The sequence below is a fragment of the Cryobacterium arcticum genome, from assembly GCF_001679725.1.
GTDB lineage: Bacteria > Actinomycetota > Actinomycetes > Actinomycetales > Microbacteriaceae > Cryobacterium > Cryobacterium arcticum_A.
In genome coordinates this window covers 2,353,981-2,410,517 of the sequence record NZ_CP016282.1, presented here as the reverse complement: position 1 = coordinate 2,410,517, position 56,537 = coordinate 2,353,981, and the positions used below count along the sequence as shown (strand labels likewise).

Below are 56,537 nucleotides of genomic sequence, written 5' to 3'. Positions count from 1 at the left end.
TTCAACCACTCCGCGGTCATCGCCGGCCCCACCAAGCTCGTCGGAGCCGACATCGAGGTCCCGGACCTCCGCGGTGGCTTCAGCCACCTCATCGCGGCCCTGACGGCCGAGGGAACCTCCACCGTGAGCAACGTGGGAATCATCAGCCGTGGATACGAGAACTTCATCACCAAGCTGCGTCTGTTGGGGGCTGACTTCGATCTCGAAGGATAATGGCACCGTGCCAGATGCAAACGTGCCAGAGTCCACCGTGCCCGATCCCGCGTCACCAGCGTCTCCGGTGACCGGCAAGGGACGCTCGGAGAAGAGCAAACCGTCGATCTTCTGGCTGCTCGCCGCCATCGTCGTTCCGGCGATGAACGTGGCGGCCCGCTACAAGATCACCGACGGACACAAGTTCCCCCGGCAGGGCGCGTTCGTCTTCTCGCCCAACCACTACAGCGAGATCGACCCGATCGTCATGGGCATGGTGAGCTGGAAGCTCGGCCGCCTTCCCCGCTTCCTGGCCAAGGCGTCGCTGTTCAAGCTGCCCGTTGCCGGCTGGCTCCTGACGAAGTCGGGCCAGATCCCCGTACAGCGCGGCGGATCCGTGCGCGGCAGCGAACCCGTCAAGGCGGCCAGACGCCTCGTCGAACGCGGCCAGATGGTGGTGGTGTACCCGGAAGGGTCGCTCACCCGTGACCCGGAACTGTGGCCCATGCGCGGCAAGAGCGGCGCCGTGCGCATCGCGCTCGAGCAGGGCATCCCCATCGTCCCCGCAGCGCACTGGGGCACCCAGCAGCTCATGGAGCGCTACTCCAACAAGCTGCACCTGTTCCCGCGCAAGACCATCCTCGTCAAGATCGGCGACCCGCTCGACCTGGCCGAATTCCGCGGCCGCAACCTCGACACGGCAACGCTGAACGAAGCGACCGCCGTGGTGATGGATGCCATCACCGCCCTGCTCGAGGACCTCCGCCAGGAGAAGGCGCCGGTCAAGCGCTGGAACCCGTCCGAGCACGACCAGAAAGAGACCGGCCGCTTTGAAGCCTAGAGTCCAGCCAGGAACCCGGGTAGCCGTCCTCGGCGCGGGAAGCTGGGGCACCACCTTTGCCAAGATCCTCACCGACGGCGGCGCCGACGTCGTTCTCTGGGCCCGCCGCCCTGAGCTGGCCCGGGAGATCACCGAGGGCCGTCGCAACAGCGACTACCTGCCGGGCATCAACCTGCCGGTCGGGTTGCGCGCCACGTCCAGGCTCGACCTGGCGCTGGCGGGAGCCGAACACGTCTTCGTCTCGGTGCCGAGCCAGTCCCTGCGTGAGAACCTCATCCAGGCCGAACCGTTCCTGGCGCCCACCGCCACCATCGTGTCGCTCATGAAGGGCGTCGAGCGGGCGTCCGGGCTGCGGATGAGTGAGATCATCGAGCAGGTCCTGCCCATCGACCCGGCCCGCATCGCGGCCATCTCCGGGCCGAACCTGGCCCTGGAGATCGCCAAGGAGCAGCCGACCGCCGCCGTGGTCTCCTCGTCCAGCCTGGAGACCGCACACGCCGTGGCCCTGCTGGCCACCACCAAGTACTTCCGCTCCTACGTCAACACGGATGTCATCGGCACCGAGTTCGGCGGCGTGCTCAAGAACCTCATCGCCGTGGCGATCGGCATCGTCGACGGCGTCGGCTACGGCGAGAACACCAAGGCGTCGATCATCACCCGCGGGCTCGTGGAGATGACCGACTTCGCGGTGGCGTACGGGGCGCAACCCGAGACCCTCGCTGGTCTGGCCGGCCTGGGCGACCTCATCGCCACCTGCCAGTCCCCGCTGTCCCGCAACAACACCGCGGGTCGCCTGCTGGGCCAGGGCTACAGCTACAACGACGTCATCGCCCAGATGCAGCAGACCACGGAAGGGCTCGCCTCGGTCAGCCCGATCCTCGAACTCGCCCGGGCCAAGGGCGTCGACATGCCCATCGTCGAACAGGTGCGCCAGGTGCTGGCCGGTACGCTGAAGCCGCGGGATATTGCGCCGCACCTCACGACGGACTCCGGCGCACCGCAGGGTGAAAGGACCATTGATGACGGACAAACTCACGGTAGCGCTGCTGTTTGGGGGGCGGTCAAGCGAACATTCGATCAGCTGCGCCACAGCGGGCGGGGTGCTGGCCGCAATTGACCGTGACCGCTACACCGTCATCCCGGTGGGCATCACGCGTGACGGTGCCTTCGTGCTCGAAGACGACGACCCGGAGAAATTCGCGCTGACCGCATCGGCCCTGCCCGAGGTGACCGACAATGGCACCCGGGTGCTCTGGCCCGACAGCGCGGGCAACCGGGAACTCAGCATCGTGGACGCCTCGGGGCGCCGCAGCCTCGGAACCGTCGACCTGGTCTTCCCGATCCTGCACGGCCCGTACGGCGAGGACGGCACCGTGCAGGGCATGCTCGAGCTCGTCGACTTGCCGTTCGTCGGCTCCGGCGTGCTCGCCTCGGCTCTGGGCATGGACAAGCACTACACCAAGACCGTGCTCCAGCACGCGTCGCTGGCCGTTGCGCCGTGGCGCACCATCACCGCCGACGACTGGGCCGAAGCGCCCGGTATGGCCTATGCGGCACTCGAGGAACTGGGCCTGCCCGCCTTCGTGAAGCCCGCCAGGGCCGGCTCGAGCGTGGGTGTGAGCCGGGTGTCCAGCCCCGACCAGCTGGCCGAGGCCATGGCCGTTGCGCTGGCCGAAGACGACAAGGTGCTCATCGAGGTGGGCCTGGTGGGCCGCGAACTCGAGGTCGCCGTGCTGCAGGGCCGCCCCGGCGAGCCCACCCACGCGTCCGTCGCCGGAGAGGTCGTGGTCACCGGCCGTGACTTCTACGACTTCGCCGCCAAGTACCTGGATGCCGCCGGTATCGACCTGGTCTGCCCGGCGGTGCTGCCGGCCGACGACCTGGCCGAGATGCAGCGGATCGCCGTGCGGGCCTTCGAAGCCATCGACGCCGACGGCCTCGCCCGGGTGGACTTCTTCCTCACGGAGCAGGGCTGGGTGATCAACGAGATCAACACCATGCCCGGGTTCACACCGATCTCGATGTTCCCCAGCTGCTGGCTGGCCAGCGGCTACACCTACCCGCAGCTGATCGACGAGCTCATCGAGGTGGCCCTGGCCCGGTCGGCCCGTCGTCGGCGCCCCGAGCCGGCCGCCGCAACAGCCGAGTAGTCGCCGGTGCCGCCCGACTGGGCGGCACCGGCTCCTGCGGGCTTCGGCGGGCTCCGGCGGGTGTACAACGCTAGGGCGCCGCGCCCAGCTCCACGAGCAGCACGCCACCCATGATGAGGGCCATTCCTGCGGCCATCAGCCAGGTGAGCGGCTCACCGAAGAGCACCTTGCTGGCCAGGGCCGTCAGGGCCACGCCCACGGCGGCCCAGACCCCGTATGCGACGCCGAGGGGCAGACCCGCGCCCAGGGCCAGCGAGAGCAGGGAGAACGCCGCGAGGTACCCGAGCGCCACGACGAGGTACCAGGCGCGCCGGCCATGCACGGCGGCGCGCAGCGAGAGGGTGGCCGTGACCTCGGTGAGGATCGCCCCGGCAAGGAACAGCCAGCCCATCATGGCGCCGCCTCGGGCGGCACCGGCGGGTGGCCGGCCTGGGCCCCTCTCGCTGCCGCCCGGCGCCCGGCCTGCTGCGAGCCCAGTTCCACGCACAGGACGCCGCAGATGATCAGCGCCATCCCGGCCAGCATCAGGGGTGTGAGCGCTTCGCCGAAGATCACGGCCGCCAGCAAAGCCGTCGCCGCGACGCCAACGGCACCCCAGATGCCGTAGGCCACCCCGAGCGGGAAGCCCAAGCGCAGCACGGCAGCCAGCAGCGCGAAGGAGCAGGCGTAGCCGGCGACGACGAGCACGTACCAGGCCGGCTGGTCCAGAGCGCCCTTGAGTGACAGCGACGCTGCGACCTCGCTCGCGATCGCTCCAGCCAGGAGCAGCCAGGCCGTCATGGTCAGGGAGTGTTGCCCGGCAGCGTCACGTCGTCGGCGCCCACGCACTGCGTGGTCGCGGGAACGTTCGCAATGGCGGAGGCGAGATCCACCAGGGTGGTCGAGCCGCTCACCAGCTCGGAGTCGATGTAGACCTCCGTGGCCGGGTCGCGCCCATAGGTCGTGTACCGGTAGCGGGGCTTGTCCGAATCGTCCTCGATCCAGTCGATGCCGTTGATGCTCACGCAGGGCAACGTCGTGGGACCCGGCACAGCGACACCGCAGGTGAGCAGCACAGCCGCCGGGTCGCCCCAGGCGCCCGTGGCCTGGGCATTGGTCTCACGCTCGGGCTGGTCGGCCACAGTGGTGGGCAGTCGCACGATGATGTCGGCGCAGGCCGGGTTCACGGCATCCGCGGCCGGCTGCATGGGAACGGCGGCCGAGCAGCCGGTGAGCAGGATCGCGCCGAGCGCGACAACCCCGGCGCAGGCCGTGCGCAGGCGGATGCGCCGGGGGCGGCCGGCGGACTGGCCGGGCGTCAGGGGCCGGGCCGGGTGCGGTGCCGAATGCGCTGCCGAATGCGCTGCCGGGGACATGGGCGTGAACGGGGGAGTCATCGCATTCAGGTTACCGTTTGAAGTATGACGAATGCCGCAGCCGTGCCCTCCTGGGCGACGGAGGACACCCTGGCCGACCTGAGCGAGGGCGAGGTTCTCGCGCGCATCTTCCCCCGGCTGCCGCAGGCGGACACCGAGCTGCTCGGCCCCGGCGACGACGCGGCGGTGCTCAGCGCCGCGGACGGCCGGTTCGTGGTGACCTGCGACATGATGATCCAGGGGCCCGACTTCCGGCTGGCCTGGTCCACCCCGCACGACCTGGGCTGGAAGGCCGCCGCGACGAACCTCTCCGACGTCGCCGCCATGGGGGCCCGCCCGACGGCGCTCGTCGTGGCGATCGCCGCCCCGCCGTCCACGCCCATCTCGGTGATCCTCGGTATCGCCGACGGACTCCGCGACGGCTGTGAGGCTCTCGCGCCGGGCTGCGGAGTCGTCGGAGGCGACCTCTCCGCCGCCGACGCGCTCACCCTCTCGATCACGGCGTTCGGCGACCTCGAGGGCCGCCCGCCCGTGCTGCGCTCGGGGGCCAGGCCGGGCGACGTCGTGGCGCACGCCGGGCGACTCGGCGACGCCGGCATCGGACTTGGACTGCTGTTCCGCTTCGGCGTCGACGAGCAGGGAGTGCCGAGCCGGGAGCAGGCCGACCTGCTCAAGGACCGGCACGGCGCCCTCGTCGCCGCCCAACTGGCTCCGGTTCCCCCGATCAACCTGGGGCCCGTTGCGGCCGCGGCCGGGGCGACCGCGATGCTCGACGTCTCCGACGGCCTGGCGATCGATGCGGGCCGGTTGGCGCGGGCAAGCGGTGTGGGCATCGATTTCGACTCAACCGCACTCGGCGACAACCGGGAGCTGGCGCTGGGCGGCGGCGAGGACCACGGCCTGCTCGCCACCTTCCCGCCGCACAGTTCCCTGCCCGAGGGTTTCCGGCGTCTGGGCGCCGTGACGGCAGAGGCCGGCATCGTGCTCGTCGACGGCGAACCGCACACGCAGGGCGGCTGGGATCCCTACCGGGGATGGGACGGCCAGGCGGGCTAGGACCAGAGGCCGATCGGACCCCTACGCGGCAGGCTTGACCAGGCTGCGGGCGATCTCACGAGCCCAGGCCTCGACCTGCGGCCAGTCGCGGAAGTCCCCGGCCGGGATCTTCTCCGCGGCTCCCGGAAACCGGCGGATGGTGCGGTGCGCCAGGCTCAGGGAGTCCGGGTCGATCGCACCGAAGAAGACCCGGTGGCCAACGGGGCGCACTGTGCTGTCGAAATCGATGATTTCCGCCGGCACCGTGTCGGCCAGGATGTCGGTGGCCTCGGCATCCGTCGCCGGAGTGCCCAGCGGGCCGCTGCTGAACAGCCAGACCGGGTGCTCGAGCAGGGTGGGCTGGTAGCGGCGCACGAACGTCGTGGCATCCCGGAGCCAGTGCCCCATGTACACGGCGCTGCCGATCACGAAGGCGTCGACTCCGGCCACGTCCTCGGCATGCGGGGGTTCGGCCGCGTCGTAGACCCGCACGGTGAGCCCCGCCAGGGCGAGCTCAGCGGCAATCCGCTCGGCGATGCCCCGGGTGGCACCGTAATGGCTCGCACAGACCACAGCTACGCGCACGGGCTCGACCTTTCGGATGTGGCGGACGAAGCTGTCCACACACCATACGTTAGGCCTTAAAACCAGCGCTGACCAGCCCTCTTCGGGGGGTTGGTCAGGCGGGAACCGCGACGTCGGCGTACCAGAGGGTGGTGTCGCCGTAGTCCTTGCGGCGCACCAGTTCGAGACCGGGGCCCCAGGTGGGTTCGGGGGAGCGCGAGGACCGTTCCACCACGACGAGGGCATCGGGATCCAGCAGCGGCACCAGGGCGGCGAGGTTGGCCGCCAGTTCGGTGTCGGGGAGGTCGTACGGCGGGTCGATCAAGACCAGGTCGAAACCGTCCGGCGTGCCGGCCAGGAATGACTGGACGGCCTGGCTCGACACCGAGATGCGCAGCGCGGAGTTCTTGGGGGCGGCCTTCTGCACCGCCTGGGCGTTCTTACGGCAGGTCTGGCTGGCCGCGAAACCGTTCTCGACCAGGGTGACCACCCGGGCGCCGCGGCTGGCGGCCTCGAGGCCGAGGGCGCCAGAGCCGGCGTACAGATCGAGCACCCGGTAGTCGCGCACGGCGTCGCGCGCCTCGAGTGCGGAGAACAGCGCCTCCCGCACCTGGTCGCTGGTGGGCCGGGTGCCCTTGGCCGGCACGGTGAGGGTGAGGGAGCCGGCGAACCCGGCGATGATTCGCGTCATTTGTCTTCGAGCCTAGCCGCCGGGCGCTGTCCACATCCTTCGGCATCGACGGCGGGTGTCGGTGGCGACCTTTAGCATCGAAGTATGACCGGTCCGGATGCCGCCGCCACCCCGCACGGGGAGCCCGCCGACGACGCTGCCGGCACCCTCACCCTCGACTCCGGACTGCGCGGGGTGCTCGGCGCCGCCCCGGCGACGGCGTTGGCCAAGGCCTTCGGCATGACCACGGTCGGCGACCTCCTCAGCCACTACCCGCGCCGCTACGCCAGGCGGGGTGAACTCACCACCCTGGCGGAGTTGCCGCTCGACGAGGCTGTCACGGTGCTCGCCGAGGTGCTCTCGGTGAGTGTGCAGGACTACGGCCGGCCGCAGCCGGGCAAGAAGGCGGTGCACCGCACGAAGGTGGTCATCTCGGACGGGCGCGGCATGCTCACTCTGACGTTCTTCAATCAGCCCTGGTTGATCAAGACCCTGCGCCCGGGCATGCGGGCCATGTTCTCCGGCAAGGTCACGGTCTTCAACAAGACCCGGCAGCTGGCCCACCCCGCCTACGAGATCGTGCCGGGCAGCGACGACCCGTTGGACGCCACGATCTCGCCCGCCGAGGCCATCGAGGCCCGCCTCTGGGCGGACCGGCCCATCCCGATCTACGCGGCCACCGCGGCCGTCACCAGCTGGACCATCGCGAAACAGATCGCGAAGGTGGTCGACCAGCTCGGCCCCATCGACGACCCGATCCCCGAGCGGCTGCGCCGGGAGCGCGGCCTGCTGGACCACCGGGACGCGCTCGTCCGCATCCACCGGCCGATCTCCGACGAGGAGTGGAACGAGGCCAGGGACACGCTGCGCTTCACCGAGGCCTTCGTGTTGCAGTGCGTGCTCGTGCAGCAGCACACCGAACACCGCGCCCGGCGCACCCGCGCGCGGCTTCCCGTTCCCGGCGGGTTCCTCGAACGGTTCGACGCGGCGCTGCCGTTCTCCCTCACGGTGGACCAGGAACTCACGGGTGCCGAGATCCAGCGCGACCTGGGGCTGACCGCGCCCATGAACCGGCTCGTGCAGGGGGAGGTCGGGTCGGGCAAGACCGTCGTGGCCCTCCGCGCCATGCTCGCCGTGGCCGATTCGGGCGGGCAGTCCGCGTTGCTGGCACCCACCGAGGTGCTCGCCGGGCAGCATCTGCGTTCGATGGCGCGCATCCTGGGCCCCGACCTCACGGCCGAGCTGATGCCGACCCTGCTCACCGGCCAGCTGCCCGTGGCCGAGCGACGCAAGGCACTGCTGCGCACGGTGTCGGGCCAGGCGCGCATCGTGATCGGAACCCATGCCCTGCTCAGCGACACCGTCGGATTCTTCGATCTCGGCCTCGTGGTCATCGACGAACAACACCGCTTCGGCGTCGACCAACGTGAGGCTCTCCGGCTCAAGGCCGAACTGCCGCCGCACGTGCTGGTGCTCACCGCAACGCCCATTCCCCGCACCATCGCCATGACGGTGTTCGGCGACCTCGATGTGAGCACCATCGCCATGCTGCCGGCCGGGCGCCCGGGCATCGAGACCTTCGTGGTGCCGCTCGATGAGAAGCCGGCTTGGGTACTGCGCGTCTGGCAGCGCATGGCCGAGGAACTGGCCCTCGGCCGGCAGTGCTTCGTGGTGTGCCCGGCCATCGCCCCGAAGAAGCTCGAGCAGGGCGAGGAGATCGACTTCGACGCCACCCCGATGACCACGGTCGAGGAACTGCTCGCCGACCTGCGCCGGCATCCGCTGCTCGCAGCCGCGCGTATCGAGCCCCTGCACGGCGCCATGACCGCCGATGAGAAGGAACACACCATGCGGGCCTTCGCGGCCGGTGACATCCAGGTCCTCGTCGCCACGACCGTCATCGAGGTCGGTGTCGACGTTCCCAACGCCTCCGCCATGGTCGTAATGGATGCGCACCGCTTCGGCGTGTCGCAGCTGCACCAGCTGCGCGGACGGGTGGGACGCGGGGGAGTGCCGGGCCTCTGCCTGCTCGTGACGGCGGCTCCGATCGGCAGCCCGGCCCGGGAGCGCATCGAAGCCGTCGCGAAGACCCTGGACGGCTTCGAGTTGGCCCAGGTCGACCTCGAGCAGCGCCAGGAGGGCGATGTGCTCGGCCGGTTCCAGTCCGGCGGGCAGTCCTCGCTGCGGCTGTTGCGCGTCGCCACCGACGGGGACATCATCTCGGCCGCCCGCACCGCGGCCCGCGAACTCATCGGCGGGGACCCGGAGATCCGCACCATTCCCGCGCTGCGGGCGGCCGTGCGCCGCAGGCTCGACGACTCCGAGCGTGCCTCCCTGTCGAAGGGGTGAGGTTGAGCCGCAGCCCCCGCCAGCCTGACAAAGCCCTCGACGTCCGGCCAATCCGGCCGCCTCGGGCAGCGGCTGTTGCGTGCTGGCGCTAGGGTGAACCGTATGCGCAGGATCGCCGTCGTACCTGGTTCGTTCGACCCCGTCACACTGGGGCATCTCGACGTGATCCAACGGGCGGCCGGGCTGTTCGATGAGCTGCACGTGCTCGTGGTGCACAACCCCGGGAAGTCCGCGCTGTTGCCCATCACCCAGCGGGTCTCGCTCATCGAACGGGCCATCGCCGAGGCGGGGGTGCCCGGCAACGTCATCGTCAGCTCCTGGAGCATGGGGCTGCTCGTGGACTACTGCGTCGACGTGGGCGCCAGCGTGCTCGTGAAGGGCATCCGCTCGCAGATCGACGTGGCGTACGAGACTCCCATGGCGATCGTGAACCGCAACCTTGCCGGCGTCGAGACCATCTTCATGCTGCCGGACCCCGCGCACGCCCACGTGTCCAGCTCCCTGGTGCGCCAGGTCGCCGCGCTCGGCGGCGACATCGCCCCGTACGTGCCGCCCGCTGTCGCCGCCTTCCTGAACCGGCCGCTGGCATGAGCGCCCTGCCCGGTCGACTTGCCTCCGACGTGCCCCCGGCCGTGGACATGACCGGGCGCGACCGGTCCGGGCCGCACGGACTCGCCGCTGAGGCCGAGACCGTGGTGGAACTCGCCGACGTGCAGCACGCCGCCGTGGCGATCATGCGCAATGTCGAATCGGTCATCGACGGCAAGCACTCGGCCGTGCAGATCGCCCTCACGGTGCTCCTGGCCGAGGGTCACCTGCTCATCGAGGACGTGCCCGGCGTGGGCAAGACCATGCTCGCCAAGGCCCTCGCCACGTCGGTGGACTGCACGGTCAGCCGTATCCAGTTCACCCCCGACCTGCTTCCCTCCGACGTCACGGGCGTCTCCGTCTACAACCAGGCCGAACGCCGGTTCGAGTTCAAGCCCGGCGCCATCTTCGCGAACCTGGTGATCGGCGACGAGATCAACCGCGCCAGCCCCAAGACCCAGTCGGCCCTGCTCGAGTGCATGGAAGAGCGGCAGGTGACCGTGGACGGGCACAGCTACCGGCTGGCCCGCCCCTTCACCGTCGTGGCCACCCAGAACCCGATCGAGATGGAGGGCACGTACGCGCTGCCCGAGGCGCAGCGTGACCGCTTCATGGCGCGCATCTCGATGGGATACCCCGACCCGGCGTCCGAGCTGGCCATGCTCGACTCCCGCGACACGAGCAGCCCGCTCTCCCGGATCTCCGCCGTGGTCACCGAGGCGCAGTTGCGCGGCATGATGACCGCAGCCCGCGGCGTGTTCGCCTCGGCCGCCGTGAAGGAATATGCGGTCGCCGTGGTGCGGGCCACCCGGGACGACCGCGATCTCCGGCTGGGCGCGAGTCCCCGGGCCACTCTGCAACTGATCCGGGCGGCCAAGGCCCAGGCCGCGCTGCACGGCAGGGAATACGTGCTGCCGGACGACATCGACTCGCTGGCCGTGGCCGTTCTCGGCCACCGGCTGGTGCCCACGTCCCGGGCGCTGGGGCACCGGTCACAGGACAGCGCCCTCCTCATCGAAGAGACGGTCAGGCGGATCCTCGCGGCCACTCCGGTGCCGACCGGGTCCTCGGGCCGGTCCTAGCGGCGGCCGGGCGACGGGAACCAACGTCATGAGCGGATCGCAGGCAGTCAGGATGCGCCCCGGGCGGGTTCCGGCCACGCGCCGGGCCGTCCGCCGGCAGGTGCGCCCGACCCTGCGCGGTGCCCTGTTCCTGGCAGTCGGAGTTGCTGTCTTCATCACCGCCTGGGCCTACGACATCCGGGACCTCCTGTTCCTGGGCTCGGTGCTGCTCCTCGTGCCGCTCCTCTCCCTCGGCTACGTGCTCGTGCACCCGCTGCGGGTGGCCGTGGCCCGCACCTTCCGGCCGGGAACGGTCTCGGCCGGGCTGCCGGTGACCGTGGCCGTTCAGGTGCGAAACCTGGCGTCGGTGTCGTTGCCCGGGCTCCGCTGGCGGGATGTGGCGGCGGGCGGCATCTCCGTTCCCGCCGTGCAACCGCTGCCCGTGCTCGGCCCGGCCCGCCGGGGCCGCGGACCCGGCAGCGACACCGCCAGCGTGAGCTACCAGGTGCGTCCGCTCCGTCGCGGGGTCTACGCGGTGGGCCCCCTCATGCTCGGTCGCGCCGACCCCTTCGGCCTCGCCTACAGCGAGTGGCCGGCCGGGGCGCCGCACGACCTCACGGTCACGCCCACCGTCTCGCCGTTGCCCGGCAGCGGCGTGTCCATCACCCGGGGCGAGGGCTCCCGTCACGAACGCATTCGGCACCTCAACAACGACTCCGACGAACTCATCGCCAGGGAATACCGGCCGGGCGACCCGATGCGCCGGGTCAACTGGCCCGCCACCGCACGGCACGGCGAGATCATGATCCGGCAGGAAGAACAGCGCAGCCACCCCGAGGCCCGGGTGGTACTGGACACCGCCCGCGGCGGCCGGGCGGAGGGCCGGGAACACGATGCCGAGTTCGAGCGGGCCGTCGAGTTGACGGCGTCGATCGCGGTGCACCTCATCGACGCCGGATTCCGGTTGGATGTGGTGGAGCTCGGCCCGAGCCAGCTCGCCCCCGGCCAGCTTCGGGCGGCCGGCACCCTGGTGCCCCGCGACCCGGACGCCGGGCGGCGCGGAGGCCTGCACGGCGACGACCCGGTCTCGTTCACCGGCCCGGAGGGAGCCCTGGCCCTGGTCGACGCGCTGGCGCAGATCGCCCCGCAGGACCACGTCGCGCACCCCGACGGCGAGAACGGCCCGGGCGACGCCCGCCGGAACGCTGCGGCGTTCGGGCGGCAGATTCCGACCTTCGCCGTGCTCATCGACCTCGACGATGCGGATGCGGCGGCCCTGGCCGCCCTGCGGGGTCTGTGCCAGCCGGCCGTCGCCTTCGTCTTCGATACCCTACGCGGCACGGTCCTCGAGCGGCTGGCCGAGGCCGGCTGGCAGTGCGTGCCGGTGACGGCCGCCACACCCGTCGACGCGGCCTGGGCGCGGGTCGGCCAGGACCGGGCGGAGGCCCGATGACCGCGCCGGGTCGCACCCTGCCGCCCCCGGGCATCCGCCCGGGCGGACCGCCCCGGGCTGCGCCGTCAGCGGACGCGCGACGGCCGGCCCGCCGCCGGGTGCCGCCGTTGCGGTGGCCGCTCTCCGCGGCGCTCCTCGTAATGCTCCTCGCCGGGTGCACCGCCCTGGGCACCGTCCTGGCCGGGTCCGGCTGGTGGTGGGTGCTCCTGGTCATCGCGGCGGCAGTCCTGTCCGCCGCCGCCGGGTTCCGGCGCGCCCGGGTGCCGGCCGCGCTCGTGCCGGTGCTCTCGGCGGGCGCCCTGGTCGTCCTGCTCACCCTGGTCTTCGGCGGGGGAACCGGCGTGCTGTGGCTGATTCCCACCGGCGACACGTTCGCACGATTCACCGACCTGGCCACGTCCGGCGTGCGGTCGATCCAGACGCAGGGCACCCCGGCGCAGGTACTGGACGGCATCCTGTTCCTCCTGGCCTGCGGGGTGGGCCTGCTGGCGATCCTGATGGATGTGCTGGCGATCGGGCTGCGCTGGCCCGCACTGGCCGGCATCCCCCCGCTCGTTCCCCTGGCCGTGCCCGGTTTCGTCATCGACACCGGCGCCGAGTGGGGCAGCCTCGTCGCCACCGCCGTGGCCTACCTGCTGGTGCTGCGCGTGGACGCCCGGCTGCGCGGCATGGAGGCGATCCGGCAGCGCGGGTCGCTCGGCTGGAGTGCGACGTCACCTCCGGGCGCGGTCCGCGGCGCCCTCGCCATCGGCGCCATCGGTATCGCCGGCGCTCTCGTCATCGGCCTCACCGCCCCGATCGTCTCCGGCGTCACCGGCGGCTCCCGGCCGAACAGCGCCCTCTTCGGCGGGGGAGTGAGCCCGATGATCAATCTGGGCCAGGACCTCCGCCGACCCGCGCCCACTCCCGCCCTGCACTACCGCACGACGGCCAGCGAACAGCCGTACCTGGCGCTGCTCACCCTCGACGACATCAAGGGCACGACCTGGCTGCCCCGGCCCGTGGAGATCGACCCCGAGAAGACCGTGGAGGCGATCGACGATCCGCCCGGCCTGTCCGAGGCCGTCACGCGCACCTCCGCCACCACGACCATCGCCATCGACGGCGTGAGGACCGACCTGTTGCCCGTGCCCGTGCCCGCCACCTCGGTCGACGGGCTCACCGGAGAGTGGTTCTGGAACAACGGCACCCGGGCCATCACCAGCCCGGACAGCTCCACGAGCGGTCAGCGCTACACGGTGACCTCCCTGGAGGTGCAGCCCACGCGGGAGCAGCTGCGCCAGGCCGGCGGACGGTATCCGGCGGGGATCGAGTCGAGCCTGGCCCTGCCGGAGGATACGCCGGGAATCATCGCGGAGACCGCGGGCACGGTCACGGCGGGCGCCGAATCGAACTACGACGCCGCGGTGGACCTGCAGGACTACCTGCGCGGCAACGACTTCAGCTACGACACCGAGGCTCCCGTCGAAGACGGGTACGACGGCGGGGGCGCGGCGGTCATCGCCACCTTCCTCGAGGTGAAGCGGGGTTACTGCGTGCACTTCTCCTCGGCCATGGCCCTGATGGCCCGCAGCCTCGGCATTCCCGCCCGGATCTCGCTGGGCTACCTGCCTGGCACCCGCACCACCACGGTGGTCGGTGGGCTCAACCGCTACAACGTCGACTCGGACGACCTGCACGCGTGGCCCGAGCTGTACTTCACCGGGGTCGGCTGGGTGCCCTTCGAGCCGACGCCGGGCCGGGGGAGCGTTCCCGACTACGCGTTGCCGGAGAGCTCCGCGGTGGCCGGCGCTCCGGAGAGCGGTGGTGCCGCTCCCGTCGCCCCGCGCCCCAACGACAACCCCGGTCTGACGGGCGGGCCCAGCGGCACCGTCACCGCGGCGGAGGACGACCTGCCCGGCATCCTGGCCCGGGTGGGACTGCTCGTGGCTGCGGCCCTCATGCTGCTGGCCGTGCCCGGGGTGGCGCGCGTCCTGCGACGCCGGCGCCGGCGCCGGCTGCTGGCCGCCGATCGGGCCGGCGCCGTCCTGGCCTGGCGGGAGCTCACCGACACCGCGCTAGACCACGGGGTCACCGTGTACGAGACCCTCACCGCGCGCGAGCTGGCCGGAGCCATCCGCGCCCGCCCGGGGGTCGGCGACACGCCGGAGGTGAGCGACGCGCTCGAACGGATGCTCGTCGCCATCGAACGGGCCCACTACGCCCGCACGTCGCCGGGAACCGGCGGCGGCGCCGACCTCCTGCGCGACCTGGATGCCGTCGTGCGCGCGGTGGGGCAGGGCGGCAGCGCTGCCGAAAGGGCGCGGGCCACCGTGGCGCCGGCATCGCTCGGCTCCACCGCCCTCCGCCGGATGGGACTTGCTCGGGGCTCCGCGGTCGGCCCCGACGAGGGGGCGAACCAGCGCACCCCGACGGGCGCGTAGAATTTTCCCTTGTGAACAAGTTCAAGAAGACCCCGTACAAGGTTGACGTACGTGACATCATCAACCGCCCGGGAACGCTCTACGAGCGCGATATCGACATCCTTGTGCCCAACGACCTCGGCGAAGCGCTCGTGGCCGTCAAGGCCGGCTCCACCCTGCACGCCGAGCTGCGCCTCGAATGCATCCACGAGGGCATCCTGGTGACCGCCGATGTGACCGGAAAAGCCGCCGGAGAGTGCGGAAGATGCCTGATTGACATCGAATTGCCTGTCCGAGTTCATTTTGTCGAGCTTTTCGCGTACGATCTAGACGAAGCTTATGAGTGTGCGGTTCAAGATGACCACGTGGATCTTGAACCACTAATCAGGGATGCAGTGGTGTTGTCACTGCCGTTCCAGCCGGTTTGCCGGCGGGATTGCCCAGGTCTCGACCCAGAGACCGGGGAACGGCGTGCCACTTCCCCTGAACTTGAACCGAGTGACGTGCAGGATCCCCGCTGGTCCGCACTATTGGAATTCCAAGCTTCCGAAAGCATCAGCACGGATGAAGACATCCGTGCTGTACCGGATAGAGAAGAGAAGTAGTCATGGCAGTCCCGAAGCGCAAGCAATCACGCTCCAACACCCGCTCACGCCGTTCCTGCTGGAAGGCCGAAGCCCCCACCCTGGTGAAGACCATGGAGAACGGCAAGGTCGTCTACAGCCTCCCGCACCGCGCGAAGGTCGTCACGGATGCCGCCGGCACCGCACTGTTCATGGAGTACAAGGGCCGCAAGGTCGCTGACGTTTAGTCAGAGGATGGTGCGCTGCCGTGTCGAAGTCTGACGCCGGTTCCCGTCACGCCGAATCTCCCGCAGCCCGCGCTGCGGGAGTTTCTGCTGTGCGGGCCGAAACGGTGACCAAGGGAACGGCCGGGACGACCGATGCCGTGTCGATGTCGGCTCTGCAGGAGATCCTCGGCCTGCAGATCGATCCCGGCCTGCTCGAGCTCGCCCTGACGCACCGCTCGTACGCGTACGAGAACGGTGGCCTGCCCACCAATGAGCGCCTGGAGTTCCTGGGCGATTCGATTCTGGGCCAGGCCGTGACGGTGATGCTGTACCGCAGCTACCCCGAACTCAGCGAGGGCGACCTCGCCAAGCGCCGGGCCAGTCTGGTGTCCAGCGCCGCTCTCGCGGGGATCGCCCGAGGCCTCGGCCTCGGCGCTTTCGTGCGCCTGGGGCGTGGGGAGACCCTCACCGGAGGACGCGAGAAATCGTCCATCCTGGCCGACACCGTCGAGGCCCTCATCGGGGCGGTCTACCTCGACTCTGGCGGGGACCGCGCGACCGAGTTCGTCCTGCGGCTCGTGCAGCCGCTACTCGCCGACCCCGGCCACTTCGGCGTGTCGATGGACCCGAAGACCAGCCTGCAGGAGGCCGCAGCCCGGCTGAACGCCGGCGTGCCGGTCTACACCGTCGCCGAGAGCGGGCCCGACCACTCCAAGGTCTTCGTGGCCACGGTGTCCGTCGGCACCAGCGTGAGCGCCACCGGAACCGGGACCAGCAAGAAACACGCCGAGATGGCCGCGGCCCTCGAGGCGTGGACTCAGCTGCGCGCCCGACGCTGAGCCGGCCGGATGCTTCTGGATGGCGCTGAACGGCGACGGGTGACCCATGCCTGAACTGCCCGAGGTCGAGGTCGTCCGCGCCGGACTCGAGCCGGCCGTCTCCGGTGCCACGATCACGGGCGTCGAGGTCTTCGACGACCGGTCCCTGCGCCGGCACGACCGCTCACTGGGCGAGTTCGAGGCGCTGCTGACCGGGTCCAGGCTTCTCGCCGCGGTGCGCCGAGGAAAGTTCCTCTGGTTCCCGCTCGCGGAGCGGACCGGCGGATCCGACCGTGCCCTCGTGGCGCACCTCGGTATGAGCGGACAGGTGCTGCTGCGAAGCCCGGGCGAAACCCCGGAGAAGCTGCTGCGCATCCGTCTGGCCCTCGAGCACCCGGTGCACGGTGAACTGGCGCTGCACTTCGTGGATCAGCGCATCTTCGGCAGCATGGCCGTCGACACCGTGCTGCCCACAGGTGACCGGCGCCCGGCCGGCTACTCCGGACCCGGGCTGGCCCCTGGACGGACCCTGGACGGCGAACGGGTTCCCGCCGCTTGGGAAGCCCAGATCCCGAGCCAGGTGGCACACATCGGCAGAGATCCCCTCGACCCTGCCTTCTCGGCGCCGGAGTTCTACCGCTCGCTGGCGCGCACCCGCTCGGGCATCAAGAGGGTGCTGCTCGACCAACAGGTCGCCAGCGGCATCGGCAACATCTACGCCGACGAAGCCCTGTACGAGGCCCGGGTGCACTTCGACCAGCCGGCCGCGTCACTGTCCACGGCCACGGCCCGACGGCTGCTCGCGGCGGTGCGCGCCATCCTGCTGCGCGCCCTGGCCGAAGGCGGCACGAGCTTCGACGCCCAGTACGTGAACGTCAACGGGCAGTCCGGCTACTTCTCGCACAGTCTCAATGCCTACGGGCAGCACGGCCGGCCGTGCCCGCGCTGCGGAACCGAGCTTGTGCGCGCCCGGTTCATGAACCGGTCGTCGCACTACTGTCCGCGCTGCCAGCGGCTGCGCTGACCCAGACTGCGCTGACCCAGACTGCGCTGACCCAGACTGAGCCGACTCGGACTGCGCTCGTTCAGAGCGCGCTGACCCGGCGCCAAGCGCCCTCGTACCCCAGCGGCACAAAGCCGAGAGCCTCGTTCACGTTCAGCATGTACCGGTTCTCCTCGGCGTTGAACGTGGTCACCATCGTCTGCTCCGGATGCGTCAGCGCCAGCTGCCTCAGATTGGCCGCCTTGAGCAGCATCCCCAGCCGGTGCCCCCGATGTTCCCTGAGCACGAGGGTGTCCTCCTGCTCGACGGCCCGGAGCGGGTCCGCGGGAACGGACAACTCGGTGAACCCGGCCAGCCGGCCGCTGGGGCGGTGCAGGGCAGCGGCCACGAGTGTGGCGCGCGGTCCTGCGGCCGCGGCATCCTGCTCGCTCCGGAGCCGCTCGACGGTCCAGACGTCCTCGGGCTCCTCCAGGCCGGCGCTGGGCGCATCCGTCGACATCCGCGTGTACAGCCGGGCCAGGTCATCGAGCCAACGCTCGGGCGTCCGGCCGGTCCAGGTCAGCACCGCGTAGTCACCCCCGGCGCGGGCCTGGGCCTCCTCGAGGTGCCGGTTCAGCAGGTGCGGGTCGACCGGAAGCACCAGCGCGCTGCCGCGCTCGACCTGCTCGAGGGTGTACCCGTGCCGGAGTAGGAAACGCACCTCGGGGTTATCGGCCGGCACCGAGCCGAACCCCGTCGGGGGTGCCAGCCGGGGCCCTGGGCCCTCCGGCGACATCGCGTAGACGATCCGGATGCTGCGTCCCGCGGCGTCGGCCAGGGCGTCGAGGCGCGCGGTCAGAGCGCCCCCGATGCCGTGGGTGCGGTGCTGCGGCAGAACCTCCACCGTGAACCAGGCGAACTCGGACTCCGGATCGGCGAGAGTCTCGTAGACGCCCCGTCCCACGATGTCGCCGCCGACCCGGGCCACGAAGAGCCGTCTGGGGGAGTGCTCTGGCGTGAGCCAGGCGGGCCAGAGTTCCTCGGCCGTCTGATTCAACACGGCCGTTCCGTACGCGTGGGCCTCGACCCTGTTGCGCACCTCGATGGCTGCGGCGAAATCATTCCAGCCCGGCCCGGAGGTCTCCGATGGAATCGTCAGTTCGTCGATGGTGAATGCCGTGGTCCCCATTTGGCCGAGCCTAAGCGGTGGCCGGCCCGGGCGACAGGGGCCCAGGCGATCCTTCTTCCGCGCTGGCACCGAACGGGCGCGGGGCGACCTGGAGGCCATCACGGGTATCCCGGCGGAGAAGCTGTGGTTCCCAGTAAACGACCGGCAATCCGGTACCGTGGACTGACCGATGCCGTCAGGGCCGGCCGTGACGGTCGCCAGCCGGCCGAGGAGAGAAGGGACGGGCGCGTTGTACCTGAAGAGTCTCACCCTCAAGGGCTTCAAGTCGTTCGCCCAACCCACCACCTTCGCCTTCGAACCTGGCGTCACCTGTGTCGTGGGACCGAACGGCTCGGGCAAGTCTAATGTGGTCGATGCCCTGGCCTGGGTCATGGGCGAACAGGGCGTGAAGACCCTCCGCGGCGGCAAGATGGAAGACGTCATCTTCGCCGGAACCTCCACCCGCGGGCCGCTCGGGCGCGCAGAGGTCACCCTCTCGATCGACAACAGCGACGGCGCCCTGCCCATCGAATACGCCGAGGTGACCATCTCGCGCACCCTCTTCCGCAACGGCGGCAGCGAGTACGCCATCAACGGCCGCACCTGCCGCCTCCTCGACGTGCAGGAGCTGCTCAGCGACTCCGGCCTCGGCCGGGAGATGCACGTCATCGTGGGTCAGGGCCAGTTGGATGCCGTGCTGCGCGCGAGCCCCGAGGAACGCCGCGGGTTCATCGAGGAGGCCGCCGGAATCCTCAAGCACCGTCGCCGCAAGGAAAAGACCGTGCGCAAGCTCGAGGCCATGCAGACCAACCTCACCAGGCTCAGCGACCTGGCCGGGGAGATCCGGCGCCAACTCAAGCCGCTCGGCCAGCAGGCCCAGGTGGCCAGGGAGGCGCAGCAGATCGCCGCGACGGTGCGTGATGCGCGGGCGCGGCTGCTCGCCGACGACGTGGTGACCCTGCGCACGGCGCTGGACGCCCACGGACGCACCGAGAGTGAGCGGCACTCCGAGCGCATCGTCATCCAGGACCAGCTCGACCACAACCAGGCCCGCATCCGCCGGTTGGAAGAGGCCCAGGTCGGTGACGCCGTCGACGTGGCGAGGCGCACGGCGTTCGCGCTCGAATCCGCCCAGGAACGCCTGCGCGGCCTGTACACCCTGGCCAACCAGCGCCTGGCCCTGCTCGGCAGCCAGGCCGAACCGGCCGAGCGGGCCTCGAGCGTCACCCCGCAGCGTGTCGCCGAGGCCGCCGCCGAAGTGGACCGGCTCGAACGCGGCATCAGTGTCGCCGAGGACACCTGGACCAGGACCCGGGCCGTCACGGCCGGCCTCCGGCGCGACCTCGACGCGCTCGATGACGAGATCTCGGCGCAGGCAGCCCTCGTCTCCCGTCACGACCTGGAGGTCTCGCACCTCGCCGGACAGGCCGACACGGCCGCGTCGCGGCTCGCCGCCGTGCGCGGCGAGGTGTTGCGCCGGCAGGGAGCCCTGTCCGCCGCGCGCGAGCGCCTTGCGGCCGCCCGAGCCCAGCTGGCCGAGCTGGAGGAGACCGAGCTGCACGAGGCCCACGGCGACGACTCCGACGGAATGCCCGCCGGCATCGACCCGGCAGACCTCGATGAGATCGTGGAACGCGCCCAGGCCCAGATGCTCGAGTCCGGAACACAGATCGAGCGTCTCCGCGACCTCCTGCACGGCCACGAACGCGAACGAGACGCCCTCGCAGCCCGCCGGGGCGCCCTCACGCTGGCCATCGGCCAGAAGGACGGCTCCTCCGCGCTCCTCGAGGCTGATCTCGCCGGCATCGGCGGCCTCGTCGCCGAACGGATGAGTGTGCAACCGGGCTTCGAACGTGCCATTGCCGCCGCTCTCGGCTCCCTCGCCGACGCAGTGGCCGCCGACGACCGCACCGCGGCCATCCAGGCCGTCGAACACTCCGACCTCCATCACCTCGGCCGGGTCGAGTTCGTGCTGACCGGAGCGGGTCCGGCCGCACCGGCTGCCCTGCCGGGCCTGCCGGGCGCGGTGCCCGCCGCGAGCGTGGTCGAGGCGCCGCCCGGGGTGCTCGGCCTGCTCGGTCGCACCCTCATCGTCGACGACCTGCCCGCCGCCGTCGCCGCTGCGGATGCACTGACCGGCGAGGCGGCCGGCGACCCCGTCACGCTGATCACCCGCGCCGGCGACGTGCTCACCGCGCACTCCCTGCGAGCCGGCACCGGCGCGGCACCGAGCACGCTTGAGCTCGTCACCGAACGCGACGCCGCCGAGAGCCGCCTGGCCGAGGTGACCAGCGAGATCACCATCGTCTCCGGCGACCTGGGCGACCAGCGCACAGTGCACGCTGCCGCGCAGGCGCAGGCCACGGCGGCGGCGGCCCTCGTGCGCGACCGGGACGCCCGCGAGAACGCCAAGGCCGCGCAACGCGTCCGGCTGACCGTGCAGGTGGATGCCGCCTCCGCCGACCTCGACCGGCTGTCGGCCGCCGCGGAACTCGCCGCGGCCGGCGTGGCCGAGGCGGAGAGCGCGGCGGCGACCAGCGCGGCCGCGCTGGAGACCCGGCGCTCCCAGCCACGCCCCATCCTGGATGTCAGCGCACGGGATGCACTCGCGGCCGACCTGGATGCCGCCAAGGAACGTGAGATCGAGGCGCGTCTGCAGGTGGACACCGCCAGGGAACGGGTGCGGAGCGGCCAGGGCCGGGTGGCCGCTCTCACCCGCCAGCTCGAGACCGACCGGGCCGAGGCCGACGCGGCCGCGCGGCGGGCGGTTCTCCGGCGCCGGCAGGTGGATGCGGCTTCGGCCGTGGCCGACGCGCTGCCCCGGGCCCTCGGGTCCATAGACGCGTCCGTCGCAGAGGCCCGGACGCTGCTCGGCACGGCTGAGGCCGAACGGGCCAGCCAGAACGAGGAACTCGGCTCGTTGCGCCGGGACGAAAGTTCCCTGCGCTCCCGCCTGCAGGCCATCACCGAGAACGTCCACGGTCTTGAATTGCAGATCTACGAGAAGAAGCTGCAACTGTCCGCCCTGCTCGAGCGGGCCGCACACGAGCTCGGCCTGGTGGAAGACGTCCTGGTCGCCGAGTACGGTCCGGACCAGCTGGTGCCGGCCGCGGCGGCCGACCGGGCCGACGCGCCCCTGGGTGCAGCCGAGACGGATTCGGGTACACCGTATGACCGGGACGAACAACAGGCACGACTCGCCGCGGCCGAACGCAAGTACGCCCGCCTGGGCCGGATCAACCCGCTCGCCCTCGAGGAATTCGCCGCCCTGGAACAGAGGCATCTCTTCCTGACCGAACAGCTCACCGACCTCACCAGGACCCGGGCCGACCTGCTCACGATCATCGACGACATCGACGACAAGATGGGCACCATCTTCTCCAGCGCGTTCGACGACACGCAGGCCGCGTTCGCCGAGGTGTTCCCGGTGCTGTTCCCCGGTGGCAGCGGCAGCATCCAGCTCACCGACCCGTCCGACATGCTCACGACGGGTATCGAGGTGTCGGTGAAACCGGCCGGGAAGAAGATCGAGCGTCTCTCGCTACTCTCCGGCGGGGAGCGCTCCCTGGCGGCCGTCGCGCTCCTGATCGCCATCTTCAAGGCGCGGCCGAGCCCGTTCTACATCATGGACGAGGTCGAGGCGGCGCTCGACGACGCCAACCTGGGCCGTCTGCTGACCATCTTCGAAGACCTCCGGCGCACCAGCCAGCTCATCGTGATCACCCACCAGAAACGCACCATGGAGATCGCCGACGCCCTGTACGGCGTGTCCATGCGGCAGGACGGCGTGTCGGCCGTGGTGGGGCAGCGGGTCGTGCGCGACGACGTCGAGCAGGCCTCCTGAGAGCAGCGTGTCGTGATCAGCCGTCCTCCTCCGGGAGTGGGCGATTGCTGCGGAACAGGTTCTCGGGGTCGACGGTGCGTTTGAGGGCGGCCAGCCGCTTCAGCACGTCGGGTGCGAATGCGGCGGAGAGGTCCTGGCCGGCGGCCAGAAAGCTCGGCACCGTGCGCGGCACCCCCACACCCTGCAGGGTGTCTTCCAGCGGCTGGAAGAGCAGGTGCCGGTCCGCGGGTGCCGGGATCGGGGCACCTGGAGGCAGGATGGCCGCCGCGAAGAGCAGGTATCCGGTGTCCAGATGCCCGGCCACCCCGTCTTCCCCGACGGTGGGATCGCCGATGAGGCCGCCGAGCGGGCGCAGCTGCAGCATGGTCAGACCTGCGTAGCTGGCGGTGCGGAACGCGGCGACCAGGCCCGCCATCGTGGCCGGGTCCAGGTCGGTCACACTCCTGGACCAGTCCAGCGTGGCGGACGGCTCCTGCGGCTCGCCGGAGACCTCCCCGAGCTGACCGATCGGGAACGGCCGGGTGAGGTCGGCGATCACCGGGGCGATGGTGTGCAGGGGAGCGAGAAGGGCCTGGCCGGCCTCGACCGATCCGACGAAGACGGCGTCGACCTGGGTGAAGCTGCGGCCGCGCAGCAGTTCGGGAACCTGCTCGATGTCGGGCATGTTGATCAGCCCGAGCATCAGGCTCAACTCGGGCGGCGCGTCCAGCAGGACGTCGGTGGCGGCACCGAATACGACCTCGGCCGATTCCGCCGGGAAGAGGAGCTTGCCGCCGAACAGGTCGGGGGCGCTGAACAGGTCGATCTCCAGGGCCGTGACCACGCCGAACAGTCCCGCGGCCCCGCGGAGCGCCCAGAGCAACTCGGGGTCGGTGTCGCGGCTGACCCGCCGCAGCACACCGGTCGCGTCGAGGAGTTCGACGGCCCGGATGGAGTGCGCGGCGAGGCCCTTCCACCGGCTGAACCAGGAGTGGCCGCCGGAGAGCAGGTATCCGGCCACGCTCACATCGGGGTTTGAGCCGGCCAGGGCCACCAGCCCGCTGCCGTCGAGCCGGTTGAGCAGGGTTCCCCAGGGCACTCCGGCGCCGACGCGGGCGTAGCGGCCCACCACGTTCACCGTGATCTCGTCGAACGCCGTGGTGCGCACCAGGATCCGCCCGGACAGGCTGTCGGAGGCGCCGTGCCCGCGCGGCTGCACGGTCACTCCCAACCCGTCTTCTCGGGCGGCGACGATCACCTGTCGCAGATCGCGCACCGAGCGGGGGAGGACGACGGCCGCCGGATGCTGGTCGACGGCGAGATTCCAGGCGGCACGGGCATCGTCCCAGCCGGCGTCGCCGGGCAGCAGGATGTCGCCGTCGAGCCGGCCGGACAGGGCCGCCAGCGCAGGCGGGGCATCCGCTCTGCCCGAAGCGGTGCCGGAGGGATCGAACGCTGCCGGGCCGGTCGGCCGGGCGTCGGGAGTGGGAGACATCGGGCATCCTTTCGACGGGGCGTCTCTGGTGCTACCGCTTACGGTGGTGTCGCTCTGCTGTGAACGCTCTGGTGCTACCGCGAAGATACCCAGCACTGCGCCGATCCCGCCACCCCCGGCGGCGGTGCGGCGGCGCGCCTGAGCGGTCGGTGCGCGCGGTGGGTCAGCGCCGACTAGCCTTGGACCATGGCAGAACGCACCCCGTGGTCCCTCTCCGGCGCATTGCGCGGAGTGTTCGCGAAGAAGACGATCGACGCCGATACCTGGGACGACCTCGAGGACTCGTTGATCACGGCCGACTTCGGGCCCGATATCACCGACGGTATCGTCGCCGAGCTGCGGGCGAAGGTGTCGCGCTACAACACCACCGACCCCAAGGACCTGCACCGGATGCTGCGGGAAGGCATCGAGGAACGGCTCTCCAAACTGGACTCCACCCTCAACCTCAGCGCCCGGCCCGCCGTGGTGCTCGTTGTGGGCGTCAACGGCGTGGGCAAGACCACCACCATCGGCAAGTTCGCCAAGTTCCTGCGCGTCTATGACCGCAGTGTGCTCATCGGCGCCGCCGACACCTTCCGGGCCGCAGCCGTCGAGCAGCTCGCCACCTGGGCGGAACGCGCCGGCGCCGACATCGTGCGCCCGCAGGCGCAGGGCCAGGACCCGGCCTCGGTGGCCTTCCAGACCGTTGAGCGGGCCATCACCACCGGCACCGAGATCGTCATCATCGACACGGCCGGCCGGCTGCAGACCAAGGGCGGGCTCATGGACGAGCTGACCAAGATCCGCCGGGTGATCGAGAAGCAGACCCCGATCTCCGAGGTGTTGCTGGTGCTCGACGCCACCACCGGCCAGAACGGGCTGGCTCAGGCCGAGGCCTTCATCGAGCACGCCGGCGTGACCGGACTGGTGCTCACCAAGCTCGACGGCTCGGCCAAGGGCGGCTTCGTCCTGGCCGTGCAGGAGAAGACCGGAATTCCCATCAAACTCGTCGGGCAGGGTGAGGGCATCAACGACCTCACCGGTTTCACCCCGCACGTCTTCGCGCAAAAACTCGTCGGATAGGACGCCCCATGACCATCGAACACGACTTCTTCGGAGTACTCGGCAGCGACGACGAGAGCGGTGAACTGTACTGGTCGGACACGGCCGAGCTGGGCGACCAGAACGTCGACGTAGACGTGAGTTCTCCCGACGAGGAGTCGGTGTCGTCGGAGGCGCTCGACATCGTCGCGGCCATGATCAATGCGCTCGAGGAACTCGACTCGCAGGCCAGGGAATCCCTCGTGGCGGACCTGAGCGCCGAGGTCTCTGTGACGAGCCAGTTCATCACGGCCCAGTTCGACGAGCTCGACGACGAGGTGCTCGAGGACGCCCTGATCTGGGATTCCGGGGACAAGCAGATCGACTTCCTGCGCTCCATCCAGTTGCAGCGCATCGGGTTCCACCCGCACCACATCGGCGCCGACCAGCACTTCGCCGTGCTCGACTACTCGATCAGCCCGCACGAGACGGATGCCCTGCTCGTCGTCACCCTGGACGTGCACGGGGACACCATCGGCATCGCCGCCGACAGCTGACCTGTCGCGGAACGGACGAAGGCCCCCGGAGTGATCCGGGGGCCTTCGCTGTTCCTGCGGCCCGTGAGCCGGGGAGCCTAGCCCAGGTGCATGGCCGGCTCGGAACCCAGCAGGTCCTGCGGGCGCGGGCGCACCATGAAGAAGGCGACCGGTGCGGCGAGGAAGACCCCCACTGCGGCCCAGAAGAACGCCGCCTGGTAGCCGTCGACGAAAGCCTGCAGCTGGGCGACGGGGGTGCCGTAACCGCCGGCCAGGGACGCCGCGACGGCCGAGGTGTAGAGCACGGTGAACACCGCAGAGCCGATGGATCCGCCGATCTGCTGCACGGCGGTCACGGCGGCGCTGGCGGCCCCGGCGTCGTGGGCGTCGATTCCGGCCAGGGCCACGTTCTGGAGGGGAACGAAGATCATGGCCAGGCCCGCACCCATCAGGATCAGGCCCGGCAGCACCTCGGCGGCGTAGCTGCCGTCGACGGTGATGCGCGACAGGTAGAGCAGTCCGGCGGCGACCACGAGGGGGCCAACGGTCATCGGCACGCGGACGCCGATGCGAGGCAGGAATTTGGACAGCACGGTGGCGCCGACCATGATCGTCGCTGTCATCGGCAGAGACGCGAGGCCGGATTCCAGCGGTGAGAAACCGAGCACGATCTGCAGGTGGAAGGTGAGGAAGAGCAGACCACCGAGCAGGGCGGCGCCGGTCAGGGTGCCGGTGATGAACGCGCCACCCCGCACCTTGTCGGCGAGGATCCGCAGGGGGAGCAGGGGGTGGTTGGAGCGGCTCTCGACGAGGACGAAGAGGGCCAGCAGGATCACGCCCAGCGGGATGAAGACCAGCACCTGCCAGGACGACCAGCCGTTCTCGGCCTGGGCGAAACCGAAGACCAGCGAACCCAGCCCGAGAGCGACCAGGACGGCGCCCGGAACGTCGTACCGGGTGTTGCCGTGGGCCTTGCTCTCACGGATGATGGGGATCGCGGCGACGATCGCGACGATGGCGATCGGCACGTTGACGAGCAGGCACCAGCGCCAGCTGGCGTACTCGGTGAGCACGCCGCCGAGCACGAGGCCCACAGCCGCGCCGCCGCCGGCGATCGCACCGTAGACCGAGAAGGCCTTGATGCGGTCCTTGCCGCCGGGGAAGTTCACGGTGAGCAGCGCCAGGGAGGCCGGCGCCAGGAGGGCGGCGAACAGGCCCTGCAGGCCGCGGGCGGCGAGGAGCTCCCAGGTGCTCTGGGCCATGCCGCCGAGGGTGGAGGCGACGGCGAAGCCGGCCATGCCCACGATGAAGGAGCGCTTCCGACCCCAGTAGTCCGCGATGCGGCCGCCGAGAAGCAGCAGGGCGCCGAAGACCAGCGCGTAGAGGGTGACGACCCAGGTGCGGTCGCCGTCGCTCATGCCCAGGTCGCTCTGGGCGTGCGGGAGCGCGATGTTCACGATGGTTCCGTCGAGCACGACGGTGAGCTGGGCGAGCGCGACGATGGCCAGCAGCCACCACCGGCGGGGGTTGTGGCCGGTCGGGTCGGCGGGGTTCTGAGGAGAGGGGGAAGGGGTGGAAACCGGTGAGACGCCGGTCGCGCTCGATTCTGACATGCCGAGAACTCTACCAAACGAACTAGTTCGTTTTGGTACGATCGAGGCATGGAACCCGATCATTCACCTGCTGTTTCGTCGACGAAGGAGCCCGAGCCCACCCGTCAGCGCATCCTCGAAGCCGCCAGGACCGAATTCGCCGCCCACGGGCTGGCCGGAGCCCGGATCGACCGCATCGCGCGCAACGCTTCGGCGAGCAAGGAGCGGTTGTATGCCTACTACCGCCACAAAGCGGAGCTGTTCAGCGCGGTCCTCGAGCTCAACCTGGGCGAGTTCGCCGAGGCGATGGCCGGGGCCGGGGGAACCCTGCCCGAGTTCGCGGGGGCGCTGTACGACCACTCGGTCGCGCATCCGGAGCACCTTCGGATGATCGACTGGGCGCGGCTCGAACGTCAGGACGTCGTGGATCCCTCCTGGGCGCTCATGGACCGCTTCCACGCCGAGCAGCTCCGCGGGATCGTGTCCCTGCAGCGGGCCGGCGCCGTGGACTCCTCGTGGGACCCGGAGCACGTGGCTGCGCTGATCTTCGGGATCGTGACCTGCTGGAACCATGAGCCGGCCGAGGCATTGGCAACGCCGCCCGTCGTGGATGCCGGCACGATCGCGCACCGGCGGGCCACGGTGGTGCGCGCCGTGGAGCGTCTGATGGTCCCCGGGGCGCCATGAACGGCGCCTACCGAACCTGAACGGCCTCTAGTGAACGGCGCCGACCGTGCGGCGTCTACTGGACAGTGCCCTTGACCGGGTCGCCCAGCGGAACGTTCTCGAGCACGCTCACCACGCTGGGGCCGGTGACATGGTCGGCCAGGAGTGCGTTGAGCTGGCCGATCGGAGCGCCGGCGGCGTGCGCGGCGAGGTCGTCCGCGGTCGTCCAACGCTCGATCATGACCACGGTCTCGGCGTCGTGGTGCAGCGCGTACAGCTCGCACCCGGCCTCGTCGTGCACCCTGGGGGAGACGATGGCGAACGCATCCACGACATTCTGGCGGTGCCCGTCGAGCGGAGTGATCACGGCGACGACGACTACTGGCATGGCTGCTCCCTGTTCTGGTGGAGCTTCCACCGTACGCGCCCCGGCACGGATTCCCGCCAGTGAGAGCAGACGCCCCCGGAGCCGGTTAAACTAAGACCACAATGGCTACTTTTGGAAACCTCTCAGATCGCCTCGCCGAGACGTTTAAAAATCTCCGCACCAAGGGCAAGCTCAGCGCTGCGGATGTCGACGGCACCGTCCGCGAGATCCGTCGCGCCCTCCTCGACGCCGACGTGGCGCTCGAGGTGGTCAAGGACTTCACCGGGAAGGTGCGCGAGCGCGCCCTCGGCGACGAGGTCAGCAAGGCACTGAACCCGGCCCAACAGGTCGTGCAGATCGTCAACGAGGAACTCATCGAGATCCTCGGCGGTCAGCAGCGCCGTCTCGAGTTCGCGAAGAAGCCGCCGACCATCATCATGCTCGCGGGCCTCCAGGGTGCCGGTAAGACCACCCTGGCCGGCAAGCTTGCCAAGTGGCTGGCCAGGGACGGCCACACGCCGATCCTGGTGGCGGCCGACCTCCAGCGCCCCAACGCCGTCACCCAGCTCGAGGTCGTCGGTGCGCAGGCCGGCGTGCCCGTCTACGCGCCCGAGCCCGGCAACGGCGTGGGCAACCCGGTCAAGGTGGCCAAGGACGGCGTCAAGTACGCCCAGCAGAAGCTGCACGACGTGGTCATCGTCGACACCGCCGGTCGTCTCGGCGTCGACGCCGAGATGATGAAACAGGCCGCGGACATCCGCAAGGCCATCGACCCCGACGAGGTGCTCTTCGTCATCGACGCCATGATCGGCCAGGACGCCGTGGCCACGGCCCGCGCCTTCCAGGACGGCGTCGACTTCACCGGTGTGGTGCTCTCCAAGCTCGACGGCGACGCCCGGGGCGGCGCGGCCCTGTCGGTGGCATCCATCACCGGCCGCCCGATCATGTTCGCGTCCACGGGCGAAAGCCTGGACGACTTCGAGCCGTTCCACCCCGACCGCATGGCCAGCCGCATCCTCGACCTCGGTGACATCCTCACCCTCATCGAGCAGGCGCAGGGCGCATTCGACGAGGAGGAAGCCCGCAAGATCGCGGAGAAGTTCTCCACCGACACCTTCACCCTCGATGACTTCCTCGGCCAGATGCAGCAGCTGCGCAACATGGGCTCGATCAAGAAGATGATGGGCATGCTGCCCGGCGCCGGCGCAATGAAGCAGCAGCTCGACAACTTCGACGAGCGCGAGATCGTGCGCACCGAGGCCATCATCCAGTCGATGACCAAGGCCGAGCGCGTCACGCCGAAGCTGCTCAACGGGTCGCGTCGCCTGCGCATCGCGCGCGGTTCCGGATCCAGCGTGACCGAGGTGAACCAGCTCGTGCAGCGGTTCGAACAGGCCGCCAAGATGATGAAGACGGTCGCCAAGGGTGGTATGCCCAACATCCCCGGCATGGGTCCGGTGCCCGGCGGTATGGGCGGCAAGCGCCCGCAGGTGCAGCAGAAGAAAAAGGGTTCCAAGTCGGGCAACCCGGCCAAGCGCGCGGCCGAGAACGCCGCTCTGGCCTCCGGCGAGAAGCTCGGCGGCGCCCCGGCGGGCGGCGGCTCCGGCTTCGGTCTCGGCGGCGGCGGTAAGGCTCCCGCTGGCGGACCGTCGGCCGAGGAGATGGCGGCTCTGCAGAAGATGCTCGGCCGGTAGCGGTTCTCGCACGCGGGCGCGGGCGGGGATTAGGATTCTGCAATGACCTCTCCCCAGCCCCGCCCCGTGCGCCTCGGCGTACAGATCGCCCCCCAGCACGCCGACTACACGTCGATCCGGAACACCGTTGCCGCCGTCGAGGCGCTCGGTGTGGACATCGCCTTCAACTGGGACCACTTCTACCCGTTGTCCGGCGACCCGGCGGGGAAGCACTTCGAGTCCTGGACGCTGCTCGCCGCGTGGGCGGAGCAGACCAGCGTCATCGAGATGGGCGCGCTGGTCAACTGCAACAGCTACCGCAACGCCGACCTCCAGGCCGACATGGCGCGCACCATCGACCACATCAGCGGCGGCCGGTTCATCTTCGGCACGGGTTCCGGCTGGTTCGAGCGCGACTACGACGAGTACGGCTACGACTTCGGTACCGTGGGCAGCCGCCTGGACTCGCTCGCCTCGAACCTGCCCCGCATCGAAGAGCGCTGGGGCAAGCTGAACCCGGCACCCGTGCGCGACATCCCCGTGCTCATCGGCGGCGGCGGCGAGAAGAAGACCCTGCGCATCGTGGCGCAGCACGCCGACATCTGGCACTCGTTCTCCACGCCCGACGTGCTCGCCCACAAGCTCGGGGTGCTCGGCACCTGGTGCGACACCGTGGGCCGGGACATCGGCGAGATCGAGATCTCCACGGAGCTCCGCGGCAAGACCACCGCCGATGCCGACGAATTGCACGCCCTCGGCACCACCCTGTTCACCCTGGGTATCTCCGGCCCGGACTACGACCTCGCCCCGGTCGAGGACTGGCTGGCCTGGCGGGACGCCAAGAACGCCTGACCCAACCGTCTCTCACGGGTCGCGGGCTACGGGACGAGGCCCTCGCGGAGTTCGCGGCTCAGGGAGGCGACGACGGCGGGCAGGCTGCCGTTGTGCGTTGCGGCCACGGCGAGCTGCCGCTGGTAGCTTGCGCCGTGGTCGAGGATCAGGTGCAGCTGCAGTAGTTCCGGCAGGCAGCCCAAGCGTTCAGCCGTGGGAGAGAGCACCTCGACGAGCCGGCGGACCTCGTCGGTGACCATACGCTGGGAGCCGTTGGAGCCCACGATGATCTCGGCAGCAAGCCCATAGCGGGCGGCGCGCCACTTGTTCTCCCGCACGAACCACGGTTGCATCGTCGGAACCGGACGGCCCGCGTCGATCTCGCTCGACATCCACTCGACCAGGCACTGGATGAGCGCGGCGATGGCGCCGAGTTCCTCGACCGTGGACACCCCGTCGCAGGCGCGCACTTCGATGGTGCCCCAGCGCGGCGACGGGCGGATGTCCCAGCGCACCTCGGTGGCGTCCTCGATGATCCCGGTCAGCGTGAGGTCGTGCACATATGCCTCCCACCCGGCCCAGTCCTCCAGACGCCACGGTAGCCCCGCGGTGGGAAGCTGCTGGAACATCTGGGCCCGGTTGGAGGCATAGCCGGTGTTCACCCCGGCCCAGAACGGACTCGACGCGCTCAGCGCCTGCAGGTGCGGCACGAAGCTGAGCAAGCCGTTCAAAATGGGGATGACCTTGTCGCGGTCCTCGATGCCCACATGCACGTGGATGCCCCAGATCATCATGTTGCGGCCCCACCACTGAGTGCGGTCGATGAGCTTGTGGTAGCGCTCCTTGTCGGTGACCTGCTGGTCGAACCACTGGCCGAACGGATGCGAGCCGCTGCAGATCGGGTCGACGCCGCGCGGGTCGGTGATGGCACGCACCTCGGCGACCTGCCCGGCGACGTCGGCGACGGCGCCGGCCACCGTCTGGTGCACCCCGGAGACGAGCTCCACGGTGTTCAGGAGCAGTTCCCCGGTGATGTGCGGGTGCGGAGCGCCATCCGGGCCCTTCAGGGCCTCCAGGACCTCGTCGGCGATCGACACGAGGTCGCCCGTCTCGCGGTCGACGAGGGCCAGTTCCCACTCGATGCCGACGGTCGAGCGTTCGGAGCGGGCGAAGTCGATGCGCACGGGTTCGCCGCCCACGGGGTCGCCGTCCACGGTCTGGCTGCTCACGGTGCTTTTCCCTCACGTTCCGAGCCCCTGAGCGGGGCGATGTGGCACAATCCTGACAGCTAATCGGTGCGCCCGCCGTGCGCCGCGCTGCAGAACGTCATCTGACGCAGCGGCTCCGGCGGAACTCGATTATCACAAAGTGGTCGATGTCTGACACAATGATTAGTCGAGTTCCGTTGCGCCCGACCCTCTAATCCGGCGCAGCACGAACCTTATTGAGCTTGTGCCGAGTGTGCCCCCACGCTCACGGCTGTCAGTTCGCCAAACATCTAAATCACAGGAGAATTGTGGCTGTCAAAATCCGTCTGAAGCGCATGGGCAAGATTCGTGCGCCGTACTACCGCATCGTTGTCGCCGACTCGCGCACCAAGCGCGATGGTCGTGTCATCGAAGAGATCGGCATCTACCACCCCACGCAGGAGCCTTCGGTCATCGAGGTCAAGTCCGAGCGTGCCCAGTACTGGCTCTCCGTCGGCGCACAGCCGACCGAGCAGGTCGCGGCACTCCTCAAGCTGACCGGCGACTGGGGAATCTTCAAGGGCGACAAGAACGCCGTCTCCACCGTCAAGATCAAGGAGCCCAAGGCTGCCTTCGTCGCCGACGAGAAGAAGAAGCCGGTTCTCAAGCCCAAGGCCGAGAAGCCCGCGGCCAAGGCCCCGACCGAAGACGTTGCTGTTGAAGCAACCGAAGAGGACAAGGCGTAATTTTGCTCGCTCCCGCGCTTGAGCACCTCGTCAAGGGGATCGTTGATCACCCGGACGACGTGCACGTTGTAGCCCAGAACTCACCCCGTGGCGAGGTGCTCGAGGTTCGTGTGAACCCCGAGGACCTCGGCCGGGTGATCGGCCGCGCCGGTCGCACCGCCAAGGCGCTGCGCACTCTCGTGGCCGCACTGGCCGATGGCAAGCGCGTGCGGGTCGACGTTGTCGACACGGACTTCTGAAGCGGGTAGTGACTAGCCCCTCATGAGCGACGACAGCACGACCCCGGCCACCCAACTGCGGGTGGGGCGCCTCACCAAGGCCCATGGCCTCAAGGGCGCCATCAAGCTGGAGCTGTTCACGGATGACCCGGGACGACGTTTCGTCCCGGGCGCCGTGTTCACCCTCCAGGTGCCGACCAGTTCCCCCTGGCACGGCAAGACCATCGAGCTCGTCGAGTTGCGCTGGTACAACCAGCACGCCGTCGGGTTCTTCAAGGATGTTCCCGACCGCGAGGCCGCGGAGACCCTGGCCAAGGCGATCCTCTGGATCGATCAGGACCCGACCGAGCAGACCGACGAAGAAGACGCCTGGTACGACCACCAGCTGGTCGGCCTCGCCGTCGTGCGCGACGGGGTGCAGATCGGCACGCTGACCCGCCTTGAACACCTGCCTGCGCAGGACCTTCTCATCGTGAAGACCGCCGCCGGCGAGGTGATGATCCCCTTCGTCAAGGCGATCGTTCCCTCCGTCGACGTCAAGGCGGGCATCATCACGATCACACCTCCTCCCGGACTGCTCGAAGAGCTCCCGGAGGAACCGGACACCGATGAACCGGCAGCGACGCCGACTCCCGACGCCCAGGACGCATAGACGCGCCTCGGCCAATTCACGGGGAGAGGCGCGCCGCGCCACACCTACTTCACGTTCGTAGAGATCGCGGCCGTTGAAGAGGAGTACCGTCGCATGTCCTATGTGAAACCCGACCAGCTGATCGATTCACTCGTTCACTCCGGGGTCGTCAAGACCAACCTCACCGCCAAGCAGATGTTCCTGCGCGGCACCCTGTCCGGAGCGATCCTGGGTGCGGCCACGACGCTGGCCCTGACCGCGGCCGCGCAAACCGGTCTGCCGATCGTCGGTGCGCTCGTCTTCCCGGTGGGGTTCTGCGTGATCCTCATGCTCGGCCTCGAGCTGGTCACCGGCAGCTTCGCGCTCATCCCGCTTGCCGTCCTCGAGGGGCGCACCACCATCGCCAAGGCCGCGAAGAACTTCGCCGTCGTCATCCCGGCGCACATCGTCGGCGCCGGCCTGTACGCCGTACTGTATGTCGGCGTCATCACCTACCTCGGCACCGACACCACCGACCCGATGATCCAGGCGATCATCCACCTGGCCGAGCACAAGGTGCTGCCCTACGAGGCCGTCGGCGCCGGCGGCATCCTCGTCGTGGTGGTCAAGGCCATGCTCTGCAACTGGATGGTCGCGCTCGGCACGATCATGTTCTACACGTCCACCTCCGCGGCGGGCAAGATCCTCGGCATGTGGCTGCCCGTGCTCACGTTCTTCGGCCTCGGCCTCGAGCACGCCGTCGTGAACATGTTCGTCATCCCGGCCGGCATGCTGCTCGGCGCGAACATCAGCTTCGGCGAGTGGTGGGGCTGGAACACCGGTCCCGTCCTGATCGGCAACTTCCTGGGCGCCGTGCTCTTCACGGCGCTGCCGCTCTACTTCTCGCACCGCAAGACCGTCAACCGGGCCGCCTCCGAGCATGACGAGGACACCCAGGCCGACTCCGAGCATGACGAGGACACCCAGGCCGCGCCGGAGCTCACCGGCGCCCACTCGTAGACTGGCTCCTATGCGCATCGACATCGTCAGTATTTTTCCGGAATTCTTCGGTGTGCTGGACATCTCCCTCCTCGGCCGTGCCCGTCAGGCCGGCCTGATCGACCTCTCCGTGCACAATCTGCGCGACTTCACCCATGACCGGCACAACACCGTCGACGACACGCCCTACGGCGGTGGCGCCGGCATGGTGATGAAGCCGGAGCCGTGGGGTGAGGCGCTGGACAGCATCCTGGCCCAGTCGACGCTCGCCACGGCGTCGGGCTCAGACGCCGAGTCGACGGATGCGCCGGACGGCGACACCGGCCCCGTCCTGATCTTCCCGTCGCCGGCGGGTGAGCAGTTCACGCAGGCGATGGCCCGTGAGCTCGCGTTCGAACCGCACCTGGTCTTCGGCTGCGGCCGGTACGAGGGCATCGACCAGCGTGTGGTGGACCACTTCGCCACGCGAGGCCGGGTGCGCCTGGTGAGCCTGGGCGACTACGTGCTCAACGGGGGAGAGGTGGCCGTGATGGCCATGATCGAGGCGATCGGCCGCCTCATCCCCGGCGTCGTGGGCAACCCGGAGAGCCTCGTCGAGGAATCCCACGAGGACGGCCTGCTCGAGTACCCCAGCTACACCAAGCCGTCCAACTGGCGCGGGCTGGACGTGCCCCCCGTGCTGCTCAGCGGCAACCACGGCGCGATCGCGGCCTGGCGCCGGGAACAGCAGATCGAGCGCACCCGCCTGGTGCGCCCCGACCTGCTGCCCGCCGAGCCGGCCGCCGACGGCGCGCTTCTGCCCGCAGCGAACTCCAAGGCTCGGCGGGGTTCCCGCGGGTAATCTGGGCACTGTGATTCTCCGCAGGGTCTTCTACTACTGGCAGTTCGTGGCCGTTGTCGCGCTTCCGCTCTGGCTCATGGTCGCCGCGTCGATCTTCGGCACCACGGCCTGGCAGGTGCTCGGAGCCACCTTCGGCGCCATCGCCATCGGGTTCGGCCTGCTGGTCGTGAGCCTGCTCTTCCTGGCCCGCCGGGAGGTGCGCCTGGACAAGGCCGTGTCCTGGGCCGACGTGGGCGTTCTCACCGGCTGGCACGTGCTGATCGTGCTGATGGGGGTCTACGCCGTGACGGCCCCGTGGCTGTCGGTCCTCGTGGTCCTCGTCGGGGTGGCCGCCTTCTGGTTCGCGCTCTGGGAGCTCTTCGACGCCGCCCGCAAGCGGGTGCGCGAGGCCCTGGTGTACATCGACGAGACCGCCAGATTCGGAACGGTTCCGGCCGGGTCACCCTCGTTCCCCACCATGACGAATCCGGCAGCGTCGCGACCGGACTCGGCACCGGCAGACCCGAGCGTGATCATCATCCAGGAGAAGCACGACGAACGCTGACCTCCCGGCGCCCCACGCGCCAGGGATGCTTTTGGTGTGTGGCCCCGTTTAGTGGCAGAATAAGCGTTTGTGCCGCGGCATGTCTCTGCCACAGGGGAGCTGCATTCATATCGGCACGCACACACTCAATTGGTCGCCACCAACTCACAGCATGTGAGCGGGCGGGGCGCCACTAAAACGTCCTCGACCTGTGGCGGGTACAGAGAGCGAAGAACATGCATATTCTCGACCAGGTCGACGCGCCTTCACTGCGTTCAGACATCCCCGAGTTCCGCGCCGGCGACACCGTCAAGGTCCACGTCAACATCGTTGAAGGCGCACGCTCGCGTGTCCAGGTCTTCCAGGGTGTTGTCATCGGCCGCTCCGGTGAAGGCGTCCGCGAGACCTTCTGCGTCCGCAAGGTCAGCTTCCAGGTCGGCGTCGAGCGTACCTTCCCGGTGCACTCCCCGGTGATCGACCACATCGAGGTCGTCACCCGTGGTGACGTGCGTCGCGCGAAGCTGTACTACCTCCGTGGTCTGCGTGGCAAGAAGGCCAAGATCAAGGAAAAGCGCGACTAAGCATCCCGCGAACCGGCAGTGCCGCGTCGCTCGGACTCAACCCTGAGCGTTTTCGCAGCACGCTGGATTTCCCCCTGAGCTCCTCCCCGCTAAACTGGGCGAGGAGCTCAGGCGGTTAAATGACAGACAACACTCTGCCCTCGCGATCGCATCGCCTGGAACCAGATTCGTCGCGCAAGAAGCGCGGCATCGCGATCTTCCTTCGCGACCTCTTGATCATCTTCGTGGTGGCCCTGCTCATCTCGTTCCTGATCAAGACCTTTCTCGTGCGCTCGTTCTACATCCCCTCAGGGTCGATGGAGAGCACGCTGCTGGTCAACGACCGCATCATCGTGAACCAGCTCGAACCCGACCTCATCCCGGTCTCCCGCGGTGACGTTGTGGTCTTCAGGGACCCGGGCGGATGGCTGCCACCCCAGGCGCCCATCGAGCAGAACCCCATCGTCGCCGCCCTCGACTGGACCCTGTCGGTCGTCGGCCTGTCCGCACCCGACAGCAACGACCACCTGATCAAGAGAGTCATCGGCCTGCCGGGCGACCACGTCGTCTGCTGCAACACGCTGGGCCAGATGAGCGTCAACGACATCCCGCTGAACGAACCGTACGTCCTGCTGCCGGTCGGCCAGACGAGCGTGTCCAAGGACGCGTTCGACGTGGTCGTGCCGAAGAACTCGCTGTGGGTGATGGGTGACAACCGCTACGACTCGCTCGACTCGCGGTATCACCCCACCGCCCCCGGCAAGGGCTTCGTGCCGCTGGACAACGTCGTGGGCCGCGCCCTGGTGATCAGCTGGCCGCTGAACCGGTGGAGCTGGCTGGACGACTACCCCGAGGTCTTCCGCGGGGTCGAGGACGCCGAAGAATGACGCTCAAGTCATGATGATGGCCGTGGTTGAGCCCACCCTCGACGTGGAGCTGGCCATGCTGGCCGCCGGAGCCACCTGCGTCATCGGCTGCGACGAGGTGGGCCGAGGCGCCCTCGCCGGACCCGTGGCCGTCGGCGTCGCCGTCGTCACGGCCGATGTGGGCGCATTTCCCGTGGGCCTGCGCGACTCCAAACTGCTCAGCGAACCCCGCCGGGAACTGCTCGCACCGCTGGCCGCGGCCTGGGTGCGGCACAGCGCCGTCGGGCTCGCCTCGGCCCAGGAGGTCGACGCTCACGGCATCATCGCCGCTCTCGGGCTGGCCGGCAAGCGCGCCCTGGCCCAGCTGCACGCCGCCGAAGTGGACATCGTCGGCGGGGTGGTCCTGCTGGACGGCAACGACGACTGGTTGAACAAGGCCCTCGCCACACCGCTGTCGGTCGTGACCCGCATCAAGGCCGACCAGGATTGCGCGTCCGTGTCCGCGGCATCCGTGATCGCCAAGGTGCACCGTGACAGGCTCATGATCGCGGCCGACCTCGGCACCCCCGGCTACGGCTGGTCGGGAAACAAGGGCTACGGCAGCGCCGAGCACATGGCCGCCCTCGGCACGCTCGGCGCAAGCGAGCACCACCGGCTGAGCTGGCTCAAAATCGCGCGGTAGCTTCAGCGCGTAGGATTGTCTCACCATGGAAGAAGACGAATTCGAGGACTACGACCGCGAGGTCGAGTTGGCCCTATACCGCGAGTATCGAGACGTTGTGGGGCAGTTCCAGTACGTCGTCGAAACCGAGCGCCGGTTCTACCTGGCCAACGAGGTCGAGTTGGTGCGGCGCGATACCGAACACGACTTCTATTTCGAGCTGACCATGAAGGATGTCTGGGTCTGGGACGTCTACCGCTCCGACCGGTTCGTGAAGTCGGTACGGGTGCTCACGTTCAAGGACGTCAACGTGGAAGAACTCGCATCGAAGGAATTCGAGCTGCCCAAGGAACTCGCACTCGACGAGTAGCCACCCCGGCCGGTCGCCCGGCTGCTAGCGTGTGCGGATGAACGCGCGCAGCACCCCACCGAGCACCCCCGCCCACAGCGTTTCCAGCGCCCAGGCTCAGGCCGCCGTGGACGCGGCCCTCGAACTTGCTCCGCTCATCGACGGGCACAACGATTGGGCCTGGGAATGCCGCGAGAACCGCGGTTACTCCGTCGAAGGCCTGGACGCGAAGCTGGACACCGACACCGACATCGGCCGGCTGCGCGCCGGCCGGGTGGGCGGCCAGTTCTGGTCGGTGTATGTGGAGGACGCCCTTGAGGGCGCCTCAGCCGTGCAAGGCACTCTGGAGCAGATCGACTGGGTGTACCGGCTCGCCGCCCGGTACCCGGACACCTTCGCGATCGCCACGAGCGCGGCCGGCGTGGAGGCCGCCCGGGCCGATGGGCGTATCGCCTCCCTGCTCGGCGCCGAGGGCGCCCATTGCCTGAACGATTCACCGGGTGTGCTGCGGATGCTCGCCCGGCTCGGTGTGCGCTACCTCACCCTCACCCATGTGCACAACACCAGTTGGGCCGACTCCGGCACCGACGAGCCGGTGCACGGCGGGCTCACCGCCCGTGGCGTGGAGTACATCCGGGAACTGAACCGCCTGGGCATGCTGGTCGACCTCTCGCATGTGTCCCCGGCCACCGCGCATGCCGCGCTGGATGTGACGAGCGCCCCGGTGATCTTCAGCCACAGCTGCTGCCACGGTGTCACGGCGCATCCGCGCAACGTGCCCGACGATGTGCTCGCACGGCTGGCCGGCAACGACGGCGTGCTCATGGTCACGTTCGTGCCCCAGTTCGTCTCGGCCGAGTACGCCGCGTGGTTCGACGGCGACCGGAGCGGCCCGGCGCCGAGGGTGACGCTCGCCCAGGTGGCCGACCACGTGGAGCATGCCCGGGCGGTGGCCGGCATCCGCCACATCGGGCTCGGCGGTGACTTCGACGGTACCGACGAGTTTCCCGAGCAGTTGGAGGGCGTGGACGGCTATCCGGCCCTGCTTGTCGAACTGGCCGGTCGAGGCTGGAGCGCCGCCGACCTCGCGGCCTTGGCCGGCGCGAACGTCCTCCGGGTGCTGCGGGCCACGGACGCGGCCTTCGCCGGGGGAGGGTCGACGACCACCGGCCTCACCGTCTGAGCGGCCCGCGCCCGTTCACGGCGTACGCGGCTCGCAGATGACGACGGGGATGTCGCGGCTGGTCTTGCGCTGATAGCCGGCGTAGCCGGGGTTGGCTCGCACGATGCGGGGCCACAGCTGCGCCTTCTCGGCCTCGCCGGCGGTGCGCGCCCGCATCGGGCGGGTCACCCCGTTCTGGGTGAGCTCCACGTTCGGATCGGCGACCAGGTTGAGGTACCAGTAGGGATGCCGCTCATCGCCACCCTTGGACGCGATCAACACCACCGTGTCCGGTTCGTAGACCGGCGCCGTGAGCATGGTGGATCTGCGGGCGCCGCTCTTCCGGCCCGTCGTGTGGAGTTCCACGACCGGCATGGGGCCGATCTTCCAGCCCAATCGGCCGCGGGAGAGCACCACCAGCGACCGGTGGGCGGCGTTCATCACGCGCATCATCAGATCGGTCGAACGGTGGGCCAGAGTCCTCGTCATGCGACCAGCCTACGACCGCAGGTGGTTGACACCCGGGCGGGGGGTGAGTAGCTTCCGCATCGAGCGCTGAGCGGACGCCCAGACCAGGCGGCCCGTCCGCGCCCGAACCATCCAGCCGTCCCCTACGAGCAAGGAGTTCCCATGTCTGACGATTCCGTCTTCCTCTACCTCGGCGTCTACCCCGACACGGCCACGGCCGAGTCCGATCTCGAGGTCGTGCGCGAGCTGCACTCCGACAAGGTCATCGGCACCTATGACGCCGCCGTCGCGACCAAGGAGGCCGACGGCACCGTGCAGGTTCGCCGCAAGACCAGTAAGCACGCCGGGTGGACCGGGGTGGCCGCCGGTGCCGTCCTCGGGCTCCTCTTCCCGCCGTCGATCATCGGAACGGCCATCGTGGGCGGCGCGGCCGGCAGCATCGTCGGGCACTTCTGGCGGAGCCTGGACCGTGGAGACCTCAAGGAACTCGGTGAGATGCTCGACTCCGGTGAGGCCGCGCTCATCGTGGTCGGCAAGGACCGCCTGGAGGAAGAGTTCCGCAAAGCCGGTCTCGTGGCCCAGAAGCACATCCAGAAGGAGCTCAAGGTGGACGCCAAGGAGCTCGACAAGGAACTGGACCACGCATCGGCGGAGTTGCAGAAGCAGGCCCGCAACGACACCTACTGACCGGCCTGACCGGCGACCCGCGCCCGTCCTCCACAGGCCTCGCACTGCTGCACCTCTGCACACCCTGCGTCCCGGCACCCCGTGGCCGGCGGGCACCAGCGCACCCTGGTGGCGGAGGTGCTCGTGGCACGCAAAGACGAAGTGGGCCGGCGCGGTGAGGACTGCGCGGCGGATTACCTGGCTCGGGCGGGGTACACCCTGCTGGAGCGCAACTGGCGGTGCAGCCAGGGTGAGATAGACCTGGTGGTGGCCAAGGACGGCGACATCGTGTTCGTCGAGGTCAAAACCCGTTCCGGCATCGGCTACGGGCATCCGTTCGAGGCGATCACGGTGGCCAAGCTGGCCCGGTTGCGGCGGTTGGCCGGAGCCTGGTGTGAGCAGTCCGGGCTGCGGGCCCGCCGGATCCGCATCGACGTCATCGGCGTGATCGCCCGGGCCGGCCACGAACCCGTCGTGGAGCACCTCGAGGGCGTGTTCTGATGGGGCTGGCCCGCACCCGGTCCGTCGCGTTGATCGGGCTGGCCGGCTCGATCGTCGAGGTGGAAGCCGATATCTCGAGCCAGTTGCCGGGGCTGCGGCTCATCGGGCTGCCCGACGCGGCGCTGGCCGAGGCGGCGGAGCGGGTGCGGGCGGCGGCCAAGAACTCGGGCTGCGCGCTGAACCCGCACAAGCTCACGGTGAACCTGTCTCCGGCCGCGCTGCGTAAGCACGGCTCGGGGTTCGACCTCGCCATAGCCCTGGCGTGTCTGGCCGCTGATGGCGTCGTGCCGGCCGAGTCGGTGGGCGCGGTGCTGCACATCGGCGAACTCGCCCTCGACGGGAGGCTCCGGCCCACCCCGGGAATGCTGCCGGCCGTGATCGCCGCGGCCCGGTGGGGCTACCGCACCGTGATGGTGCCGGCCGGCAACTCCGACGAGGCGGCGCTCGTTCCGGGCATCCGGGTGATCGGTGTCGCGTCACTCCGGGACGCCCTGATCTGGCACGGTGCGCGGTTGGAACCGATTGCCGTGGACGTGCTGACGGCACCGGCCGAGGAAGACAGCGTCGATGAGTCGCTGGACCTGATCGACGTGGTGGGCAACGACGAAGCCATCCTCGCGCTGCAGGTGGCGGCCGCGGGCGGCCACCATGTGTTCATGCTCGGCCCGCCCGGCGCCGGCAAGACCATGCTCGCCGCCCGGCTGCCGGGCCTGCTGCCCGACCTGGGTCCGGCCGCCTCCCTCGAGGTGAGTTCGCTGCGGTCCTTGAGCGGCCGGCCGGTGGGGCGGTCCCTGATCACCCGACCGCCGTTGGAGGCGCCGCACCACACCATCACCGCGGCGGCCATGGTGGGTGGCGGCAGCGGCCAGATCCGTCCGGGCGCCGCGGCGCGCGCCTCGCATGGGGTGCTTTTCCTCGATGAGGCCCCCGAATTCGCCGCGGCCGTGCTCGACGCGCTGCGGCAGCCGCTGGAGTCCGGTCGGATCAGTATCCACCGTGCCAATGCGGTCGCGCATTTCCCGGCCCGGTTCCAGCTGGTGCTGGCGGCCAACCCGTGCCCGTGCGGCCAGTACGGTACGGGGGACGACTGCAGCTGTGCCCCGAACTCGCGGCGGCGCTATCTTGCACGTCTCTCCGGGCCCCTGCTGGACCGTATCGACATCCAGCTCGCCGTCAAGCGGGTGAGCGCGGCCGAACTCCGCTTGTCCGCCGATGGCGGGCGGCTCTCCAGCGCCGTGGCCCGGGAGCGGGTGCTCGCCGCGCGGGCCGCGGCGGCGGAGCGGCTGAAGGACACCCCGTGGACCCTCAACTCCGAGGCGACGGGGCCGTGGTTGCGCGGACGTCAGACGCGGCTGGCCGGCTCCGTCACGGCGCTCCTCGACCGGGCCCTGGAGCGCGGCGGCATCACCATGCGCGGATATGACCGGGTGCTGCGGGTTGCCTGGTCGATAGCCGATCTGACCGGAGTCTCCCGACCGGGAGCGGACGAAGTGGGGCAGGCGCTCTATCTGCGGAAGGGAATGGCGTCATGAACCTGTTCGGTTTGGAAGAGACACTCGTGCGGTCCTTGGCCGACGGTGTGCGCCCCGGCGCCGCCCCGGCCGCCGCACCCGCCCCACCGCAGCCGGCGGCCTCATCCCCGGCCCCGGCCCTGGTCCCGGCCGCGGTGGACAGGGCCGGTCCGGCATCCGAGACCGCGCTCGCGCTCGATGCCGACCTCTTCGCCCGGGCGGCGTGGACCACCATCGCCGAGCCCGGCGACGGCGTGGCGGGGGCTGTCGTCGAGCGGCTCGGCGCGGTGCGGGCGCTGACCGCCGTCGTGGAGGCGTGGCCGCCTGGGCGGCTGTCGGACAGCCTCGCCGCCGGCGTCGACGAGAACGGGGCGGGAGACCCGGCCGGCCTTCTCGGGGAACTGTCGCAGGCGCTGGCCCGCTGGCGCCCCCGGTTGTCGTCCGCCGAGGTGATCAGGTCCTTGCAGCAGGCCCGCCGCACCCAGACCACCCTCCTGCTGCCGGGCGACCCGCTCTGGCCCGGCGGCGTCGACGACCTGGGCCGGCATGCCCCGCTGGCTCTGTGGTGGCGCGGACGCCCAGAGGCCCTGGCCGCGCTCCGCCATTCGATCGCCCTGGTCGGCGCTCGGGCGGCCACCGGGTACGGCGAACACGTGGCCATGGAGGCGGCCGCCGGTCTGGTCGACCGGGGTCTGGCCATCGTTTCGGGCGCCGCCTACGGCATCGACGGCATGGCGCACCGTTCGGCTCTGGCCAGCAACGGAACCACCGTGGCGTTCCTGGCCGGGGGAGTCGACCGCTTCTACCCGAGCGGACACGACGCCCTGCTCACCCGCATCGTGGAAGCCGGGGCGGTGATGAGCGAGCTGCCCTGCGGGGCGGCCCCCACAAAATGGAGGTTCCTGCAACGGAACAGACTCATCGCCGCGGCGAGCCAGGCCACGGTGGTGCTGGAGGCCGGCTGGCGTTCTGGGTCTCTCAACACGGCCGGGCACGCCACGGGGCTGTCTAGGTACTCCCGCAACCAATGCAAATATTGGTCATTGGGACCCCGTGTTCGGGCGCTCTTAAGAACTAACTGCTAGGCGCCCCTGAGCAATTGATCTCGTGGAGGCCGAAGCCGAGGTCGCCAGACCGCCGCCTTCGGTCTGAATGTAGCTACGTCATGGTCGTCGCCGTCGCCCGCGTGGACGCCCCAAGGCTGCGGCGAGCAGTGGGCTACGTCAGTGCCGACCTGCGCCATTGGCGCCGTCGTTCGTCTTTACTCCAGATCCGCAGTTGCGGCACAACCGCGGAAGCCCCTGTCAGCCCCTGCTGCGCAGCCAGCGACACGACGAGCACATTGACATGTGGGGATTGCCCTCGAACGTCGCTGACCAGTGGGAACAAAATCGGTGGCGAGCCTGAGAGGGTCTTGACGAAATGGGACGTAACCACGCGATTGACTTATCGGACTGACGTAAGCGCCTCCGGCCCCATCGGTGTCTCATCGGCTTTCCATGTTGGAGGCTGATCCTCGCGCGCACATAGTTCGGTGCGTGGCAGCGTGTCACCCGCACTCGCGCGCCCAGAATCGCAGCTGCCTAGTTGGCGCACCGAGCCAGAGCTCATCTGAGTGGCTGTGCCTCGCCTCTTGGACGGGCCAAGGGCATTGCGCGAACCCGAATAGGGGGTAACGCTGGCCTGAGCATTGCGAAGGAGGAAATCATGGCGGCGCGAGACCCATTCGGCCTTCACACTGAAATCGTGGAGGAAGTTCAACAGAAAATGTTCTACCTACTCGGAGACCTGGGTTTCACCGCATCTTCCGCGGGAAAAGTCGCCATGCCGCGAAGCCCCGGGGCGCTACTTAGAATGCTGGCTGGCGCTAAGGCGCTATCCGCGACGGGCCGCCAGGGGCTTGGACAGGCAGTAGACGTTCTGCCAATGGTCCTTGAGGCTCGCAAGAAGATGTCCCCCGATGCGCGGCGCGAGTCGGACGTTATTGGGGCCATCCTCTACAGCGTTCGATCCAGGAATGACCTTGATCGTGGGCTCGATCTAATCGCTGAGCTGTTTCAGACAACTACCGCTACAGAGACTGTGGTGGCGGTTAGGGACCTCGTCACAAGCGGAACCGGAAGGATATATGGTCCGGGGACCGATGTGCTTCTTGAATCAAGCAAGACCGGTCAATCGCAAATCGTGGCCAAAAGCGTCAAGGAAATTCTTAAGATTGATGCCGGAGCGGCGGCTGGTGCAATCGCGGGGGGAATTAGAGATGCCCGGGTGATTGCCCTTGCCGCTACAGGGGCATCCGCTGCAGCCTCCGCAGAGGCGGTGCTGGACCAGATCTTTCCAGAACAGGTCCCACTTTTTCCAAAGGGTGGGAATGGGCCGTACAATCCAATTCCTAATCCCAATCCGTGAGTCTAGGCCTCTGGGACTATATTCACTCCACGGAGCGAATCAGCCGTATTGTAGCGTCACACCTGAGTAATGGCGATTGAGCTACGCTAAGGCGCCAGCCGTGTGCGGGCCACCCCCTTCAGTATGTGAAGTGCAGAGTCTCTGCTGAGTCGAGGATTCTCTATTCGTACGAGACGTTCACCGGCCAGAAGGTATCCCCGCTCTAGGTGACCCGCTACTACGCCGGACAGCTTGAGTACGTTTCCATACGACTCATCAGCGGGCCCTGGGGCCAGCAGCCCCCCCGTCTCCCACGTTCAGTCGGATACCGGCACTAGATCGGCGTGGAGGGTCGCCGGTAGTGGTCGAAACGTCGGTCCACGCGGACTGACGTGGCGATTGCGACCGAAGATAGAGCAGCGCGTTCAAGACGCTTGACCGCTCCACAGGTTTCTCGGTCTGCCCCCTTACTGCGGCGTAGCGTGACAGTCGATAGAGGTCTTCGAACCTGTTCCGAATGTAGTTTAGGGTCTCCGCGGCGGCGAGATAGCACTCATCGAATCGTCACTCGCGAGATGGTGAACCCAACGGATCTCGACGACCGGGGTGAACATCCAACTGAATTCACGAGCATTCAGCGCACTAGTCCCGCGCGCTCTACAGAACCATCATCAGAGCGGGCCAATTCTGCGATCGTCGGAAATGGGTCAATGCGGAAGCATCCGCCCCTGCAACCACAGCTAATTCGGGGGCGATCAAAATAGCACGGGCCAACAGCGCGATCTCGTTTTCTGCAGTAGCCAGCCGGAGCATTAATTCGGCATTTTTAGGGAACTCGGCGCTTGCTTCTCGCAGGATCGCGGACTCTTGCTCGCTGTCGCCTAGGGACTGGGCCAGCGCCGCGAGCATGAGTGAGGCGCCGCCCTATGGGGCCACATCAGCTAGGCGTGACCCCGGATCGTCGATGAGAGTCGCATTAGAGGAAGTTGCTTTGCAGCTGGAAGACACTGGTTGACCTTCCTCAACAGAAAATTGCGCGAGTCATCGATCTTGTCTGCAAGGAGAAGGAATCGATCGCGATCCTTCAGTTCGAGGTGCATCCAGCCGTCGATATAGCGAACAACGACCGGGAACTCCGTTCTCAGGTGCTGGAGATCGGCTTCGACCTTGTCGAGTGCACGAGTGATTTCAGTGACGCTTTGGGCAGGAAGGGGATCCCGGCAAATCACCGTGCTCGAGCCACGTATTTTTACGCGGGTCTTGATGGACTGCGTACCTAGCGCCGAGCGCACACCCTTGAGCGCCGTACTCAGGTCGACAAGTGAACCCTCGTCCGCTGCGCAGAGAAGGAAGGCCTGCCGGCTGAAGATCTTCTGCAGGAAGTCACTCGGCTCTGGATCGGCGATCCACCGGACGAGGGTCGGCATCTCTGCATCGGTCGCCACTTCCCTCAGGTCGTTTAGCGCATGATCGAAGGCTACGGAGTCGAGGTTGCCCGCCAGCAAGTATCCATAGAACAGCGGAGCGAAAAACGCACCTAAATCGTCGCTCAGCGGATGCGTGGACCCGATCACCCATCCACCTTCGGGAATGAAATGTGGTGCCCAGTGTGCCGTATCGCAGCCATTAAGGAAAAGCCCAGCGACATGATTCGTATCATCGCGGAAGGTGGCTACTAGTCTTTCGGGAGTGATCCTGCCCTCCATAGGGAACGGCGAAGACTCGTTCATGTCTAGGGCAATTAGGTCTCCCTTGCTGCCATGCCCAATGAAGTGAAAGATGTCTGGCCGAAAATCACTTAACACCTCGGCCAGGTCCGTCCAAGATCGATCGTGCTCGACCCGAACTGCGCAATTTCCTCTCGATCCAAGCTCCTCGATCTGCATCACTTCATGCTCTGCGTAGATCAGATTCTGTGCGCCCAAAAGCTGGGCCCAGACGAGGATCTTCACGGGCGAATCGCTGACGCCGATTTCAGTCATGTTCGGATCCTATTGTGCGGTGACCGCGCCAAGAACTCGAGCAAGAGGCCACGAGACGGGTGCGGTATCGGTGCCCGATGCTCCAATGCGCAGCTTAGGGTGGGGTGGGTGACTCGAGGCACAGTACCCGCCCACCGCACAATCCCTCAGAAGCGAGAAGCGCTGAACCTTCATGAACTTCATTTCAGCATCATGGCGTCCATGACTGGCCACGTGGTGGAGCACCAAGCAAGTCCGCGACAAGCGGGGACCACCCGCGGCGCGACACGGCTAGCTCAATGGCCTCGTTGAGTTCGTCCATCAGGGTGTACTTAGTCGAACAGAGGGATTCTTCTGCGTAGCAGTGACACCCAAGGTCTCGAACGGTAGGGATTATGGAAAGCCGAAGGGGGGCACGACCGAGCTGGATGACGTCCGCGGCCGGGCGGCCTCAGGACGGGCCATCCTCACGAACGAAGAGGCTCCCGCTGGCGTCTCCGTGTCCGATGAAGTGGAACATGGCCGGTCGCACCGACCGATCGAACGACGCAAGACGCTCCCAATCAACCGAGCGGGGCACAGCGACGACGTCCCAGCTTTCGGCGCACGCCGATTCTAGATGTGTTCACTCCTGATGAGGTCGGCATCGATGTAGGTCCAAACCAGGATCGTATGCATGGCGTCAGTCTTGCACGCCCGCCAACCGCAGATACCTAAGACTTCGCTAGGTTGCAGTCCCGTGAGTTGTTGTTGGTGGCGTCACTTCAGCGACAATTTCGAGAGCCCCGTCTATCAGCCATTCCCAAAGCGGTTCCGCTGACATCTCCAATTTCTCAGGCGGTCCAGATGGATCCAGCATGTTCGGCCTCTCCATCATGTGCACCTCGCTCGAGCCTGACCAATAAGTTCTCCAGATTTGGTCGACGGAGGCCTGATCAGTAAAGAATCCACCTCGCTCACCGCGCTGTGCGAAGTTGACTAGCGCGCTGTTGCACCGAGCTGACCGAAGTGTTTTCACTGGTCGACATTGCAAAATAGTCCCGATAAATCTGCCTCTCATTGTCGTCCTAGCCCGCACCGCGTCGTCTATCGAACCCCACGTGTACAGACAGGCAAGCCGAGATGGCAAGTCTTTGAAGTACCTGATCCGGCTTAACTCAGCGTTGTACTCCGCGCGCATATCGCTCGACACCCGCAGTGAATGGAACCCTACGAATGTGTTGTAGTTCGGATTGGGAATCCATGGCAACCATTCGTCGCGCTGTACAGCATATGTCTCAGGATTCTGCTCGGCATACGCCAGCCCCGCGGACGCGATGCGTCCCAGGCTCATATTCCATTTCACGATGGGGTTTGCGTCTCTGGTGACGATCACGAATAGCTCTTCGGGTAGTGCTTCAGTCATTCGTGTCTCGCAATCGGTTAAAAGGATCGCGACTGAGCATAATCCTGGCCTGGGGACCCTGCGCCGATTAGTAGCCTTTCACAGCGATGTATCTTCCTCCCGAGCCGCGTGGTTGAACTCCTCGGAGTTGGCGCCTGCTTCCAAGGTGGTTCTGTGAGGTTGAGCCCTCGAGCCGAGCCGAGCGAGTCGGGTCCTGTCCGTTCTTGGGCGATCCCGCTCGCTGATGGTGCGGCCGTTTCGTTCATTGCACAGCGGCTGAAACGGTCGTTACCGGGCGTACGTGACCTGGGACACAACTATTCGTGAGAGTTGGAGCTGCAACCCACCGAGACACCCCTGACATACTCAGAACAGGGGGTCAATATATGAGGGTACGACGCATCGAGATACAGAACTTTCGTGGCATCAAAAGTCTCGATTTTCGGATACCTCATGACAAGAAGTTCATCTGCCTCATCGGTCCGGGGGACAGCTCAAAATCGACCATTATCGACGCCATCAACCTCACGTTAGGTGAGCGGTGGAGTCTGTCTCTCAGCGACACAGACTTCTATGACGCGAAAACCGACAAGCCGATAGTGATAAGAATTGCGCTTGCTGATCTTCCAGCTGAGATCCGTACTCATGCTCTGTTCGGGCTGCACCTATCAGGCATCGATAGCGAAGGGGAGTGGCAGCACGATCCCATAGACGGCGTTGAGCCTTGTGTCATTGTGGAACTTCGTGTCGAGAGTGAGATTGAACCGATCTGGTCGATCTATCGCCCAGGGGGAAACGACAACATTCCGATTGGTTCTGGGCTGAGACGGAAGTTTTCGGTATTCAAAGTCGATGACCGAATTGATAACCATTTGCGTTGGACGAAGTCCTCCGCGCTGACTCGCCTAACCGACTCAACTCATGGGGCCTCCGGCACACTGAGTGCAGCTCTGGTCGCAGCGCGTATAGCGGTGAACGGTGCCATCACACCCGAGCTTCAGATTCTGACCGACGATATTGGAGCCAGACTCGGGGAGCTGGGCAGTGGGAACTTCAGTGACCTCAAGCCTGGGCTCGACACGTCGCTCTCCACGGCAGGCGGAAACCTCGCACTATTCGAAGGCGAGGTTCCGCTGACGAGCTTTGGGTTGGGCACGCGCCGATTGGCTGGCATTGCCACCCAGGAGATGGCTTCCCAAAACAAGTCGGTCATTCTCATTGACGAAGTTGAATATGGTCTAGAGCCGCACCGACTTGTGCACCTGCTGAAGCATCTCCGCGCGGACAGTCAACTCGCTCAAGTTTTTGTAACCACACACTCGCCGGTGGCGGTAGAACAGTTGGAATCGAGTGACCTCGCTGTCGTTCGATGCGTGGAAGGGGCCGCAACGAGCCAGCTTGTCCCAATAGATCTGAAATTCGCGCAGGCGACCCTTCGTGGCGGGCCCTCTTCGTTCCTCGCGAAGAAAATCATCGTTACTGAAGGCAAGACCGAGTTCGGACTGTTGCTTAGCTTGCTTGAATGCTGGGACACACACGCAGCTACGACAGACGGAGCTACGAGCGCGGCTAACGGAGTCGCTGTCGCAAACGGCAATGGATCTGTCGCACCATACCGCGCAGCCGTTCTTGCGAAGTTGGGGTACGATGTCGTGCTCTTCATCGACAACGACGAACGCACGATCGACGCTGCCGCCACCAAGGCGTCGGAAGCGGGGGCCGCTGTTCTTCGTTGGCGAAAAGGCAACGCAACTGAGAACGAAATGGTCGACGCTATGGGGGCTCCCTTGCTCACCAAACTGTTAGCGGTAGCGGTCGAAGTGCGGGTCGACGAAGCCACAGTGAGGTCCGACCTACTCAATGCGGGCAACAAAGGGCTGAGAATTTCAGGCTTGGATGTCGAGTCTTGGATCAGCGTTGATGGTTTCACTCTCGAATCGGCACGCGCGCTGATCGCGAACACAGCGCTGAAGAGCAAGTGGTTCAAGAGCGTGGGAGCGGGTCGCACCTTGGGGGTTTTTATCAACAGGTACGCCGGGGAACTCAGACAGACACCGTTCGGCCAGACGCTCCTCGCCGTGAAAGCTCACATATATCCTCAAGCGGCACGTGCTGCCGAACGAGGGGCTGAGGCTGCGACGGTGCCGGTGCAGAGCTAGTGGATATCGAACTCCGCGAGAACGCGTTCGCCATTCTGTCGAGTCTTCCCGTTGCGCTCGAAATGCCCGCCGGCACGGGAAAGACCCATCTCGTAGCAGCGCTTGCCGCTCTCGCGGATGAAACAGACGACCGTGTGTTAATTCTTACGCACACGCACGCAGGTGTGGGCGCAATTCGAACGCGCCTCAAAGCATTCGGTGTCGCGTCTCGAAACGTGCACGTCGACACCATCACAGGTTGGGCCTTTGATCTTGTGCGCAGCTATCCAGGGATAGCCGGCATTGTTGTGCCGGAAAACCCTGATTGGTCTAGCTCGTCCGAGTACGTCGCTGGCGCCATGAAGGTTGTGAATGCTCAGGCGCTGACAGACGTTCACGCCGCGAGCTTCGAGTACTTCATCGTCGATGAGTATCAAGATTGTGATCTCGATCAGCATGAGTTTGTGCTCGCAATCGTTGCTGCCATACCGAAGACGTGTGTACTCGGAGATCGACTTCAGGGCATTTTTGACTTCAGCGGACAAGTGCTTGTCGATTGGGATGCCCAGGTTTTTGAGAGTTTCCCGCGATATCCACAAGCGCATACTCCTCGCCGATGGGCTGGCCACAACAAAGCGCTCGGGCAGTGGTTGCTTGACATCCGCCCGGCCCTCCTGGCCAATGAGCCCATCAATCTAGCTGCGGTAGATTTTCCCGGATTCTCTTGGAACCTTCTCGACCCACGCAAGCTCGCCAGCTCTGCTTTCGCCAAGCATCCAGACGGCGAGTCGGTCCTGGTGCTCGGCCAGTGGGCCGCGGATGCCAATCAGTTGGCGAGCAAGCTGAATGGGGTCTACGAGGTCATGGAAGACATCCAAGGGAATTTTATGGTGTCGTTCTTGACGCGACTAGACGCGGCCGAACCGGCTAACTATGCCGCCTTGTTGGCAAGATTCGCCAAGCAGTGTTTTTCGGGACTTGGAGGACTCGATCGGGCTATTACAGACAAGCTGAGCCGGGGTGCGACCATTGGGCATCTTTCTCGGCCGGGGCTCGCAAGCGTTCAGGGCGCACTCGACGCCGTCATGGAAGCGCCAACGTACGAATCAGTCACCCGCGCCATGCGGACAATCGGCGCTGTCAGAGCCATACGGCTGTTCAAGCGCGAAGCCTGGAACGAGGTCCGAAAGGCGATCGACACCGCGTCTAGTGGCGATGTGACAGCCGTGGGCGCGTTGAGCAATATCCGTGATGCTCTTCGTCGAACCGGGCGACATCCTTCGCACAGAGTCGTCTCTCGCACACTGCTTGTGAAAGGACTCGAATACGACCACGTAATCATTGCAAACGCGGGACTCCTTACGAGCAGTCGGAATCTCTATGTCGCATTGAGTCGCGCACGGAAGACGCTCACCGTGTTCAGCCCCGACTCGTTACCCCGCTACACCAGCTAGACCGCAAGCTCGGTTGAGCTGTCCTGAACCGCAAATTGAAGTGGCGGACATTAACTATGGAGACATCCAATCCCCGGGGCCTTGCGCTAGTCCCCGCGCAGAAGCTTGCGAGGGTGGGACCCACCGCTATAGGGGCCGTTCTAGATTCCTGAAGGGTATGTTCGATTTCGTCTCAGCATTGGGACGCATCAGGAGGCTTGTGATCGACAGCGACGGGGGCGAGCTTCGTGCCGTAAACGAGCCCTACCGTAGATGCCCCGAGTGTGTTGCGGATTGTCAGCCTGAGCCGTTCCCGATCACCCAAGTCATTCACGTGGCTTTCACCTGCTCATTGCACGGCATCCACACTGCGATCGACCCGCTAGAGGACACGCCATGAAACACGATACGGCGATACAGTTGAGTCGTGGTCGCTCCGCCTTCGCGGGCTGCTGTAAACGCGGACAGCCACCGCTCCGCGTTCGTTGGCGAGCTGAGGAGATAACCCGTTTCCGTTAGGGAGTCGTACTCGTCCTTGGTCATGAGCACGGCTGACCCTCGCCGGGAGACGATCTCGATCTCCACGCGGTCGAGGTTCACGCGCTCGATCAGACCGGCAAGACTGCGGCGGGTATCGCTAGCTGTGATGGCCATGGCTGCCCCCTTGACTTCTCGCTGGCACCGGCTGTTCAGGCGGGATGGTTATTCGCTCTGTGCGTCCGGCGCGGATGTGGCGTTCTGAACGTTTCTAGGATCCATTACGAAGTTCAGGAGGTCGTCCGAGTCCTGTTTCCACAAGACATTCTTGCGAGTCGAGACCGACGGCTCGCCGCCCCTCTGCCTGATGTCGGGTTGGTCGTAGATCATTACCAGCCCGTCGGCGGCGAACTCCTGTAGATATGGAAGAAGGGCGTCGCGCTTGCGATCTAGGCAATCCACGAGCGACTCGCTTCCTGATTCAAATGAAAACCAGTGGATATCGTCCTTCACGAGGGATCGCATCTGTCGAAGCAATTGGAAGTGCTCTAGATCGTACTTCGCGACAATTCGTTGGAATCGGTCCCGGTCCGTATTGCCGTGGGTGCGTACCCAGCCATTGATCAAGCCGTGCCAGATGAACTCACGCTTTTCCTCTTCAGCAGTCTCTTGAGCGGCCCGCAAAGAGCGCACGAACGCTGCATCGAGGTCTTCTTCCGTCGGCGTTGGACTCCACGTATCGAGGTCGAGTCGAAGTTGTAGATCCTGCACCAGCGTTTGTAGGGTCCGAATCGCCCGCTTAGTTTGCCGGTCTCCCGCCGACGGAACAAGCTCTGTGGCCAGACTTCCGAGCGGGATCAGGCCGATCACGAGCCGCAGCGCTGTTAATCCATGATCGTCCGCGGTGGAATCGAGGGGATTGCGTGCGGACGACGAACGGTTGTCTCGTACTTCAAAGGTCATCTACAGCACTTCTTTTCTGTCGCCGAGCGGTTCTCATGAGAATATCCAGTGCAGGTAGGGCCGCGCGAGTGACGGCGTCTGCCTCTCCTCCTCAATTAGCTTGGACGCTACGAATACCTTGCGAGCACGGGGCGGCTCGCTCGAATCGCATCGATATTTTCCAGAGGCGGTTCTGTATGCTCGCTTTCGGCTAACGGGCTGCGTGCTACCCCCAGTTCTGGAGTGATCTAGGCAAATACGCCCGCTCCCCAGGAGACATCGAGCGGGTTGCTTGCCAAGCCACGCGTAATGTGTGGGCTCAGTGCTCGCAGGGTGGTCCTTGGGGCGGTCGGTGCCAGATAGGTGCGTCATGACCGTGGACGACTCCTGCCGCATTGGTCTAGCCGGCTGAATTGCGAGTGAGAAGGGGACACGTGTTCTCAACGGGGGCTTCAAGTCCGATCCGCTATCCGGACCAGGGCTCTCGTCCACTCATGACGAAGCGAGCCTGGTGGCTCGTGGTGCTCAACATCCTCCTGCCCGGCTCCGCCCAGGTGCTCGCTGGCAGCCGCGGCCTCGGACGGTTCGGCCTGCGTGCGTCTGTCGCTTTCCTTCTGCTGCTGGCGGCAGCCGGCGTCATGTACAAGGTCAACCCTGAGCTCGTGCTCTCCGTGTTTACGAACTCGATCGGCCTTTGGGCCCTCGCCGCCGTGCTGGTCTTCTACAGCCTGCTGTGGGTGACTCTGACCTTTGACACGCTGCGTCTGTCGCGCCTGGTGCGGATCCGGCCCAACGCGCGTCCACACATTGCAGGACTGGCCACCGTGGTCATGGTCGCCCTCGCTGGCACGTCTGGATACGGTGCCTACGTGGCCACCACAGCCAGCGGGGTCCTCTCGACGATGTTCATCACCGCGCCGTCTGAGCCGCCGGCCGACGGGCGCTACAACATCCTGGTCATGGGCGGAGACTCCGGCTCCGATCGAGCGGGGATGCGCCCGGACAGCATGTCGGTGGTCAGCATCGACGCCGACACCGGACAAGCGGTCATCATCGGACTGCCTCGAGATCTCGACCTGATCCCCTTCCCTGAGGACTCACCGCTACACGCGGCCTACCCGGACGGCTACGGGTACGAGGACCGCTGTGACGTGGACGCCTGCATGCTCAACTCGATCTACACCGAGGTGGACCAGAAGAGCCCGGAGATGTATCCGGACGCTGTGGCAGAGGGAAGTGAACCCGGCATCGAGGGCATGCGCGACGCCGCCAGGGGCATCACCGGTCTCACAATTCAGTACTACGCGCTGATCGACATGCAGGGATTCTCTGACCTCATCGACGCGCTTGGGGGCGTCGACATCAACGTGGCCGAGCGGCTGCCGATCGGTGGTCGGTTCGAGGACCTCAGTGACGTCGAAGGCTGGGTGGAGGCGGGTCAGCAGCACATGGACGGGTTCACCGCGCTCTGGTACGGCAGGTCACGCCACACAACGGATGACTATGACCGCATGGCCCGCCAGCGCGTCCTGCAGCAGGCGATCCTCACGCAGTTCACGCCGGCGAACGTGCTCACAAAATTCCAGGGGATCGCCGCGGCCGGCCAGCAGGTGGTCAAGACCGACATCCCGCAGGGTGCGTTGGGCTATTTCACCAACCTGGCCGGGAAAACGAAGGCCCTACCGATGGCCACCGTGGAGCTCGTCCCGGACAACGGCGTCGACCCGACGGATCCCGACTACGACTACATCCGCGGCCTGATCGCGGCTGCTCTGGTGCCAGCCGCGGAGTAACCCGCCACTCGAGGTCGAAGCGCCACTGCGCGCTCTCAGCGCCCCAGAGTGAACGGCGCGGTGACGATCGCGTCCGCTTGCCCGTGCGCGACCTTAGCTGTCGCCCGATACGACTAGCTTCCCGGTAAGTCAGGCACACGCTCACTAGGGCGCACGACAGACGCTGCCAAGACGGCATCGCCGGTGACCCGTCATCTACCGTTGGGGCAAGGCACGCCTCAAGGTTCGGCGAAACGCCCGACGAGTCAGGTTGCTCACAAGCGACTTTTGCCCGCCGGCAGACGGTGTGTGGGCGACCGTCGTGGTAACCCGATAGCGTCGCTTCTATGGCACGAGTAGAACTTGCTCTGAATCTGAGTGACCGCTGGGATCGCGGCTCTTGCTGAAGTGCGGCCGCTTGGCCATTGGATCGCGCGATCGAGGGAAAGTGGCTATTGATGGGTGACTCATACAGGCTGATGGCGGGCGGTCGGATGCTTACATGGGGCAAAAACGATCTGCCACTCAGACTCCTAACTCTTTTCCGAGAGAGCGACCGCAAAGTGAACCGAAAGTGGGTAGACGCCCTACGTATCTCCAGCGATTCACAAGAGGTCGCCGACCTCGAGGACATATTCCTTGCGGAGCGCGGAGACTTCGGACCGAATGGCACCTATATCGACAGCCCTTTCGTTTACGCCGCGCCCGCAGGCGTGATCACCTCGCGACTTAACCTCTCGGGGTACCACCCAGCAGCGTGCAGAAGCGAACTCGTTGCGCTGATCCGCTTAATCAACGATGGCAGCGACGAGGTGGAGCTCAGTCCTCAAAAGGAGAGTTCCGAGCCTTGTCGCCTCGTTTCGGCCGACTACGTACTCACCGTGGGACTGGAGGCGCTTCAAGAGCTTCGCCAGGACGGCGTTCAGCCCTCAGACATCGCATGGGACCGACTCGCTTGCCTGCAATGTCTGGAGCCGTGGCTGTACGAAGACAAGGACGTCCTCCTACCGGTATTGGCCCTTCAGCTCGAACACGTCGATCCTGGCACTCCCGTCGAACTAGACCTTCACGAGCTCTTCATGGCTGACTACTTCACGGAGGCGGAAGATATAACGAGCGGAGCGTGGGCGAAGTTGGCAGAGCTCACGTCGGGAAATGGGCCCATTATCGTCGTAACAGAGGGGAAATCCGACGCCCGCTATATCAGCAAGACTCTCGCACACGTATACCCGGACCTGACTGGCTACTTCCGCTTCCTTGACTTCGAGACGAAGTATGAGGGTGGAACTGACCAAGTCGTGCGCACTCTCCGCAGCCTGGCCGCCGTTGGTGTGATGAACCGGGTCATTGGTGTGTTGGACAACGACGGTGCGGGTGCCAAGGCAATGAAAGATCTAGAGCGATCTCGCCTGCCAAACAACATCAGATTTATCATGTTGCCAGACGTTCCGTATGCGGAGGACTACCCGACGCAGGAGGGTATCTCCGCGAATGTGAATGGCCGCGCTGCATCCATAGAGTTCATGTTCGGTCCGGCAGTGCTTCGTGCAATCGACGGCGCCTTTATCCCGGTGCAATGGGCCAAGGATACGGACGCGGTCAAGGGGCATGGAAATCTAAGTAACAAATCGCTCGCCAAGGCGAACATTGACAAGCTCCTGAAACAGCCCGCGTCACAGCTGGAGGGTATGAATGGGGTTTGGGAACACATGTGTACGCTTTCGTCGGCGCTCCTGACAGCAGCGACGCCACC

Annotated in this window: 55 protein-coding genes (2 of these 55 only partly in view); 40 read left to right on the top strand and 15 right to left on the bottom strand. The window is 67.2% G+C overall.

All coding sequences use genetic code 11. From position 1 onward, the window contains the following. The 4 genes in view from murA to PA27867_RS10810 are tightly spaced (at most 7 nt apart) and all read left to right on the top strand, a layout consistent with a single transcriptional unit that may run on beyond the window. Positions 1-213, top strand: the final stretch of a protein-coding gene (gene murA, locus PA27867_RS10825) for a UDP-N-acetylglucosamine 1-carboxyvinyltransferase (RefSeq protein WP_066599690.1). Its footprint begins 1,116 nt before the window's first position; the window shows 213 of its 1,329 coding nt (coding positions 1,117-1,329); its start codon lies off the left edge, out of view; it ends in the stop codon at positions 211-213. Positions 214-220: 7 nt separating this feature from the next. Beyond that, a complete protein-coding gene (locus tag PA27867_RS10820) occupies positions 221-1,033 on the top strand; it encodes a lysophospholipid acyltransferase family protein (RefSeq protein ID WP_236900687.1) in 813 nt (270 codons plus the stop codon). Next, positions 1,023-2,150, top strand: coding sequence for an NAD(P)H-dependent glycerol-3-phosphate dehydrogenase (locus tag PA27867_RS10815; RefSeq protein WP_066596253.1), 1,128 nt, complete (start codon positions 1,023-1,025; stop codon positions 2,148-2,150). The genes PA27867_RS10820 and PA27867_RS10815 overlap by 11 nt, the downstream gene beginning before the upstream one ends. Further along, a complete protein-coding gene (locus PA27867_RS10810; protein WP_066596252.1) occupies positions 2,053-3,183 on the top strand; it encodes a D-alanine--D-alanine ligase family protein in 1,131 nt (376 codons plus the stop codon). The genes PA27867_RS10815 and PA27867_RS10810 overlap by 98 nt, the downstream gene beginning before the upstream one ends. 70 nt (positions 3,184-3,253) lie before the next feature. On the opposite strand, the gene PA27867_RS10805 is transcribed toward PA27867_RS10810, so the two are convergent. Genes PA27867_RS10805 through PA27867_RS10795 form a run of 3 tightly spaced genes read right to left on the bottom strand, consistent with a single transcriptional unit; the run spans position 3,254 to position 4,559 of the window. Continuing rightward, entirely contained in the window at positions 3,254-3,574 is a 321-nt protein-coding gene (locus tag PA27867_RS10805) for a DMT family transporter (RefSeq protein WP_084021001.1), read from the bottom strand. After that, positions 3,574-3,963: a DMT family transporter gene (locus tag PA27867_RS10800; protein ID WP_066596246.1), complete on the bottom strand. Its 390-nt coding sequence runs from the start codon at positions 3,961-3,963 to the stop codon at positions 3,574-3,576. Before PA27867_RS10800 ends, PA27867_RS10805 begins: the two co-directional genes overlap by 1 nt. 2 nt (positions 3,964-3,965) lie before the next feature. Further along, positions 3,966-4,559, bottom strand: a complete 594-nt coding sequence (locus PA27867_RS10795; protein ID WP_236900686.1) for a DUF3515 family protein — start codon at positions 4,557-4,559, stop codon at positions 3,966-3,968. A gap of 24 nt (positions 4,560-4,583) precedes the next feature. On the opposite strand from PA27867_RS10795, the gene thiL reads away from it, so the two are divergent. Next, entirely contained in the window at positions 4,584-5,594 is a 1,011-nt protein-coding gene (gene thiL / locus PA27867_RS10790) for a thiamine-phosphate kinase (protein WP_066596245.1), read from the top strand. 21 nt (positions 5,595-5,615) lie between these two features. Here thiL and PA27867_RS10785 read toward each other — a convergent pair whose 3' ends face one another. After that, on the bottom strand, positions 5,616-6,197 hold the full coding sequence (locus tag PA27867_RS10785; protein ID WP_208857252.1) for a flavodoxin domain-containing protein: 582 nt from the start codon (positions 6,195-6,197) through the stop codon (positions 5,616-5,618). Positions 6,198-6,252: 55 nt separating this feature from the next. Further along, positions 6,253-6,828: a 16S rRNA (guanine(966)-N(2))-methyltransferase RsmD gene (gene rsmD / locus PA27867_RS10780; RefSeq protein WP_066596244.1), complete on the bottom strand. Its 576-nt coding sequence runs from the start codon at positions 6,826-6,828 to the stop codon at positions 6,253-6,255. An 84-nt stretch (positions 6,829-6,912) separates the two neighbouring features. Between rsmD and PA27867_RS10775 the strand changes: the two genes are divergently transcribed. The 9 genes from PA27867_RS10775 (at position 6,913) to mutM (ending at position 17,292) form a co-directional block, all read left to right on the top strand. After that, a complete protein-coding gene (locus tag PA27867_RS10775; RefSeq protein ID WP_066596242.1) occupies positions 6,913-9,156 on the top strand; it encodes an ATP-dependent DNA helicase RecG in 2,244 nt (747 codons plus the stop codon). Between the two features lie 102 nt (positions 9,157-9,258). Next, complete coding sequence (gene coaD, locus PA27867_RS10770) at positions 9,259-9,747, top strand: pantetheine-phosphate adenylyltransferase (protein ID WP_066596241.1); 489 nt, start codon at positions 9,259-9,261, stop codon at positions 9,745-9,747. A gap of 143 nt (positions 9,748-9,890) precedes the next feature. Further along, positions 9,891-10,826, top strand: coding sequence for an AAA family ATPase (locus tag PA27867_RS10765; protein ID WP_236900913.1), 936 nt, complete (start codon positions 9,891-9,893; stop codon positions 10,824-10,826). Positions 10,827-10,854: 28 nt separating this feature from the next. Next, positions 10,855-12,258 carry a DUF58 domain-containing protein gene (locus PA27867_RS10760; RefSeq protein ID WP_157109195.1) on the top strand — a complete coding sequence of 468 codons (1,404 nt, stop codon included), beginning with the start codon at positions 10,855-10,857 and terminating at the stop codon, positions 12,256-12,258. After that, positions 12,255-14,681, top strand: coding sequence for a transglutaminaseTgpA domain-containing protein (locus PA27867_RS10755; RefSeq protein WP_084020997.1), 2,427 nt, complete (start codon positions 12,255-12,257; stop codon positions 14,679-14,681). The genes PA27867_RS10760 and PA27867_RS10755 overlap by 4 nt, the downstream gene beginning before the upstream one ends. An 11-nt stretch (positions 14,682-14,692) precedes the next feature. After that, positions 14,693-15,265 carry a YceD family protein gene (locus tag PA27867_RS10750; protein ID WP_066596230.1) on the top strand — a complete coding sequence of 191 codons (573 nt, stop codon included), beginning with the start codon at positions 14,693-14,695 and terminating at the stop codon, positions 15,263-15,265. Positions 15,266-15,267: 2 nt separating this feature from the next. Beyond that, positions 15,268-15,471, top strand: a complete 204-nt coding sequence (gene rpmF, locus PA27867_RS10745; protein WP_066596228.1) for a 50S ribosomal protein L32 — start codon at positions 15,268-15,270, stop codon at positions 15,469-15,471. A gap of 143 nt (positions 15,472-15,614) precedes the next feature. Next, the gene (gene rnc, locus PA27867_RS10740; RefSeq protein WP_066599674.1) at positions 15,615-16,289 is read left to right on the top strand and encodes a ribonuclease III; all 675 of its coding nucleotides are present in this window, start codon (positions 15,615-15,617) and stop codon (positions 16,287-16,289) included. A gap of 46 nt (positions 16,290-16,335) precedes the next feature. Continuing rightward, on the top strand, positions 16,336-17,292 hold the full coding sequence (gene mutM / locus PA27867_RS10735) for a bifunctional DNA-formamidopyrimidine glycosylase/DNA-(apurinic or apyrimidinic site) lyase (protein ID WP_066596226.1): 957 nt from the start codon (positions 16,336-16,338) through the stop codon (positions 17,290-17,292). Positions 17,293-17,353: 61 nt separating this feature from the next. Here the strand turns inward: mutM and PA27867_RS10730 are convergent, their stop codons facing one another. Then, positions 17,354-18,439, bottom strand: coding sequence for a GNAT family N-acetyltransferase (locus PA27867_RS10730; protein WP_066596225.1), 1,086 nt, complete (start codon positions 18,437-18,439; stop codon positions 17,354-17,356). 229 nt (positions 18,440-18,668) lie between these two features. Between PA27867_RS10730 and smc the strand changes: the two genes are divergently transcribed. Then, positions 18,669-22,262 carry a chromosome segregation protein SMC gene (gene smc / locus PA27867_RS10725; RefSeq protein WP_066596223.1) on the top strand — a complete coding sequence of 1,198 codons (3,594 nt, stop codon included), beginning with the start codon at positions 18,669-18,671 and terminating at the stop codon, positions 22,260-22,262. 16 nt (positions 22,263-22,278) lie between these two features. On the opposite strand, the gene PA27867_RS10720 is transcribed toward smc, so the two are convergent. Beyond that, entirely contained in the window at positions 22,279-23,736 is a 1,458-nt protein-coding gene (locus tag PA27867_RS10720) for an FAD-binding oxidoreductase (RefSeq protein WP_084020995.1), read from the bottom strand. 186 nt (positions 23,737-23,922) lie between these two features. Between PA27867_RS10720 and ftsY the strand changes: the two genes are divergently transcribed. Beyond that, positions 23,923-24,798: a signal recognition particle-docking protein FtsY gene (gene ftsY, locus PA27867_RS10715; protein ID WP_066596221.1), complete on the top strand. Its 876-nt coding sequence runs from the start codon at positions 23,923-23,925 to the stop codon at positions 24,796-24,798. 8 nt (positions 24,799-24,806) lie between these two features. After that, positions 24,807-25,313, top strand: a complete 507-nt coding sequence (locus PA27867_RS10710; RefSeq protein WP_066596218.1) for a DUF2004 domain-containing protein — start codon at positions 24,807-24,809, stop codon at positions 25,311-25,313. Between the two features lie 77 nt (positions 25,314-25,390). On the opposite strand, the gene PA27867_RS10705 is transcribed toward PA27867_RS10710, so the two are convergent. Then, entirely contained in the window at positions 25,391-26,905 is a 1,515-nt protein-coding gene (locus tag PA27867_RS10705; RefSeq protein ID WP_084020993.1) for an MFS transporter, read from the bottom strand. Between the two features lie 48 nt (positions 26,906-26,953). Between PA27867_RS10705 and PA27867_RS10700 the strand changes: the two genes are divergently transcribed. Further along, positions 26,954-27,571, top strand: coding sequence for a TetR family transcriptional regulator (locus tag PA27867_RS10700; RefSeq protein ID WP_066596216.1), 618 nt, complete (start codon positions 26,954-26,956; stop codon positions 27,569-27,571). Positions 27,572-27,626: 55 nt separating this feature from the next. Here the strand turns inward: PA27867_RS10700 and PA27867_RS10695 are convergent, their stop codons facing one another. Beyond that, a complete protein-coding gene (locus PA27867_RS10695) occupies positions 27,627-27,938 on the bottom strand; it encodes a putative quinol monooxygenase (RefSeq protein ID WP_066596214.1) in 312 nt (103 codons plus the stop codon). A gap of 101 nt (positions 27,939-28,039) precedes the next feature. Here PA27867_RS10695 and ffh point away from each other — a divergent pair, with 101 nt between their 5' ends. Further along, positions 28,040-29,611, top strand: a complete 1,572-nt coding sequence (ffh, locus tag PA27867_RS10690) for a signal recognition particle protein (RefSeq protein WP_066596213.1) — start codon at positions 28,040-28,042, stop codon at positions 29,609-29,611. 42 nt (positions 29,612-29,653) lie between these two features. After that, entirely contained in the window at positions 29,654-30,442 is a 789-nt protein-coding gene (locus tag PA27867_RS10685) for an LLM class F420-dependent oxidoreductase (RefSeq protein WP_066596211.1), read from the top strand. A gap of 26 nt (positions 30,443-30,468) precedes the next feature. Here the strand turns inward: PA27867_RS10685 and PA27867_RS10680 are convergent, their stop codons facing one another. Then, a complete protein-coding gene (locus PA27867_RS10680) occupies positions 30,469-31,605 on the bottom strand; it encodes a glutamate--cysteine ligase (protein WP_066599667.1) in 1,137 nt (378 codons plus the stop codon). 332 nt (positions 31,606-31,937) lie between these two features. Here PA27867_RS10680 and rpsP point away from each other — a divergent pair, with 332 nt between their 5' ends. From rpsP to PA27867_RS10625, 11 genes are all read left to right on the top strand, one after another. Beyond that, positions 31,938-32,354, top strand: a complete 417-nt coding sequence (rpsP, locus tag PA27867_RS10675; RefSeq protein ID WP_066596210.1) for a 30S ribosomal protein S16 — start codon at positions 31,938-31,940, stop codon at positions 32,352-32,354. Between the two features lie 2 nt (positions 32,355-32,356). Further along, positions 32,357-32,593, top strand: a complete 237-nt coding sequence (locus PA27867_RS10670) for an RNA-binding protein (RefSeq protein ID WP_066596208.1) — start codon at positions 32,357-32,359, stop codon at positions 32,591-32,593. Between the two features lie 22 nt (positions 32,594-32,615). Then, positions 32,616-33,224, top strand: a complete 609-nt coding sequence (gene rimM / locus PA27867_RS10665; protein ID WP_066596207.1) for a ribosome maturation factor RimM — start codon at positions 32,616-32,618, stop codon at positions 33,222-33,224. A gap of 93 nt (positions 33,225-33,317) precedes the next feature. Continuing rightward, positions 33,318-34,202 (top strand): formate/nitrite transporter family protein, encoded by an 885-nt coding sequence (locus tag PA27867_RS10660; protein WP_066596205.1) that lies wholly within the window; start codon positions 33,318-33,320, stop codon positions 34,200-34,202. Positions 34,203-34,212: 10 nt separating this feature from the next. Beyond that, a complete protein-coding gene (trmD, locus tag PA27867_RS10655) occupies positions 34,213-35,022 on the top strand; it encodes a tRNA (guanosine(37)-N1)-methyltransferase TrmD (protein ID WP_066596203.1) in 810 nt (269 codons plus the stop codon). A 10-nt stretch (positions 35,023-35,032) separates the two neighbouring features. Then, positions 35,033-35,566 carry a hypothetical protein gene (locus PA27867_RS10650; RefSeq protein WP_066596202.1) on the top strand — a complete coding sequence of 178 codons (534 nt, stop codon included), beginning with the start codon at positions 35,033-35,035 and terminating at the stop codon, positions 35,564-35,566. 215 nt (positions 35,567-35,781) lie between these two features. Beyond that, positions 35,782-36,126: a 50S ribosomal protein L19 gene (gene rplS, locus PA27867_RS10645; protein WP_066596200.1), complete on the top strand. Its 345-nt coding sequence runs from the start codon at positions 35,782-35,784 to the stop codon at positions 36,124-36,126. A gap of 119 nt (positions 36,127-36,245) precedes the next feature. Next, entirely contained in the window at positions 36,246-36,992 is a 747-nt protein-coding gene (gene lepB, locus PA27867_RS10640) for a signal peptidase I (RefSeq protein ID WP_066596198.1), read from the top strand. Positions 36,993-37,008: 16 nt separating this feature from the next. Continuing rightward, positions 37,009-37,653, top strand: coding sequence for a ribonuclease HII (locus tag PA27867_RS10635; RefSeq protein ID WP_066599663.1), 645 nt, complete (start codon positions 37,009-37,011; stop codon positions 37,651-37,653). Between the two features lie 25 nt (positions 37,654-37,678). Further along, positions 37,679-38,002, top strand: coding sequence for a DUF2469 family protein (locus PA27867_RS10630; RefSeq protein ID WP_066596196.1), 324 nt, complete (start codon positions 37,679-37,681; stop codon positions 38,000-38,002). 37 nt (positions 38,003-38,039) lie between these two features. Next, positions 38,040-39,164 (top strand): dipeptidase, encoded by a 1,125-nt coding sequence (locus PA27867_RS10625; protein ID WP_084020991.1) that lies wholly within the window; start codon positions 38,040-38,042, stop codon positions 39,162-39,164. Between the two features lie 15 nt (positions 39,165-39,179). Here PA27867_RS10625 and PA27867_RS10620 read toward each other — a convergent pair whose 3' ends face one another. Continuing rightward, positions 39,180-39,632: a nitroreductase/quinone reductase family protein gene (locus PA27867_RS10620; protein WP_066596194.1), complete on the bottom strand. Its 453-nt coding sequence runs from the start codon at positions 39,630-39,632 to the stop codon at positions 39,180-39,182. A 141-nt stretch (positions 39,633-39,773) separates the two neighbouring features. Between PA27867_RS10620 and PA27867_RS10615 the strand changes: the two genes are divergently transcribed. The 5 genes from PA27867_RS10615 to PA27867_RS20650 all read left to right on the top strand — a co-directional run bounded on the left by PA27867_RS10615 (position 39,774) and on the right by PA27867_RS20650 (position 44,698). Continuing rightward, positions 39,774-40,298: a DUF1269 domain-containing protein gene (locus PA27867_RS10615; protein ID WP_066596193.1), complete on the top strand. Its 525-nt coding sequence runs from the start codon at positions 39,774-39,776 to the stop codon at positions 40,296-40,298. Positions 40,299-40,421: 123 nt separating this feature from the next. Next, the gene (locus PA27867_RS10610) at positions 40,422-40,778 is read left to right on the top strand and encodes a YraN family protein (protein WP_066599655.1); all 357 of its coding nucleotides are present in this window, start codon (positions 40,422-40,424) and stop codon (positions 40,776-40,778) included. Then, on the top strand, positions 40,778-42,310 hold the full coding sequence (locus PA27867_RS10605; protein WP_066596191.1) for a YifB family Mg chelatase-like AAA ATPase: 1,533 nt from the start codon (positions 40,778-40,780) through the stop codon (positions 42,308-42,310). The genes PA27867_RS10610 and PA27867_RS10605 overlap by 1 nt, the downstream gene beginning before the upstream one ends. Continuing rightward, a complete protein-coding gene (locus PA27867_RS10600; protein WP_066596190.1) occupies positions 42,307-43,374 on the top strand; it encodes a DNA-processing protein DprA in 1,068 nt (355 codons plus the stop codon). Before PA27867_RS10605 ends, PA27867_RS10600 begins: the two co-directional genes overlap by 4 nt. A 622-nt stretch (positions 43,375-43,996) precedes the next feature. Next, positions 43,997-44,698, top strand: a complete 702-nt coding sequence (locus PA27867_RS20650) for a hypothetical protein (RefSeq protein WP_157109194.1) — start codon at positions 43,997-43,999, stop codon at positions 44,696-44,698. A gap of 636 nt (positions 44,699-45,334) precedes the next feature. On the opposite strand, the gene PA27867_RS10595 is transcribed toward PA27867_RS20650, so the two are convergent. Together PA27867_RS10595 and PA27867_RS10590 are read right to left on the bottom strand one after the other, a co-directional pair. Further along, entirely contained in the window at positions 45,335-45,586 is a 252-nt protein-coding gene (locus PA27867_RS10595) for a hypothetical protein (RefSeq protein WP_066596189.1), read from the bottom strand. Between the two features lie 32 nt (positions 45,587-45,618). Beyond that, positions 45,619-46,659, bottom strand: coding sequence for a CHAT domain-containing protein (locus tag PA27867_RS10590; RefSeq protein WP_066596187.1), 1,041 nt, complete (start codon positions 46,657-46,659; stop codon positions 45,619-45,621). Between the two features lie 1,749 nt (positions 46,660-48,408). On the opposite strand from PA27867_RS10590, the gene PA27867_RS10585 reads away from it, so the two are divergent. Together PA27867_RS10585 and PA27867_RS10580 are read left to right on the top strand one after the other, a co-directional pair. Then, the gene (locus tag PA27867_RS10585) at positions 48,409-50,181 is read left to right on the top strand and encodes an ATP-dependent nuclease (protein WP_066596185.1); all 1,773 of its coding nucleotides are present in this window, start codon (positions 48,409-48,411) and stop codon (positions 50,179-50,181) included. Then, the gene (locus tag PA27867_RS10580; RefSeq protein WP_084020986.1) at positions 50,181-51,614 is read left to right on the top strand and encodes a UvrD-helicase domain-containing protein; all 1,434 of its coding nucleotides are present in this window, start codon (positions 50,181-50,183) and stop codon (positions 51,612-51,614) included. The genes PA27867_RS10585 and PA27867_RS10580 overlap by 1 nt, the downstream gene beginning before the upstream one ends. A 309-nt stretch (positions 51,615-51,923) precedes the next feature. On the opposite strand, the gene PA27867_RS10575 is transcribed toward PA27867_RS10580, so the two are convergent. Both PA27867_RS10575 and PA27867_RS10570 read right to left on the bottom strand, forming a co-directional pair. Continuing rightward, entirely contained in the window at positions 51,924-52,247 is a 324-nt protein-coding gene (locus PA27867_RS10575; RefSeq protein WP_066596181.1) for a type II toxin-antitoxin system Phd/YefM family antitoxin, read from the bottom strand. Positions 52,248-52,295: 48 nt separating this feature from the next. Beyond that, positions 52,296-53,033, bottom strand: a complete 738-nt coding sequence (locus PA27867_RS10570; protein WP_157109193.1) for a hypothetical protein — start codon at positions 53,031-53,033, stop codon at positions 52,296-52,298. Positions 53,034-53,506: 473 nt separating this feature from the next. On the opposite strand from PA27867_RS10570, the gene PA27867_RS10565 reads away from it, so the two are divergent. Both PA27867_RS10565 and PA27867_RS10560 read left to right on the top strand, forming a co-directional pair. After that, complete coding sequence (locus PA27867_RS10565; RefSeq protein ID WP_066596178.1) at positions 53,507-54,805, top strand: LCP family protein; 1,299 nt, start codon at positions 53,507-53,509, stop codon at positions 54,803-54,805. A 437-nt stretch (positions 54,806-55,242) separates the two neighbouring features. Further along, a protein-coding gene (locus tag PA27867_RS10560) for a hypothetical protein (RefSeq protein WP_066596176.1) crosses the window boundary here: on the top strand, positions 55,243-56,537 show its 5' portion. Its footprint extends 28 nt past the window's final position; the window shows 1,295 of its 1,323 coding nt (coding positions 1-1,295); it begins with the start codon at positions 55,243-55,245; its stop codon lies beyond the right edge, outside the window.

Bases quoted from the DNA above. Each gene is read 5' to 3' on its own strand.
- PA27867_RS10810 (WP_066596252.1), top strand. From the start codon at position 2,053: ATGACGGACAAACTCACGGTAGCGCTGCTGTTTGGGGGGCGGTCAAGC.
- PA27867_RS10805 (WP_084021001.1), bottom strand. From the start codon at position 3,574: ATGGGCTGGCTGTTCCTTGCCGGGGCGATCCTCACCGAGGTCACGGCC.
- PA27867_RS10800 (WP_066596246.1), bottom strand. From the start codon at position 3,963: ATGACGGCCTGGCTGCTCCTGGCTGGAGCGATCGCGAGCGAGGTCGCA.
- PA27867_RS10795 (WP_236900686.1), bottom strand. From the start codon at position 4,559: ATGACTCCCCCGTTCACGCCCATGTCCCCGGCAGCGCATTCGGCAGCG.
- thiL (WP_066596245.1), top strand. From the start codon at position 4,584: ATGACGAATGCCGCAGCCGTGCCCTCCTGGGCGACGGAGGACACCCTG.
- rsmD (WP_066596244.1), bottom strand. From the start codon at position 6,828: ATGACGCGAATCATCGCCGGGTTCGCCGGCTCCCTCACCCTCACCGTG.
- PA27867_RS10775 (WP_066596242.1), top strand. From the start codon at position 6,913: ATGACCGGTCCGGATGCCGCCGCCACCCCGCACGGGGAGCCCGCCGAC.
- coaD (WP_066596241.1), top strand. From the start codon at position 9,259: ATGCGCAGGATCGCCGTCGTACCTGGTTCGTTCGACCCCGTCACACTG.
- PA27867_RS10765 (WP_236900913.1), top strand. From the start codon at position 9,891: ATGCGCAATGTCGAATCGGTCATCGACGGCAAGCACTCGGCCGTGCAG.
- PA27867_RS10760 (WP_157109195.1), top strand. From the start codon at position 10,855: ATGAGCGGATCGCAGGCAGTCAGGATGCGCCCCGGGCGGGTTCCGGCC.
- PA27867_RS10755 (WP_084020997.1), top strand. From the start codon at position 12,255: ATGACCGCGCCGGGTCGCACCCTGCCGCCCCCGGGCATCCGCCCGGGC.
- rpmF (WP_066596228.1), top strand. From the start codon at position 15,268: ATGGCAGTCCCGAAGCGCAAGCAATCACGCTCCAACACCCGCTCACGC.
- rnc (WP_066599674.1), top strand. From the start codon at position 15,615: ATGTCGGCTCTGCAGGAGATCCTCGGCCTGCAGATCGATCCCGGCCTG.
- mutM (WP_066596226.1), top strand. From the start codon at position 16,336: ATGCCTGAACTGCCCGAGGTCGAGGTCGTCCGCGCCGGACTCGAGCCG.
- PA27867_RS10730 (WP_066596225.1), bottom strand. From the start codon at position 18,439: ATGGGGACCACGGCATTCACCATCGACGAACTGACGATTCCATCGGAG.
- PA27867_RS10720 (WP_084020995.1), bottom strand. From the start codon at position 23,736: ATGTCTCCCACTCCCGACGCCCGGCCGACCGGCCCGGCAGCGTTCGAT.
- ftsY (WP_066596221.1), top strand. From the start codon at position 23,923: ATGGCAGAACGCACCCCGTGGTCCCTCTCCGGCGCATTGCGCGGAGTG.
- PA27867_RS10710 (WP_066596218.1), top strand. From the start codon at position 24,807: ATGACCATCGAACACGACTTCTTCGGAGTACTCGGCAGCGACGACGAG.
- PA27867_RS10705 (WP_084020993.1), bottom strand. From the start codon at position 26,905: ATGTCAGAATCGAGCGCGACCGGCGTCTCACCGGTTTCCACCCCTTCC.
- PA27867_RS10700 (WP_066596216.1), top strand. From the start codon at position 26,954: ATGGAACCCGATCATTCACCTGCTGTTTCGTCGACGAAGGAGCCCGAG.
- PA27867_RS10695 (WP_066596214.1), bottom strand. From the start codon at position 27,938: ATGCCAGTAGTCGTCGTCGCCGTGATCACTCCGCTCGACGGGCACCGC.
- ffh (WP_066596213.1), top strand. From the start codon at position 28,040: ATGGCTACTTTTGGAAACCTCTCAGATCGCCTCGCCGAGACGTTTAAA.
- PA27867_RS10685 (WP_066596211.1), top strand. From the start codon at position 29,654: ATGACCTCTCCCCAGCCCCGCCCCGTGCGCCTCGGCGTACAGATCGCC.
- rimM (WP_066596207.1), top strand. From the start codon at position 32,616: ATGAGCGACGACAGCACGACCCCGGCCACCCAACTGCGGGTGGGGCGC.
- PA27867_RS10660 (WP_066596205.1), top strand. From the start codon at position 33,318: ATGTCCTATGTGAAACCCGACCAGCTGATCGATTCACTCGTTCACTCC.
- trmD (WP_066596203.1), top strand. From the start codon at position 34,213: ATGCGCATCGACATCGTCAGTATTTTTCCGGAATTCTTCGGTGTGCTG.
- rplS (WP_066596200.1), top strand. From the start codon at position 35,782: ATGCATATTCTCGACCAGGTCGACGCGCCTTCACTGCGTTCAGACATC.
- lepB (WP_066596198.1), top strand. From the start codon at position 36,246: ATGACAGACAACACTCTGCCCTCGCGATCGCATCGCCTGGAACCAGAT.
- PA27867_RS10635 (WP_066599663.1), top strand. From the start codon at position 37,009: ATGGCCGTGGTTGAGCCCACCCTCGACGTGGAGCTGGCCATGCTGGCC.
- PA27867_RS10630 (WP_066596196.1), top strand. From the start codon at position 37,679: ATGGAAGAAGACGAATTCGAGGACTACGACCGCGAGGTCGAGTTGGCC.
- PA27867_RS10625 (WP_084020991.1), top strand. From the start codon at position 38,040: ATGAACGCGCGCAGCACCCCACCGAGCACCCCCGCCCACAGCGTTTCC.
- PA27867_RS10620 (WP_066596194.1), bottom strand. From the start codon at position 39,632: ATGACGAGGACTCTGGCCCACCGTTCGACCGATCTGATGATGCGCGTG.
- PA27867_RS10615 (WP_066596193.1), top strand. From the start codon at position 39,774: ATGTCTGACGATTCCGTCTTCCTCTACCTCGGCGTCTACCCCGACACG.
- PA27867_RS10605 (WP_066596191.1), top strand. From the start codon at position 40,778: ATGGGGCTGGCCCGCACCCGGTCCGTCGCGTTGATCGGGCTGGCCGGC.
- PA27867_RS10600 (WP_066596190.1), top strand. From the start codon at position 42,307: ATGAACCTGTTCGGTTTGGAAGAGACACTCGTGCGGTCCTTGGCCGAC.
- PA27867_RS20650 (WP_157109194.1), top strand. From the start codon at position 43,997: ATGGCGGCGCGAGACCCATTCGGCCTTCACACTGAAATCGTGGAGGAA.
- PA27867_RS10595 (WP_066596189.1), bottom strand. From the start codon at position 45,586: ATGCTCGCGGCGCTGGCCCAGTCCCTAGGCGACAGCGAGCAAGAGTCC.
- PA27867_RS10590 (WP_066596187.1), bottom strand. From the start codon at position 46,659: ATGACTGAAATCGGCGTCAGCGATTCGCCCGTGAAGATCCTCGTCTGG.
- PA27867_RS10585 (WP_066596185.1), top strand. From the start codon at position 48,409: ATGAGGGTACGACGCATCGAGATACAGAACTTTCGTGGCATCAAAAGT.
- PA27867_RS10575 (WP_066596181.1), bottom strand. From the start codon at position 52,247: ATGGCCATCACAGCTAGCGATACCCGCCGCAGTCTTGCCGGTCTGATC.
- PA27867_RS10570 (WP_157109193.1), bottom strand. From the start codon at position 53,033: ATGACCTTTGAAGTACGAGACAACCGTTCGTCGTCCGCACGCAATCCC.
- PA27867_RS10565 (WP_066596178.1), top strand. From the start codon at position 53,507: ATGACGAAGCGAGCCTGGTGGCTCGTGGTGCTCAACATCCTCCTGCCC.